Source organism: Nocardioides sp. LHD-245 (assembly GCF_030929495.1).
Classification (GTDB): domain Bacteria; phylum Actinomycetota; class Actinomycetes; order Propionibacteriales; family Nocardioidaceae; genus Nocardioides.
Genome location: NZ_JAVFWN010000018.1, coordinates 115,344 through 162,879 on the forward strand (window position 1 = coordinate 115,344; position 47,536 = coordinate 162,879).

The 47,536-nt window shown below is 69.4% G+C and carries 44 protein-coding genes and 2 pseudogenes; 14 read left to right on the forward strand and 32 right to left on the reverse strand.

The annotated features are described in order from the left end of the window. Window positions 1-342: 342 nt before the first annotated feature. From RB608_RS24050 to RB608_RS24080, 7 genes and pseudogenes are all read right to left on the reverse strand, one after another. Complete coding sequence (locus tag RB608_RS24050) at window positions 343-1,485, reverse strand: AbiH family protein (protein WP_308090610.1); 1,143 nt, start codon at window positions 1,483-1,485, stop codon at window positions 343-345. A gap of 64 nt (window positions 1,486-1,549) precedes the next feature. Next, a complete protein-coding gene (locus tag RB608_RS24055; RefSeq protein WP_308090611.1) occupies window positions 1,550-2,395 on the reverse strand; it encodes a hypothetical protein in 846 nt (281 codons plus the stop codon). Continuing rightward, window positions 2,392-3,153, reverse strand: coding sequence for a helix-turn-helix transcriptional regulator (locus RB608_RS24060; protein ID WP_308090612.1), 762 nt, complete (start codon window positions 3,151-3,153; stop codon window positions 2,392-2,394). The genes RB608_RS24055 and RB608_RS24060 overlap by 4 nt, the downstream gene beginning before the upstream one ends. A 245-nt stretch (window positions 3,154-3,398) precedes the next feature. After that, a pseudogene (locus tag RB608_RS24065) lies at window positions 3,399-3,584 on the reverse strand (DUF255 domain-containing protein); the annotation flags it as partial. Window positions 3,585-3,676: 92 nt separating this feature from the next. Next, entirely contained in the window at window positions 3,677-4,684 is a 1,008-nt protein-coding gene (locus RB608_RS24070) for a CPCC family cysteine-rich protein (RefSeq protein WP_308090615.1), read from the reverse strand. Window positions 4,685-4,808: 124 nt separating this feature from the next. After that, window positions 4,809-5,348, reverse strand: coding sequence for a YaeQ family protein (locus tag RB608_RS24075; protein ID WP_308090616.1), 540 nt, complete (start codon window positions 5,346-5,348; stop codon window positions 4,809-4,811). A gap of 351 nt (window positions 5,349-5,699) precedes the next feature. Beyond that, entirely contained in the window at window positions 5,700-8,132 is a 2,433-nt protein-coding gene (locus RB608_RS24080; protein WP_308090617.1) for an AAA family ATPase, read from the reverse strand. Window positions 8,133-8,460: 328 nt separating this feature from the next. Between RB608_RS24080 and RB608_RS24085 the strand changes: the two genes are divergently transcribed. After that, the gene (locus RB608_RS24085) at window positions 8,461-8,781 is read left to right on the forward strand and encodes a nucleotide pyrophosphohydrolase (protein ID WP_308090619.1); all 321 of its coding nucleotides are present in this window, start codon (window positions 8,461-8,463) and stop codon (window positions 8,779-8,781) included. Further along, window positions 8,762-10,468, forward strand: a complete 1,707-nt coding sequence (locus tag RB608_RS24090; protein ID WP_308090620.1) for a DNA/RNA helicase domain-containing protein — start codon at window positions 8,762-8,764, stop codon at window positions 10,466-10,468. The genes RB608_RS24085 and RB608_RS24090 overlap by 20 nt, the downstream gene beginning before the upstream one ends. Before the next feature lie 31 nt (window positions 10,469-10,499). Here the strand turns inward: RB608_RS24090 and RB608_RS24095 are convergent, their stop codons facing one another. The 10 genes from RB608_RS24095 to RB608_RS24140 form a co-directional block, all read right to left on the reverse strand. Then, window positions 10,500-12,206, reverse strand: a complete 1,707-nt coding sequence (locus tag RB608_RS24095; RefSeq protein WP_308090621.1) for a helicase — start codon at window positions 12,204-12,206, stop codon at window positions 10,500-10,502. A 48-nt stretch (window positions 12,207-12,254) separates the two neighbouring features. Next, entirely contained in the window at window positions 12,255-12,914 is a 660-nt protein-coding gene (locus RB608_RS24100; protein WP_308090622.1) for an isochorismatase family cysteine hydrolase, read from the reverse strand. A 56-nt stretch (window positions 12,915-12,970) separates the two neighbouring features. After that, entirely contained in the window at window positions 12,971-13,789 is an 819-nt protein-coding gene (locus RB608_RS24105; protein ID WP_308090623.1) for a CoA ester lyase, read from the reverse strand. Next, window positions 13,786-15,027, reverse strand: a complete 1,242-nt coding sequence (locus RB608_RS24110) for a CoA transferase (protein WP_308090624.1) — start codon at window positions 15,025-15,027, stop codon at window positions 13,786-13,788. The genes RB608_RS24105 and RB608_RS24110 overlap by 4 nt, the downstream gene beginning before the upstream one ends. After that, window positions 15,024-15,560, reverse strand: coding sequence for a MaoC family dehydratase (locus RB608_RS24115; protein WP_308090625.1), 537 nt, complete (start codon window positions 15,558-15,560; stop codon window positions 15,024-15,026). The genes RB608_RS24110 and RB608_RS24115 overlap by 4 nt, the downstream gene beginning before the upstream one ends. A gap of 46 nt (window positions 15,561-15,606) precedes the next feature. Beyond that, entirely contained in the window at window positions 15,607-16,515 is a 909-nt protein-coding gene (locus RB608_RS24120; protein ID WP_308090626.1) for an ATP-binding cassette domain-containing protein, read from the reverse strand. Continuing rightward, the gene (locus tag RB608_RS24125) at window positions 16,512-18,386 is read right to left on the reverse strand and encodes a dipeptide/oligopeptide/nickel ABC transporter permease/ATP-binding protein (protein WP_308090627.1); all 1,875 of its coding nucleotides are present in this window, start codon (window positions 18,384-18,386) and stop codon (window positions 16,512-16,514) included. The genes RB608_RS24120 and RB608_RS24125 overlap by 4 nt, the downstream gene beginning before the upstream one ends. Continuing rightward, complete coding sequence (locus RB608_RS24130) at window positions 18,383-19,420, reverse strand: ABC transporter permease (protein WP_308090628.1); 1,038 nt, start codon at window positions 19,418-19,420, stop codon at window positions 18,383-18,385. The genes RB608_RS24125 and RB608_RS24130 overlap by 4 nt, the downstream gene beginning before the upstream one ends. Then, entirely contained in the window at window positions 19,417-20,991 is a 1,575-nt protein-coding gene (locus tag RB608_RS24135) for an ABC transporter substrate-binding protein (RefSeq protein WP_308090629.1), read from the reverse strand. Before RB608_RS24135 ends, RB608_RS24130 begins: the two co-directional genes overlap by 4 nt. A 79-nt stretch (window positions 20,992-21,070) precedes the next feature. After that, window positions 21,071-21,829 (reverse strand): FadR/GntR family transcriptional regulator, encoded by a 759-nt coding sequence (locus RB608_RS24140; RefSeq protein WP_308090630.1) that lies wholly within the window; start codon window positions 21,827-21,829, stop codon window positions 21,071-21,073. Window positions 21,830-21,972: 143 nt separating this feature from the next. On the opposite strand from RB608_RS24140, the gene RB608_RS24145 reads away from it, so the two are divergent. Further along, window positions 21,973-22,926: an acyl-ACP desaturase gene (locus RB608_RS24145; RefSeq protein ID WP_308090631.1), complete on the forward strand. Its 954-nt coding sequence runs from the start codon at window positions 21,973-21,975 to the stop codon at window positions 22,924-22,926. Window positions 22,927-22,929: 3 nt separating this feature from the next. Here RB608_RS24145 and RB608_RS24150 read toward each other — a convergent pair whose 3' ends face one another. Genes RB608_RS24150 through RB608_RS24190 form a run of 9 tightly spaced genes read right to left on the reverse strand, consistent with a single transcriptional unit; the run spans window position 22,930 to window position 31,795 of the window. Next, a complete protein-coding gene (locus RB608_RS24150; RefSeq protein ID WP_308090632.1) occupies window positions 22,930-24,321 on the reverse strand; it encodes an amidase family protein in 1,392 nt (463 codons plus the stop codon). Beyond that, complete coding sequence (locus RB608_RS24155) at window positions 24,318-24,983, reverse strand: DUF1028 domain-containing protein (RefSeq protein WP_308090633.1); 666 nt, start codon at window positions 24,981-24,983, stop codon at window positions 24,318-24,320. Before RB608_RS24155 ends, RB608_RS24150 begins: the two co-directional genes overlap by 4 nt. After that, a complete protein-coding gene (locus RB608_RS24160; protein ID WP_308090635.1) occupies window positions 24,980-25,483 on the reverse strand; it encodes a nuclear transport factor 2 family protein in 504 nt (167 codons plus the stop codon). The genes RB608_RS24155 and RB608_RS24160 overlap by 4 nt, the downstream gene beginning before the upstream one ends. A gap of 20 nt (window positions 25,484-25,503) precedes the next feature. Next, the gene (locus RB608_RS24165) at window positions 25,504-26,484 is read right to left on the reverse strand and encodes an LLM class flavin-dependent oxidoreductase (RefSeq protein WP_308090636.1); all 981 of its coding nucleotides are present in this window, start codon (window positions 26,482-26,484) and stop codon (window positions 25,504-25,506) included. Continuing rightward, window positions 26,481-27,764: a M20/M25/M40 family metallo-hydrolase gene (locus tag RB608_RS24170; RefSeq protein WP_308090637.1), complete on the reverse strand. Its 1,284-nt coding sequence runs from the start codon at window positions 27,762-27,764 to the stop codon at window positions 26,481-26,483. The genes RB608_RS24165 and RB608_RS24170 overlap by 4 nt, the downstream gene beginning before the upstream one ends. Continuing rightward, the gene (locus tag RB608_RS24175; protein ID WP_308090638.1) at window positions 27,761-28,849 is read right to left on the reverse strand and encodes an ABC transporter ATP-binding protein; all 1,089 of its coding nucleotides are present in this window, start codon (window positions 28,847-28,849) and stop codon (window positions 27,761-27,763) included. The genes RB608_RS24170 and RB608_RS24175 overlap by 4 nt, the downstream gene beginning before the upstream one ends. Continuing rightward, entirely contained in the window at window positions 28,846-29,670 is an 825-nt protein-coding gene (locus RB608_RS24180; RefSeq protein ID WP_308090639.1) for an ABC transporter permease subunit, read from the reverse strand. The genes RB608_RS24175 and RB608_RS24180 overlap by 4 nt, the downstream gene beginning before the upstream one ends. Then, window positions 29,667-30,575: an ABC transporter permease subunit gene (locus RB608_RS24185; RefSeq protein ID WP_308090640.1), complete on the reverse strand. Its 909-nt coding sequence runs from the start codon at window positions 30,573-30,575 to the stop codon at window positions 29,667-29,669. Before RB608_RS24185 ends, RB608_RS24180 begins: the two co-directional genes overlap by 4 nt. Continuing rightward, a complete protein-coding gene (locus RB608_RS24190) occupies window positions 30,566-31,795 on the reverse strand; it encodes an extracellular solute-binding protein (RefSeq protein ID WP_308090641.1) in 1,230 nt (409 codons plus the stop codon). Before RB608_RS24190 ends, RB608_RS24185 begins: the two co-directional genes overlap by 10 nt. Window positions 31,796-31,964: 169 nt before the next feature. Here RB608_RS24190 and RB608_RS24195 point away from each other — a divergent pair, with 169 nt between their 5' ends. Both RB608_RS24195 and ilvA read left to right on the forward strand, forming a co-directional pair. Next, window positions 31,965-33,401 carry a PLP-dependent aminotransferase family protein gene (locus RB608_RS24195; RefSeq protein WP_308090642.1) on the forward strand — a complete coding sequence of 479 codons (1,437 nt, stop codon included), beginning with the start codon at window positions 31,965-31,967 and terminating at the stop codon, window positions 33,399-33,401. Then, window positions 33,398-34,609 carry a threonine ammonia-lyase gene (gene ilvA, locus RB608_RS24200; protein ID WP_308090643.1) on the forward strand — a complete coding sequence of 404 codons (1,212 nt, stop codon included), beginning with the start codon at window positions 33,398-33,400 and terminating at the stop codon, window positions 34,607-34,609. Before RB608_RS24195 ends, ilvA begins: the two co-directional genes overlap by 4 nt. Before the next feature lie 13 nt (window positions 34,610-34,622). On the opposite strand, the gene RB608_RS24205 is transcribed toward ilvA, so the two are convergent. After that, window positions 34,623-36,047, reverse strand: a complete 1,425-nt coding sequence (locus RB608_RS24205; protein ID WP_308090644.1) for a carboxyl transferase domain-containing protein — start codon at window positions 36,045-36,047, stop codon at window positions 34,623-34,625. A 183-nt stretch (window positions 36,048-36,230) separates the two neighbouring features. Between RB608_RS24205 and RB608_RS24210 the strand changes: the two genes are divergently transcribed. Beyond that, on the forward strand, window positions 36,231-36,932 hold the full coding sequence (locus RB608_RS24210) for an FCD domain-containing protein (RefSeq protein ID WP_308090645.1): 702 nt from the start codon (window positions 36,231-36,233) through the stop codon (window positions 36,930-36,932). Between the two features lie 46 nt (window positions 36,933-36,978). Here RB608_RS24210 and RB608_RS24215 read toward each other — a convergent pair whose 3' ends face one another. From RB608_RS24215 to RB608_RS24225, 3 genes are all read right to left on the reverse strand, one after another. Then, window positions 36,979-38,121, reverse strand: coding sequence for a N(5)-(carboxyethyl)ornithine synthase (locus RB608_RS24215; RefSeq protein WP_308090646.1), 1,143 nt, complete (start codon window positions 38,119-38,121; stop codon window positions 36,979-36,981). Next, window positions 38,118-38,252, reverse strand: a complete 135-nt coding sequence (locus tag RB608_RS24220) for a hypothetical protein (RefSeq protein ID WP_308090647.1) — start codon at window positions 38,250-38,252, stop codon at window positions 38,118-38,120. The genes RB608_RS24215 and RB608_RS24220 overlap by 4 nt, the downstream gene beginning before the upstream one ends. A 75-nt stretch (window positions 38,253-38,327) precedes the next feature. After that, a complete protein-coding gene (locus RB608_RS24225) occupies window positions 38,328-39,365 on the reverse strand; it encodes an AraC family transcriptional regulator ligand-binding domain-containing protein (protein ID WP_308090648.1) in 1,038 nt (345 codons plus the stop codon). Window positions 39,366-39,469: 104 nt separating this feature from the next. Between RB608_RS24225 and RB608_RS24230 the strand changes: the two genes are divergently transcribed. Genes RB608_RS24230 through RB608_RS24250 form a run of 5 tightly spaced genes read left to right on the forward strand, consistent with a single transcriptional unit; the run spans window position 39,470 to window position 44,643 of the window. Beyond that, complete coding sequence (locus RB608_RS24230; RefSeq protein ID WP_308090649.1) at window positions 39,470-40,600, forward strand: DUF5938 domain-containing protein; 1,131 nt, start codon at window positions 39,470-39,472, stop codon at window positions 40,598-40,600. A 2-nt stretch (window positions 40,601-40,602) separates the two neighbouring features. Further along, a complete protein-coding gene (locus tag RB608_RS24235) occupies window positions 40,603-42,159 on the forward strand; it encodes an AMP-binding protein (protein WP_308090650.1) in 1,557 nt (518 codons plus the stop codon). 17 nt (window positions 42,160-42,176) lie between these two features. Next, on the forward strand, window positions 42,177-42,974 hold the full coding sequence (locus tag RB608_RS24240) for an SDR family oxidoreductase (protein WP_308090651.1): 798 nt from the start codon (window positions 42,177-42,179) through the stop codon (window positions 42,972-42,974). Between the two features lie 8 nt (window positions 42,975-42,982). After that, entirely contained in the window at window positions 42,983-44,224 is a 1,242-nt protein-coding gene (locus tag RB608_RS24245) for a thiolase family protein (protein WP_308090652.1), read from the forward strand. Between the two features lie 23 nt (window positions 44,225-44,247). Then, window positions 44,248-44,643: a hypothetical protein gene (locus RB608_RS24250; protein ID WP_308090653.1), complete on the forward strand. Its 396-nt coding sequence runs from the start codon at window positions 44,248-44,250 to the stop codon at window positions 44,641-44,643. Here the strand turns inward: RB608_RS24250 and RB608_RS24255 are convergent. Continuing rightward, a complete protein-coding gene (locus RB608_RS24255) occupies window positions 44,640-45,419 on the reverse strand; it encodes an enoyl-CoA hydratase-related protein (protein WP_308090654.1) in 780 nt (259 codons plus the stop codon). The genes RB608_RS24250 and RB608_RS24255 overlap by 4 nt on opposite strands. Before the next feature lie 16 nt (window positions 45,420-45,435). On the opposite strand from RB608_RS24255, the gene RB608_RS24260 reads away from it, so the two are divergent. Next, complete coding sequence (locus RB608_RS24260; RefSeq protein WP_308090655.1) at window positions 45,436-46,107, forward strand: PaaI family thioesterase; 672 nt, start codon at window positions 45,436-45,438, stop codon at window positions 46,105-46,107. Here RB608_RS24260 and RB608_RS24265 read toward each other — a convergent pair. Beyond that, the gene (locus tag RB608_RS24265) at window positions 46,104-46,487 is read right to left on the reverse strand and encodes an MmcQ/YjbR family DNA-binding protein (RefSeq protein WP_308090656.1); all 384 of its coding nucleotides are present in this window, start codon (window positions 46,485-46,487) and stop codon (window positions 46,104-46,106) included. The two genes, RB608_RS24260 and RB608_RS24265, sit on opposite strands and share 4 nt — an antisense overlap. Before the next feature lie 141 nt (window positions 46,488-46,628). Here RB608_RS24265 and RB608_RS24270 point away from each other — a divergent pair, with 141 nt between their 5' ends. Then, entirely contained in the window at window positions 46,629-47,075 is a 447-nt protein-coding gene (locus tag RB608_RS24270) for a hypothetical protein (RefSeq protein WP_308090657.1), read from the forward strand. 104 nt (window positions 47,076-47,179) lie between these two features. Further along, window positions 47,180-47,536, forward strand: a pseudogene (locus RB608_RS24275) (hypothetical protein); the annotation flags it as partial.

Consider the following 47,536-nt stretch of genomic DNA (forward strand, 5'->3'; position numbering starts at 1 on the left):
ACCATCTGCATTCTCGACGAGGAAAACCTCAAGGACTCGATCGAGCGCGGCAAGCAGCCTCCGAGCATTGAGCAGCGGATCTCTCGGCTGAACGCGCACATCCTCCCAACCATCGGCGCCGTGCCGGCGACGAAGTGGCGCGTCGAGCGCAGTCGCAAGGTAATGATGGAGAAAGGCAGCAAGACGCTCCTCCCCCAGCGCGGCCGTGAGGACCTCCGCAGGCAACTCACCGCGATGCGCAAGCTCGCCTGGCGACTGGGCCGGCTCGACCGCAGCAGGTCGGGATCACCGGCCTCCTCCCTCAGCCCAAGCGACCGCGGCGAGCCGTATGACGTCTCGCCGTCAAGCGCGCGAAGTGTTCAGCCAACAGCGGTCTGTCGCGCTGTCGTAGACAACGACGTGCACGAACTCGGCAGCGTCGGACGGGTCGTCCATCCCGGCCGCTCGAAAGAACTTCTCGCGAACTTCGCTCTCTGTCAGAGCCGCGGAGCCACCGCTGAACCAGTAGATGATGAGCTCTGGTTGATACTCGAACTCTTCGTCGCCCGTCGAACGCTCTTGTCCGAGCGAATCGGCAATGTGCCGCCACCACCACCGATCCGAATCGCCGAGAGAGCACCCAAAGATGATGTAGAGCTCCGTGTCGGCGAAGAGGTGCTTGTAGCGGCGCTCGTTCTGTGCCCAGAACGGCTTCGCGAGCCGCAAACCACTGTCTTGATTGCCGGCTGCCCGCGCCGGTTCGTCGATCCCGAACAGGAGTGATCGCGGAATGCTCTGGTGACCGTGTGGGTGGACAACGTCAGTCATGACGTAGGAGGAGAACGTGTCTCCCGGTCGCACGCTGGCGCTCGCAACGTCGGAGGGGTTCCCTCTGAAGACGAAGTTGCGATCGACCGTCTTGTACGGAAGCGGATCGAACTGCTTCTGGTCGAGGTAGACGAAGTCATCAAGGAGCGATGTGTAGTTGAAATTGACGAACAGGAAGTTGTAGACGTCGAAGTTCTGCACACGCTCGGGAAATCGCGTTCGGCGATAGATCTCAGGCTTGAGGTCACCGAGGAAGCCGCGCAAGGACGCCATCGCCAACCCTCGGTCCATTGAATCCGACCCCAGATCCGCGAGGAGGTCGCTCGGAACGGCGAGGCTCAGGAACTCCGAGAACTCGCCTTGCATATGGCGAAGCGCATCGGAGAGTTCCGTCGCACGCCAACGATCCCGCTCCAACAGATCAGCAACGACGCCTTCGACGTCGCTCCAGTCCTCTCTACCTTCTTCGCGGAGTTTCTCCATCTCCCGAAGGATGGGATTCTCCTCATCGAACGACCGAAGCTTCAGGAAGTGGTAGAAGCTGACGTACCTCGTGTCAACGGCTGAGCCGTAGTCGGACATGACTTGAATGTCGAACCCGTTGCCGACAAAGGCCATGATGTTGTGCTGGTTACCTGCGCTTGTGAAGCCCGAACTTCGATAGTCACGATGGCCCATCGCCTAACTCCGACGACCGACCATTGGCGGAGCTTCAAAGTCGGGGCGGCAAACAGCAACGTGGTCAGACAAGGGATTTCCTCCACAACGCGAAGACACGATCGATCTCGACTGGATCTACGAAGGTTTCGAAGGCGAGCTTCGCCCGCTCGACGCTGATGGGGTCGCGCAGCACAGCGGTCGTCCACTCGACGCTCTGACGAACGTCGGCGCCAACCTCCGCGTGATCGACGAACTCTTCGATCACCCGGGCGGTCTCCGTCGGGTCAGTCACGGCCATGAGCCGCCAGAGGTCGCCGACGTCCTTGTCCCGAACCGGTCCCTTGCGCGGCTCCCGGAGCCGTTCGCCGATCTTCGAGCCCTTGGCCAGGATGAGCGCCGGGATCTCCGCGACATGGAGGTCAGCCGTCAGTCGCGGGTCGGCGAAGTCGGTAATCCTCACGAGCGATCGCTTGAACGCCGCGAGTTCGAGTCCGAATGCGTTGCCGACGGCGAGCTTGCCGTGTGCGGGCTGCAGAGCCGGGACTCCGCGCTTGGTGCGGCTGGCGGTGCCGGACAACCCGTGCGGCGCCAACAGGTCGATCTTCTCGCGGAACGATCGCGTGCCGTCGGCCTCGTCGTAGGCCGTCCGGCCCCACAGTCCGGGACGTGCTGTCGTGCGGTGCTCGTAGCCAGCGTCGGTCAGGAGAGCTTCGATGCTCGGCAGGTCGCCGACCAGGCCGGGCGTTACGCCGAGGTCGCCGTCTCCAGTCGGCATTCGCGGCAGGTCGAGGTCCATTGTCCGCAGCAAGACGGCGTGTGCACCGACCAACGTCAGCGACTCGGCGTGAACCTGGAGAACCTCGACAACGTTGATGATCGCGCGGCGACTCCACTCGATCTGGGTACGCGGCTCCTCGAATTCCGTCACGCCACCCGCCTCCCCAAGAGGATGTCGGCCTGCTCGACCATGCGGTCGATGCCACCGTAGGCGTCGATGATGACCTGGTCGCGAACGACGACCGCGATGCCGGCGATGTCGACACGACCGACTTCGCTCACGCCGTCGAACGGGATCAGCGTCACCCGCATGCCGAACGAACCGGGCTCCTTGCGCGCGAAGCCGGCGACTTCGGCGGCACGAGCGACGTCCTCGACGTAGAGAACCGGCCAGGCCTCCCCCGCGCTGGACCGGTATCGGTTGGCTCCGGCGTCACCGGTGAGGGCGTAGTCGATCTCTGCTGCGCGAAGCGACTCAGCGACCTCATCCGCAGACGGCCCCGCGGTGAAGTCCACCGCTCCACGGCGCCGCGTCAGTCGCGCGGCGCGACCGGCACGGAACAGCAGGTCCGCTTCCTTCCCGGCGGTGACCCGACCATCGGCATCGAGAAGTCCGATGCGAGCCCAGCGCTGGCGCCACAACTCGACGCCCGGGGTCGACGACACGTCGAGCCCCGGGTCGAGCGCAAGACGTGCGGTCGCGATCGCGTTCACATCCGCGAGACCGGTGAAGCCGATCGGCTCCCCCAAGACCGTCAGGATCTCCTGCGCCAGATCGAACGACGGACTCACAGCACCGGACTCGATCCGCGTGACCGTTGTCGGGGCAACGTCGACCAGCGCCGCGAGCTGACGAGCACTGAGCCCGTTCACGCGGCGCAGCGTCGAGATGCGCTCAGCCAGGTCCACGCCCACCAGTCTACGACACTGTTGCAAATACGCAACACGCCAAGACCCGCCCGAAGCTAACACGTCTTCCAGACGAGTCAGGTCCTTCAACACATCGAGATCGGCTGCCACTGGGCCACAGAGATGGGGCCGAAGTGATGCACGAGAGTGATGCACGAAGGCTCGGAAGCGGTGTCCAACGGCGGCATTCACCGATCCGACGCGAATCGTGACTAGGCCGCTGACCTGCGGTTTCGCAGACTTCCGTCGAGAGCCGTCGACCGCTCAACCTCGTGACACCAGTGGCAGGCGGCGTACCCGACGCTCAGCATGATGGGCACGTTGCGCCTGCGTGCCTCGGCGAAGGCCGCCGGTCCCCACTCCCACCAGTCGACGGGGTTGTCCTTGTGCTGGAGGAAGTACGGCGACGTCGCGGCACCGAGACGGTTCATGCGTCCATCATCCCCCGCGCCGTCTGCGTGGCTCTCCGAGCGCCGCAAGGTCGACCTGGAGGTCGCGGTCGGGCGGGCGGGAAGCGGGCCGGTCAGCCCGACATTCGGGGGCGTCGGATCTGGGCGAGGGTCCGCAGCGGGTTCCGCAGCGCTCGGTACCGCCAAGCGAGTCTGATCGAGTCGATCGGGTGTCGGTAGAGCCACCGGTGGTTGCTGATGGACCGAGCCATCACCTCCCGCCCCAGCTCGGCGTGGGCGTCGTCGTACTGCCGATCGGACAGTGCCCGCAGCCGGTCGCGGACGACCTCGACGGGTTGGCCGCGCCCTGAGCGGAAGAGGTCCGTCCACTCCTCCTGGTTCCGCTCCTGTTCGGCCGCAGCGTCGTGCCGATGCGCCTGCTGAGCCCGGAGATCGTCTCGGATCTGTGCCGGCCAGCGGTCGACGTACTCCTGCGCCCAGGGCTCGTGCCAGGTCTCGTTCTCGAGGAACGCGATCGCGACGCAGTTCGGCGCGTACGTCGATGACCCTTCCTCGACCGCGGGCAGCAGCGCAGTGACGATCCGCAGACCGACCTCCTCGTTGCCCGCCCGGTACGCCTCTGCGACCAGCTCGGAGGCGGCCGCACAGACCTGGAAGGGATCCGCAGCACCCCACCGGCGCTCCGAGCCGGCGATCGCTGCTCCGAGCTCAGGGACCTGTCGCAGGTGCTCGAGGAAACGGTCGCCGTTCGTCGGCTCAGCAGCCGGTCGAGGGAGCTTGTGCTGGTCGCCGTTCCAGTACGTCGGCCGCCAGTAGTAGAGCGCCTCCAGATTCACCGGCCACTGGTCGCCGGCCAGAGCAGGCTCGCTCCAATCCAGGTCCGGATCGAACGGCCGCCAGCCATCGTCGATCGGCTCGTCACGCCGCGCCCGCCGGACGTTCCGCGCGAAGTCGCCGTCCATCGCACCCCGCTTCGCGTAGACCCGCTGTGCCTCCATCAGGCTGATGCCGTTGGCGCCGTCCGAACTCATCGGAAATCGAAGCTGCCCACCATCGTCCTCCCAGAAGCACACCGGGCAGAGCTCGTAGTCGCCAGGACCGCTGTCGAGCAGCACGGACACGGAAAGCGACTCACGAACTCATCATCACCGATGCACGACCCAGCCGCGCGCGACTTTCCGTCGGCTGACGCTGACGACGGGCCGAGGCGTCGTGGTCCGGGCCGGTGAGCGGGACGTCGCCCCGCTAACCGATCGGGTGGTCGTGGACCGCCGATGAGAGGTGCACGCCGTTCAGCTCCAGGTAGAGCTGCCGCTCGGTCACGGTCAGCGTGAACGTATTGCGGCGCTCCACCGCATCCACCACGGAATCGATGAACCCAGGATCGAAGCTGTGCAGCACGATCTCGGCGGCGCGGTGGATCCTCGCCCCTGCCCACGGCGCGAGCACCTTGGCCGGGTCGCGGTGCGTGTAGATCGTCGTGCGCTCGGCAGCCTTGCTGCCCGTGTGAAGGCGCGCGGCATCCGGCGCGCCGACCTCGATCCAGGCGAGCAGCTTCCCGCTCAGGTCGCGCACGAGCACCGCCGGGTCGGCGGTCGCCGAGATGCCCTCGCTGAACACGATGCCCTCTTCGTGCTCGAGGCAGTAGGCGAGCACGCGCGTCACGAGATACGCCTCGGTCTCTGACGGATGCCGCGCCGCGCGCAGCGTGAACTCCTCGTAGACGCCGCGATCCGTGTCGGCCAACTCGACCTCGAACGTGTGCATCGTCGCGCCGGCCGCCATGGGACTCAGCCTAGTCCGGGGACTACCGCCTCCCGAGCCGTCATCGACCTCGGAGGCCGGTTCCGCCTGCCGATCCCGCGCTGACACGTCCATGGGTTGATCCGCGGGTGGCGACGCAGCCTTCAGCCTTCACCCTTCGGGCGCGGTCGGGGTCCACGTCCCGTCGATCGGCGGCAGCCGTCAATCACCGTGTTGCCGCATCTCGCAATCCGGCTGATCGGCCATCGGGTCGGTGACGATGCAACGCTCGCCGAGGTACTCGACCTAGAGGCGACCACGAGGCCGAACGTTCAAAGGTCGGCGGAACCTGGGCCGTGTCCACCATGTGACGGCACGGCGGGGAGCAGATCGCTACCGCGTGCCAGGCCGCGGCTGTCGTAGTTGCTTGGCTGTTCGTTCGAGCATCGGCAGTATGCGGGTCTGGCTTTGGAAGGACGGATTGTCGGGGATGGCGCAGTACAAGTCGTCTTCGACCGTCAGATAGTCGATGAATCGGGCTGCCCGCGCACGCCAGTCGTGCTGGCGAATGTCGTAGCGCATGGCTTTGAAGACTTCCTCGGTCAGCACAGGAGTGACCTCCGCCATCGCTGCGATGTACTGCATCTGACCAGTGCCCCAAGACAGGTGCCGTGCACCAGCCGGCGAAATCTCGACGCTGCCGGCTTCGTCGACGGTGCGGACGGTTGGGTCGTAGTTCAAAATGAGACCGGTCTGCAGCATCTCGTCGAGCCAGAGCAGCACAGGGCGGCTGTCAATATTCATGCCGGCGAAGTAGGCGGAAACCTCGCTCACTTGGATTGCTGCGCCTTCATGCTCTCTATGCGGTACGTCTGCCAGTAGTTGCAGGATGCGCAACGCGAGAAGCGGCGTCGTTGGCAGGTCGCTGTTCAGCGCGTAGATGTTTTGTACCAAGCTGTGCTGCTTCGCGGGATAGATGTCGTAGTGGCCACGTACCAGCGCGCGGACGACGCGCCAACTCGGCACCACCTGGTTTTCGCCTGCGAGGTGAGCTTTCACAAGATCCTCAACTTGCAGGTGTGGCGAGGAGATCAGAGCTTTGGCTAGGCCCAAGGTGCGACGGAGGTCGTGGTTGGCAAGTTCGCCGATCCAACGCGATGTCTCCGACTCCTGAAGAAACACGCGCTGCAGGCTACGCACGAAAGCTTCGATGTTCTTGATATCGAGGGAGATGCCGCGCGACGTAAAATATTCACCCTCGCCGCGCCGTTGCTCAATCGCGATCTTGGCGTCGATGAATTCGATGCGCTTACGAATGATGGCATCAGTTTTGGGAGTCGGCAGAAACAGCGCCTCATGCTCGAACGACTGCAGCGAGCCGTGCTTGGTGAGCTGCCAACTTGTCCGATCGGTGATCGGAAGAATGATCAGGCAAATCGACTGTTCGTAGATCGACCGCGCATACTGATAGACGCGTTGTTGAAACTCGATGTCGAATTGGTCAGAGTTGTCGAACACGAAAACCGGCAGACAGAGTTTACTGTTGACGATGTGGCGTATCAAACCTTGGATGTAGTCCTGCTGTCGATTTGTACGCCAGTCGTCGATGCGGTCGCCAAACCTGATGTGAAATGCTGCGCGGTCCGCGTCGTAAAGGTCGGCGAGCGGTCCTTTCCGGAGCCGTGTGTACTCGTCGAAGAACATCCCTTGCAGCTCGGCAAATGTTGGCCCGCCGCTTTCGAACAACTCCTTCTCGCAGACCTCTATTAGACGCCGGTCGAGCCACGATGCGAGCTTTGACTGATCGCCGTCCGTTATGCCTAGGTCGAGCCGAATCACCTCACACTTGTCGGACAATTTGCGCGACATCACCTTGCTGAAGAAGCGCGTGACAAACGTGCTCTTGCCGGCACCCTTGGTCCCAACGATCAGGACGAACCCGTGACTCTGAGTGGCATGAACGCGCTCAATGACGCTAACGAGCTGCTTTCCGCTCCCCGTATCGAGATCTTGGATGCGGTCGAGGATCGATTCGGCGACTTTGGCTAGATGGGTGTCGGCGTAATCGGACTCAGCTGAGGTCACGAAGCAATGCTCGATCATGGTCGGATCTTGATCGCCTGACAAACGTTCGAAGAAGCTCGTCATGATCCGTTCAATGTCGGCCGAAAGGTCGCCACCCCGCAAGAATTTCGCGGATCCGGACGCGCGATAGGCCTTCTGGAAAACCGAGGTTCGGATCGGCTGCCCCTCGGCCTCTTGGAATCGAGCGCGGAAGTTGAAGCGTTGGCACGCGTCATACGAGAGGAGGTCGTAAAAGAGCTGAAAATTCTCCTCGATGCTCGCCAGCGTGGGGAACACGAAGGCGTGGCCGTCCCAGGAGTCCAACCCATCGCCGTTTCGGCCCCCTCGTAAAATGATCCACTCTCGCCCATTCGTCACACACGCGAGTTCGGTATTTTTCGCACCGCAGTAGCGGACCGCCTGAGTAATCCCTTCCTTCGCGTTGGCGTCACTGAAAACCGGGCCAGACAACTTGAAGGCTGACCCCGCTGGCCGAGCCTCGATGCCCAACGATCGCCCGTCCTTCTTGGCCTCGAGAATGAGCCGAAAGCGATCGCCGACCTTGCAGGCGTAATCGGCGAAGCCAGAGTCAGCCGGCTGCTCAGTCATTACTTGGGCAAGTGGCCAGTGCAGCACCTCTGTCAGGATGCGATCGATGATCTTGAGCCGCGTGTCGGCCTCGGTCTGGACGCTGCTTATATAGGCCGTCACCTCAGGGATGAGTGCCGTCAGCCGTTCGAATCCGGCGTCGATCGGTTCCACTGTTGCTCCTGGGATGGGTTGATCAGGTATCCCATCTCAGCATGCCGAGTCGCAGAACGGGCCAGAAATGCGAGCGCGCCGCGAAGAGGCAGCGGATCCGCTGAGGCAGGACGACCACGCCGCGCAAGTGCACCACGACGAGTCGATGTGGGCGGAAGACAGCTCCTGTGCAGGGCCCCTTCTGGGCGGAATGGTGCGCGCAGGGGGACCAGGGTCCGCTGATCAGTCCAGCGCGGGGGCTTCCCGGATGTGCGCAGGGGCCCTTGCGGGGGCGGAATCCTGGGCGCACGCAGTCAGCCATCACTAGGGTGGCGCCATGGTTGACGAGGTGGACGAGGTGGACGCCGCCCTTCGCGAGTTCGTCACGGAGCGAGAGTGGGACCAGTTCCACTCGCCGGAGAACCTCGCGAAGAGCATCGTCATCGAGGCCGCGGAGCTTCTGGAGTGCTTCCAGTGGCAGCCGGATCCCGCCCGAGAGACGGTCGCCGCCGAACTCGCGGACGTCCTGACCTATTGCCGCCTCCTGGCCGCGAAGCTGGATCTCGACGTCGACCAGATCATCCTGGAGAAGCTGAACACCACCCGGGCGAAGTACCCGGTCGAGAAGGCTCGCGGCACGAGCGCGAAGTATGACCAGCTTCAGGATTGAGAGGTTCGGGCTGGCCAAGGGCGAGCTGGCGCGGTTCTCGCAGACTGACCCGCTCCACCGCGACTGGCCGGTCGTGTACACCCTCAACGACACCTCGGAGGTGTACGTCGGCGAGTCTCTCGACGGCGCCGGCCGGCTCCGACAGCACCTCGACGGCGGCAAGAAGTCGCACCTCGGCGAGGCACGAGTCATCGTCGACACGACGTTCAACAAGTCGGCGTGCCTCGATCTGGAGGCCTACCTGATCGGTCTCTTCTCCGGCGAGGGCCGCTACCAGGTCCTCAACGTGCAGGCGAGCAGCGGAACCGGGAACTACTACCAGCGCGATACGTACCGCGAGCGGTTCCAGGAGATCTTCGCGAAGCTGCGATCGGAAGGCCTCTTCACGACCTCGATCGAGGAGATCGAGAACTCCGACCTCTACAAGCTCTCCCCCTTCAAGTCGCTGACGGACGACCAGGGCGACGCGGTCGTGTCCATCACCGAGGGCCTGCTCTCGGCGCTCAACGGCGGCCCGAGCGGGTCGATGGTCATCGAGGGTGGCCCGGGCACCGGCAAGACCGTCGTGGCGATCTTCCTGACGAAGCTGCTTCGAGACATCGGCGCCTGGGACGGCGAGCCACTCGAATCGGAGTCCTACCTCACCGGCCTGTTCACCATCGCCAACAGGACCACCCTTGCCGGTCTACGAATCGGCCTGGTCGTTCCTCAACAGTCGCTCCGAAAGTCGATCCAGGCGGTCTTCTCGCGGACGCCGGGGCTGGACGCGGGCATGGTCCTGTCGCCATTCGACGTGGGCAAGAGCGACCTCACCTGGGACCTGCTCATCGTCGACGAGGCCCACCGGCTGAACCAGCGAGCGAACCAGACCTCGGCGCAGAAGAACCGTGAGTTCCACGAGATCAACGTCAAGCTCTTCGGCGTCGATGATCGGTCGACCACGCAACTCGACTGGATCACCGAGATGAGCCATCAGCAGCTCTTCCTCATCGATCGTCGCCAGCGCGTGCGGCCTGCCGACCTCGGGGTGTCGACGCTGCAGGCTCTAGCCGACGACGCGGAGGCTCGATCCCGCCGGCACGTCCTCACCTCGCAGTTGCGGGTCCAGTCGGGCGACTACGTCGAGTACGTCCGTCAGATCCTCGGCCCTCAGCCGCCGTCGCGGCGCATCGACTTCAGCGACTACGACGTACGACTTTTCGACGACGTCGGCGAGATGCTGACCAGCGTCCGCGCGCGCAACGCCGAGACGGGCCTCGCCCGTGTCGTCGCCGGATACGCCTGGCCGTGGGAGAGCAAGAAGGACAGGACGCGCGCCGACCTCGTCATCGGAGACATCGAACTCAAGTGGAACAGCCGCGTCGTCGATTGGGTCGACTCACCCAAGTCGGTCGAGGAGGTCGGTTCGATCCACACGATCCAGGGCTACGACCTCAACTACGCAGGCGTGATCATCGGCCGCGACCTCCGGTACGACGAAGCCGCGGGCGAGCTCCGCTTCGACCGCGAGCACTACTTCGACAAGAAGGGCATGCAGAACAACCCCGGCCAGAAGCTCACCCAGCAGGAGCTCCTCGACTTCGTACTCAACATCTATGCCGTGCTGATGACGCGCGGGATCCGTGGGACCTACCTGTACGTCGTCGACGACCCGCTCCGGTCCTACCTGCGGGAGTACCTCGGCTGACCCAGGCAGCGGCAGCCGCAACCGGGCCTGCTCAGGCACCGTCTTCGGTCAGCGAGGCGGGAGGCAGCCAGTCGGCCCCGAGCAGCTGGGCGAGGTCGGCGAGCCCGGCGGTGTCGCTGCCGACGGTGTCGGAGGCCGCGGCGATCCGCTCGACCATCACCTTGCCGACCTGCTCCTCGACCGTCCCCTCGGCGTACGCGATGTGCCACGGCGAGACCTGATGGTCGCGATGGGTGCGGCCGGTGACCTGCCGCCCGGCGATGCCCGAGAAGCGGGCCTGGTGGAAGACGCCGACGCGTGGCTCGGTGCTCGCCGTGCGGCCGTCGGCGAGGGTCTCGCCGACGTGCAGGCTGATCGAGGCGACGGTGGTGAAGACGCAGACCTTCGCCTGCCCGGTCTGGAAGCGGAGTCGTTCGGCCTCGGGGTCGAACCGGTCGCGGCCGTAGATCGTGGCGACCTCGATGCCGGAGTCACGCAGCCGGTCGGCGATCGGGTCGGCGGCGGTCGCGACGAACTCGACGGAGCACGCCACCTGCCGCTCGGCCTGGACCTGCTGGGCGATCCAGTCGACCGTGGAGTCGACGCGGATCAGGCCGGCCTTCTGCCGGAAGCGCAGCAGCGCGGCCCGGCCCTTCGCGACATTGCGGCCGCGCCGGGCGATGTCCATCTCGCGACAGAACTCACCCCACTCGGCCTCGTACGCCGTCCGCTCGGCCGGGGTGAGCGCCACCGGCATCCCGGAGATCGGCACCGGCCCCCAGGGCGCGGGGCGGTGCAGCATCGCCGCCGGCCGCTCCTCGGCGAGCCAGCCACGCACCAGCTTGAGGTCCGCGGCCCGCCGCGCGGGATCGGTGGTCCAGGTCGCGCCGTACCGGCCCTGCTCCACCGCGACGCCGTGGCGCTCGAGCGCGGTGGCGAACGCGGCGCCGGGTTGGGTGGCGGAGGCCCAGTCCCGCATCGGCTCACCGAGCACCTGCGCGTACGCCGGAGCGAGGTACGGCAGCTCCAGCGGCGTGTGGCCGGGCGTCGCGGTCGTGGCGATGACGAACGGGGCCTTGTCGTGCGGCTTCGCGTGCCCCGAGATCCGCGCCCAGAGCTTCCACCGCTTGGTCGTCGTACGTCGCAGCGCATGGGCTTCGTCGGCGATGATCACGTCCCACGCGTGGTCCTTGACCTTCTCCAGCCGGTCCCACGTGATCACCACCCACTCGAGACCGCCGTCGCCCAAGGCCGTGATCGTGCGGCACCAGTGGCCGATCGTGATCGCGGCGGGCCGGTCGGCGATGACGAGCACCCGGCGCGCGCCGCGGAGGTCACCGACCGCCGTCGCCCCGAGGACCGCCGAGATCGTCTTGCCCACGCCGGGCTCGTCGGCCAGCAGGAACATCCGCCCGCCCGCGGCGGCGCGGGCCGCGATCGCGTCGGCCGCCTCGAACTGGATCCTGCGGGGCTCCAGCGCGTCGGTCGGCTCGGGGCTCGGCGTCGGGTCGTCGGGGTTGAGAGTGTTCTCGATGAACCGGCCGAGGGTGTGCGGGCCGGGGGCGTAGGGCTGGAGGTGCGCGGGGAGCCGGCGGCCGACGTACAGGTGGGTCTTGACGGCGGAGTGCCAGCCGGCGCCCTCGACCTGCGTGCCGTAGGGGACGTCGAGCACCCAGACCCGCTCCCCCGGCCCGGCAGTCGGCAACGGCCGCGGAGCCGCGCCCCGGCGACGAGCTCCGGATCGGCGAGGACTGGCCACGCCAGGACGCTATCGGGATCTCAGCCCCGAACAGAACCGGCTCGCCCGTCAGACCGACCGCCGCAATGCGGCAGTCGCCTCACGGCTTGTCAGCACCACCCCCCAGAGACGCTGGAAGCTCTCCACCGCCAAGCGGTGCGTACGCGCGTCGAAGGCCGCAGTGGCATCCTCCAAGAGGAACGTCCAGTAGCCGTGGTCGCTGGCGTCGAGTGCCGAGATGTGGACGCAAGCATCGCTTGCGACACCCCCGACGAGGATCTGCTCGACCCCCATGTTTCGCAGGACACTATCGAGCCCCGTCGAGGTGAAGGCGCTTCGAGTGACCTTGTTGAGGACGATCTCACCGGGCTGCGGGCTCAACTCCGGGACGATCTCGTGCCACTTCGATGAGCAGACCAGTCCGCCATCGACGCTCGGCGACGGATCCCGTTCTTCTGCGAACCTGCTGCGCATGTGGGGAAGCAGCTCTCTCCTGCCGTCTCCTTGGGCACCCGTTGTGACATGCACAACGGGGTGCCGGGCGGCACGATATGCCTCGAGCACCTGTGCGAGGTTGGGGATCAACGACTCCCGAACCGTGCGATAGAAGTCTTCGGCCAGGGTCGAGAAATGATCGTGCAGATGCACACCCAACGGCCCACGAGGGTCGAGGAAATATCGCTGCATGTCGATGATGACGAGGGCCGACCCGGACGGCGAGAACTGCACATCCGGAAATCTCACCGGATAGCCCGCATCATCCGAGACACCAGGTTGAGGATCCATCATTCGCTGCGCTCCAAGCTCACATGCAATGTCGCGATATGGCGAGCACGCCGCAGGATCGCGTCGTCGACCATCTCGCCGTTGACGGCAGATGCGCCGGCATCGGTTGTCTCCGCAAGCAAGCGCTGAGCCCACTCGACCTCAACTGCCGTGGGAGAGTAGTGAGTGTTGATCGCCGGAACCTGAGTCGGATGAATGCTGAGCTTGCCACCGAAGCCGAGGACTCGGCCGCTGCGGCACTCGTCGGCCAACAGGCCCTCGTCCTTGAACTTCGTGACGACTCCGTCGATGGGCGCGGCGATGCCGGCGGCCGCGGAGGCGAAGACGAGCGTGGAGCGTGCCCATTGAAGGCCGGGCCAGTTGTCGTGGCTGAGACCGACATCCGCCGCGAGATCACCGTTTCCGAAGGCCGCGCGCTTCACACCGGGAGTCGAGCAGATATCTACCGCTTCGAACACTCCTTGGGCCGACTCGATGGTGGGGAGCAGAAAGCTGTCCGGTCGAAGGATTCGTGCGACCGCTGCCGTCGATTGCGCCGTCGCCTTGGGCAACATGATGCCGGCGCCGATCACCTGTGCGAACGCCGCGATGTCGTCGGCGTACGCATCGGTTCCCGGCGGATTGATACGCACCACTCCCCGCCCCCCGGATGCGATCCAGTCGGCGACGCATTGCCGGGCGGTCTCCTTGTCCTTCTCCGCCACGCCGTCCTCCAGATCGAGGACAATCTCGTCGGCTCCGCTGGCGGATGCCTTCTCGAAGCGGTCGGGGCGGGCGCCCGGGACGAAGAGCATCGACCTGGCGGTGACCGCGCTCACCGGTCTGCCTTGCCTGTCGAGGCGGTCGTCAGACTCCGATCCGGGTCGCCGAAAGCCCCCGCTGCCACAGCCTCTGCGATGTCACTCTCGCTCATCCCGAGATCGTGGAGCACATCCGAGCCGTGCTCCCCGCGCCGAGGTGCACGCTGATACTCCTGCGCCACGGATCCGGCACGCACGGCGGAGCGCACGTGGCGAACGTCGCCGAGTCGGGGATGGCTTGTCGAGATGAGGAGGTCGCGAGCATGCGTGTGCGGATCGTCCAGCGCCTGTGGGACGTCGTGGACCGGACCGCTCGGGACGCCCGCCTCACGGAGGGTCCGAATCCAGTGCTCGGTGGTCTGGGCCCGCAACGCCTCGTCCAGGATCTCCTGCAATGCCTCCCGGTGCGCGAACCGCTTCTCGAACGACTCGAAGCGTGGATCATCCACAAGCTCCGGTCTGCCGATCGCGATGGCGAGGCGCTGCCAGAACTTCTCCTTCGCACATCCCGCAACGATCCAACCGTCGCGGGTGGGGAAGAGTTGGAAAGGCACCAGGGAGGGGTGCGCCGACCGAGCCATCCGCTGTGGGTCGTACCCCGCTGACAGATGCCAGGTCGCAAGGTAGGAGAGCATGCTCATCGAGGTGTCGTAGAGGCTCACGTCACAGTCCATGCCGCGACCATCCCGCCTGGCCGCGTGCACGGCCGCCAGGAGCGAGAGGGCCGCCACCAGACCGCCCGACAAGTCGACCAGGGAGAGACCCGACTTCGTCGGCGGACCGTCGGGTTCACCCGTGAGCGACATCCATCCGGCAAGTCCCTGGAGGACGTAGTCGTAGCCGGGCTCGGCGTGACGTGGCCCGGTCATGCCGAAGCCGCTCAGCGAGCAGCACACGATCCGGGGGTTGATGTGGGCGAGCTGGTCGTAGGTGATGCCCAGCTTCTTCGGAACGTCACCACGCAGGTTGAAGTACACGGCATCGGCGTCGGCCACCAACCGCTCGAAGATCGCGCGCCCGGCTTCAGCCTTGATGTCCAAGCTGACGCTGCGCTTTCCTCTGTTCAAGGATTCGAAGAAGAGTGAGTCCTCGCCTTCGGCGAAGGGCGGCACATAGCGGCCGACGTCTCCGCCGTCGTTCGGATTCTCGATCTTGATGACGTCGGCTCCGAGATCTGCCAGCTGCAGCGACCCGAACGGCCCCGCGCCATACTGCTCGATCGCGAGGATACGAACATCTGCCAAGGGCATCATCATGCGGTGGCCCCAGCGGCAGGCTCCGAGGCGAACGGCTCGAGTGGCTCCGGGAACGAGGTGACCGTCGCAGCCGCGCGCTTCTTCACCATGAACGTGCGAACGTAGGACAGCACCTCCGCGCCGGTCTGCTTCAGCCCACGGGTACGGACCGTGACGATCCCGGCGTGCGGTCGGCTGTTCGACTCGCGCAGGTCCAGCACGATCGACTCCGACCAGATCGTGTCGCCGGCGAACACCGGGTTCTTCAGCTTGATGCCGTCCCAACCCAGGTTGGCGATCGCCTGATAGGAGGTGTCGATCACGCTCTGACCTGCCACCACCGCCAGCGTCAGCGTGGAGTTGACCAGGGATCGACCGAAGTCGGAGGCTTCCCCCACCACCTGGTTGAAGTGCATCTCCGCGGTGTTCTGGGTCAACAGGGTGAACCAGGTGTTGTCGGTCTGCGTGATGGTGCGGCCGAGGGGGTGGCGATAGTGGTCCCCGACCTCGAAGTCCTCGAAGAATCGTCCCTGCCAGCCAGCCTTTGTCTGCACGGTCCACTGTCCTTTCCTATGAGCATGTCGGTGGTGCTCGTGGTCACTAGTCGGTGGTCGCGGCGGGTGACGCGACACCGTTGGCTGCCGCGGGTTCGAGCATCGAGCTCGTTCGCGCGGCTGGAGAAGTTGCGCGGCGCGACCGTTGGAGCCGCGCATTGGGGATGGGTACCGAGCTGAGGAGCTTCTGGGTGTACGGGTCACGGGGTCGCTCGTACACCTCCCTCGCCGGGCCCTGTTCGACGAACCTTCCCCGGTGGATGACTGCGATCCGGTGCGACACGTTCCGCACCACGGGCAGGTCGTGAGCGATGAAGAGATACGCCATGTTGAAGTCGCGCTGCAGGTCACGCAACAGGTTGAGTACCTGCGCCTGGACCGAGACGTCGAGAGCGCTCACCGCTTCATCACAGACGACGAGCCGGGGCTGGGTCATCAGCGCGCGCGCGATCGCGATCCGCTGGCGCTGCCCCCCGCTGAATGCCGCCGGATACCGCTGCGCCGCGTCCGCCGGCAGGCCCACTCGCTCGAGCATCTCCGCGATGCGCTCCCGGCTCGTGGCCGTCCCCGCCCCGTCGCCGCCCGCGCGCAGCATCTCCGCCAGCGACTGCCCGATGGTTCTTGTGGGGTTCAGTGAGCTGTAGGGATCCTGGAAGACGACTTGAAGGTCGCGGGTCAGAAGGCCACGCCTCCTGGCGGGCACCGAGGTCAGATCTCGCCCCAGGAAGCTCACCCGTCCTGCGGACACCGGCGTCAAGCCGAGGACCGCGCGCGCGATCGTGGACTTGCCGGAGCCCGACTCCCCCACCAGCCCAAGGGTCTCACCGGGTTGGAGGTCGAAGCTCACTCCGCGCACCGCCGGGGTTGCCTGGCGACCACGGCCGTAGTTGACCTCGAGGTCGCGGACGGAGAGGAGGGGGTCGACGGTGGGCGGGGTAGGAGCGTCTGTCGTCATGCCGGGGCCTCCTCGAAGATGTCCGTGCGAATGCACCGCGCCTCGCGATGGTCGGTCAGGTGCAGGAGCGGAACCGCGCGGTCGGTGCACGCCGCGATGCTGAAGTCGCACCGGTCGCTGAAGTGGCAGCCGGCCGGCCAGTCCTCGGGACGGGGCACCACACCACCGATGAAGGGGAGACGTTCGGCGTCCGGGTCGTGGTGCGGGTCCGAGGCGATCAATCCGCGCGTGTAGGGATGGCACGGCGATTCGAAGATGTCGTCGACGTCCGCCCTCTCGACGACCTCGCCGGCGTACATCACGACGACGCGGTCGGCGATGTCCGCCACCACCCCCCAGTCATGGGTCACCAGCAGGAGCGCCATCCCACGTTGCTCCTGGAGCCGTCGCAGAAGCGCGAGGATCTCCGCCTGGAGCGTGACGTCGAGAGCCGTCGTCGGCTCGTCGGCGATGAGCACGTCCGGGTCGCCCGCGAGTGCTCGAGCGATGGACACGCGCTGTGCCATGCCGCCGGACAGTTCGTGCGGGTACCGCCGGGCGACGGCCTCGGGATCGGGCAATCCGACCTCGCCCAGCAGGTCGACCGCGCGACGCCAGGCTTCAGTCCGAGAGGTCCCTTGGTGTCGCCGCACTCCCTCGGCGATCTGCCAACCGACTCGGAAGACGGGCGTGAGGCTGACCATGGGCTCCTGCGAGACCCAGGCGATCGCCTTGCCGCGAAGCGCATGGCGCTCCTTGCGCGACAAGGCCGCAAGGTCCCGGCCACGGTAGACGACGGCGCCGTGAGTCAGCTCTCCGCCCGACGGGAGCAGCCCGACGATGGACCGCGCCGTCATGGTCTTGCCACAACCGGACTCGCCGACAAGGGCGACCACCTCTCCCTCGTCGAGGGAGAACGACACGTCGTGCAGGACTCGGACCGGTACGCCGTCGCGCGGCAGCGTCACTGCCAGCGACCGCACGGACAGCAGAGCCGAGCCTGCTGTCTCCTCGGTGCTCTGAGCCGGCGCGCCGAGGTCTCCGCGCTGCTTGGGCATCAGCTGCGGCGCGGGTGACCACGCCGCGGACGAGGTGTCCCTGATCACGTCGCCCAGCAGGCCGAAGACGAGGATGGTGACCGTGACCGTCAGGCCTGGCGGGATGACGAGCCATGCATTGGTCTGCAGGACCCGGAGCCCGTCCGCGATCATGCCGCCCCAGCTGGGCTGCGGGTTGGGAACCACCAGCTCGAGGAACGCCAATGCGGTCTGCACGATGAGGGCGACGCCGCACACGAGCGAAGCCTGGACGATGATCGGCCCCAGGATCCTCGGAAGGACGTGCCTGCTCAGGATGTAGGGGGCCGAGAGGCCGGCGGCCTTGGCCGCGTCGATGTACAGCTCCTCACGTACGACCAGCGTTGCCGAGCGCACGACGCGGATGAGGGTCGGCGAGAGCAGGAGGCCCAGCGTGATCATGGCGGCGACCATGTTGTGGGGGAAGATGGTCAGGACGACGAAGATGATGATGATGGTGGGCATGGCGAAGGCGAGGTCGGCGATCCAGCCGACCACGCGATCCACAACCCCCCTGGTGTAGCCGGCCAGGAGGCCGAGCGGAACGCCGATCGCCAACGCGCAGGAGACGGCGATGACCAGGCCCACCAAGGTGACGCGGGTACCCACCAGCAGCCTGTCCAGCACGTCCCGTCCGAGGGTGTCGGTTCCGAGGGGATGGCTGGAGCTGGGCGGTGCGTTGGTGATCCGAAGGTCACCGGCCTGCTGCATGGCCACATCGGGGAGAAGGATCGGCGCGAGCACCGCGATGACCGTCAGCACGAGGATGTAGGTCAGGCACAGGGCACCCGCTGGGCGGCGCAATGTCGCGATCATGCTGCCCTCACCCGTGGATTGAGCCAGGCATAGACGATGTCGACCAGAAGGTTCACCGCTACCACCATGAACGCGTAGTAGAGGACGATCCCTTGGATCATGGGAACGTCGCCGCGGCTGGTCGCGTTGGCGGCCAACGTCCCCAGTCCGGGCAGGGAGAAGACGTTCTCCACGACCACCGTCCCGCCGAGGAGGGTCAGCGCCTGAAGACCCAGGATCGTGGTGATGCGGAGCGAGGCCACCTTGAGCACGTGCCGGAACAGGATCGAGCCGATGCTCACGCCGTTGGCGAGCGCAACACTGACGAACGGCTGGGCCAACGCGTCGAGGAACGCGTCTCTCGACTGCTTGGCGATCGCAGCGATGCCACCGAAAGCGAGGGCCGCTACGGGCAGAGCCAGGGATCTCGCCCACTCGCCCGAGTCGACGCCGAGTGGCACGTAGCCCGTCGCGGGAAACCACCCGAGCTGAACCGCGAAGAGGACGATCAGCTGCGCTCCCAACCAGAAGGAGGGAACGGCGAACCCGATCAGAGCGAACATGTCGATCGCTCGCCCGAAGGCGCCCCGGCGCACCGCGCTCGCCATCCCCAGAGCCACACCGACGACCAGGCTGACGATCAGCGCCCCGACCATCAAGGAGAGCGTCACGGGGAGCCGTTGAGCGATGGCGTGCGACACGGATTCCCCGTTGTAGAGGGACGTCCCGACATCGCCGTGCAGAACTCCGGTCAGCCAACCCCAGTACTGCTCGTGGAGTGGGAGGTTGAGCCCCAGCTGCTCTCGCAGTTGGTCGTAGGCCGCTGGCGTCGCGTCGGGTCCCAGGATCGCTTGGGCGACGTCGCCCGGAGCCAGCGCGATGAGCACGAAGGTCAGTGCGGTGACCGCCAGCAGGAGCGGGATCGCGCCCAACAGCCGCGTGACGATGATGCCGATCGGGCTTCCCACGATCCGCCGGCCGGACCTCCCGGGAGGCCGATCGGCGGCATCGGGGACCTGCGCCGCACCGGGTTTCGTGTCGGTTGCGGTGCTCACCTCGGCGACCACTCGGTGGCCCAGCTGTACTCCGGCCGCCCCTCGGTCAACTCCACACCCGCGACTCCGTCGGAGACGTAGTAGAAGACTCTCAGCGCATTGAAGACCGGCACGAAGACGGCTTCGGTGACCGTGCGCTGACTCAACTCATTCCACACCTGGGCATCGTTGGTGCGGGAGGCGCGCTCGAAGATGGCGGTCATCGTGGCGTCGGTGGCCCCGAACGGGTTGAGCCCGCCAGTGGGCGCGAGCGCCATCTTGTACCCAGCGCCCATCGGACCGGTGGGCACCGAGTAGAAGACGATCGGATACCGCTTGCTCGACCGCTTCTCCGCATACTCGGCGGCTGTGGGCGCGGTCGTGATCTTGGCATCGATGCCCACCTTCGACCAGTACGACGCGATCGCTTGGGCGAGCGGCGTGCCGCTCACGCCGTATCCGCCGTACGTCAGGACGTCGACGGCGAAGCCATCTCCGTATCCCGCCTCGGCGAGGAGGCTCTTCGCACGCTCGACGTCATAGTCGTAGTGGTCGCGCAGTGAGGATTCGACGTCGGTGGCGAACAGCTGCGACGTCGGCTCACCGTTCTCGCCGACCAGTCCCTCGGTGATGGCTTCCCTGTCGATCGCATAGTTCAAGGCCTGACGGACCCGAACATCTCCAACGGGTCCGTCGCCGGCTCGATCGGCGAAGATGAGGCCGCCGGTTCCGGTAGGCAGGCCCACCACCTCGAGCCCGCTCTTCTCCGCCGCGGCCACCGTCGTGAGGTCGCCCCAGGCGACGTCGATCTGACCGGTGCTCTGTGCCTGGAGCCGGGCGTTCGCATCCGGGATGATGTCGACGACGACCCGGTCCCACTTCACGGCATCCGGCTTGTCGTAGTGCGGATTCGGCACCAGGACGTACTTCTTGTCGCTGATCGACTGGTCAGGATCGAGCATGTAGGGGCCTGCGCCGACGGTTTCGGTCCGCAGAACATCGGGGCTGGCGACGGCCTTCGGCGAGGAGACGGCTCCCCAGTTGGCGCTCTCCGACAGCAGATAGGGGATGAGAGGGTTGGACTCGGCCAGCGTGAGCCGCACCGTGACGGCATCGACGGCATCGACGGCCTCGACGGTCCCCATCAACGCGGTGAACGCTCCAGCACCCTTCGAGAAGTACTCCAACCACGTGCTCACCGCCTCGGCGTCGACCGGCGACCCGTCCGAGAACGTGGCGCCCTCACGCAGAGTGAGCTCGAACACCTTGTAGGTCTCGTCCACATACCGCCACGACGAGGCCAGGCCCGGCTGGATCGACCCGTCAGCGGCCTGGTGGAGCAGGAACTCGTTGGTCAGCGGCCGGATGTTGCCGAAGGTCACGCTGTCCTTCGACGGGTCGAGACTGACCGGCCCACTCGGAAGACCGATGGTCAGGACCTTTTCGCTGCCGCCGGCGTCATCGGCCGAGCCACAGGCCACGGCCGTGCCGCACAGCACGAGACTCAGGACGGCAGCGCTGAGCCGGCGGAGCCGGCGCTGTGTCCGGCGCGCGCTCCCACGCCTTTGGCGGTGATCGATCCCTACGTTCATCGGACCTCCTCGGTGTCGGCGCCTACGGGTGGCGCCAGCCGGAGGAGAATCTAACCTCGGAGGTTAGATGTGTCAACGGTCACTTCGGGTCGCGCGTCGCGCGCTTGTCGATCGTGCTGTACAACCGCCGGAGGCTGCGCAGATGCGCCCGGGTGGCCTCACGTGCTGCCAGCGGGTCGCGCGCCTCGATGGCCTGGGCGATCTCCCGGTGTTCGTCGTTGACCCACTGGTGCGTCTCGGAGGACAGGGACTCTCGATCCATGCGGCGGTGGAGGACTTCGAAGACCGGCTCCGCGATGACCTCGATCACCGGATTGTGGGTCGCGCGAAGCAGGACACCGTGAAATGCCCGGTTGTGCTCGTAGGTGCCATCGGGGGCCACCGGGCTGGTGTCGTCGAGGCATCGCTGCAGCTCGGCGAGCTCTTCGTCGGTTCGTCTCATCGCGGCGATCTCCGCAGCAGGGACCTCCAGCATCTCGCGTGCTTCGATGAGCTTCTCCAGCGGAATCGCCTCCGACTCAGCGAGCAGCCCCAACCCGACGCCGAGCTGGGCTCCCAGCTGATCGGTCGACGGATGCGCCACGAACGTTCCCCCTGACGTGCCGCGCTTGGAGGTCACGAATCCTTGACTCGCCAACACGCGAAGCGCCTCCCGGGCGGTGTTCCGGCTGACCTGGTAGGCGTCCGAGAGCTCGGGCTCAGCCGGCAGTCGGTCGTTCGGCTTCAACACCCCGGCCACGATCTGTTGGCGCAGGAACTCCGCAAGGCGCCCGTAGGCCGTACCGTCACCCGAGTTGACCTGTCCAGGGGAACCCGCCATTCGACTCTCCTCCACCACGTTGCCCGCTCCTCGCCGCGCGTGCCCGCACCGGCTTTGCTCCGAGGATAGAGCACCTCGACCTGGCGGCTGCGGAGCCGAGCCGAATGCCCGGCCTTCCGGGCGAGGCGTACGCTCGCCAGCAGTCGAGAGAGGGAGTGTCCGTGAGCAATGCGAACCATCTGCTGGAGGCCCTGGAGCCGGTCGTGGCCGAGAACCTCGACCGCCATCTGGGCCTGGCCCAGGAGTGGCACCCGCACGACTACATCCCCTGGAGCGAGGGGCGCGACTTCGCGTTCCTGGGCGGGGAGGACTGGAACCCTGAGCAGTCCCGGCTCTCGGAGACCGCCAAGGCGGCGATGTTCACCAACCTGCTGACCGAGGACAACCTGCCGTCGTACCACCGCGAGATCGCGACGCGCTTCGGTCGCGACGGCGCGTGGGGCACCTGGGTCGGGCGCTGGACCGCGGAGGAGAACCGGCACGGCATCGCCATGCGCGACTATCTCGTGGTGACCCGGGGCGTGGACCCGGTCGAGCTCGAGCGCGCCCGGATGGACTACATGACGTCCGGCTACGACTCCGGCGACAAGACGCCGCTCGAGGCGGTGACCTACGTGTCCTTCCAGGAGCTCGCCACCCGCGTGTCGCACCGCAACACCGGCAAGGTCACCAACGACCCGATCGCCGACCGGATGCTCGCCCGGATCTCCAAGGACGAGAACCTGCACATGGTCTTCTACCGCAACATCGTGGCGGCGGCCTTGGAGATCGCGCCCGACGAGACCATGCGCGCCATCGCCGACGAGGTCATCGGCTTCGAGATGCCCGGCGCCACGATGGCCGGCTTCCGCCGCAACTCGATGATCATCGCCAAGGCGGGCATCTACGACCTGAGGCTGCACCACGACGACGTGATCATGCCGATCCTGCGGCACTGGGACATCTTCGAGCGCACCGGCCTCGGCGCCGTCGGCGAGCAGGCCCGCGACGACCTCGCCGCCTTCCTCGAGGGGCTGGACACCCAGGCCGCCCGCTTCGTCGAGCGCCGGGCCGAGCACCGCGCCCGCGCCGCGGCCCGGTCCGACAGCGACCTGACACTCGACATCGCCACCTAGCGTTCAGCCCGCCACCCGACGCGGTAGTCGGGAGCCCAGAGCCCGCTCGGCGTACGCCGCCAGCGCGAGCAACATCCCGTCGCCGTACGGCGGCCCCGCGATCTGCACGCCGACCGGGAGCCCGCCGGCGATCGTGCCCGCCGGCAGCGAGATCGCCGGGAAGCCCGTGAGGTTCCAGACCTGGGTGAGCCGCGCCCAGTCGGTGAGCCCGACGGGCACGCCCGCGACCGTGCCGGGGTGCTCCAGCCCGGCGTCGAAAGCGACGGTGCTGGTCGTCGGCGTGATGACCAGGTCGTAGTCGCGCAGCACCGCGTCCGCCCGCGCCGTCACCGCACGGCGGACCAGCTCGGCGTCGGGGCCCGCGCTGCGCGGCAGGCCCCGCGTCGAGTCGACGAACGCCCGCAGCTGCGGGCTGAGCTGCTCGCGGGCAGACGGCGTCAGCGCGTCGACCTGCCGGGTGATCGACTGTGCGTAGAGCCGGTCCCAGGTGTCCTCGACGCCGTCGAGGACAAGGTCGAACCGGGTCACCGGTACGCCGGCCGCCACCAGGTCCGCGACCCACCCGTCGACGACCGCCCGGACCTCCGGATCGACCGGTCCCCCGTTGAGGGCGGGCGAGTAGCCGACCCGCAGGTGCTCGACGGGCCGGCCGCAGGCATGCGCCATCGGCCCCGGCTCGGCTTGGGTGTGCCCGGTCAGGACGTCGAGCAGCCGGGCCACGTCGCGGACGCTGCGGGCCATCGGCCCGAGGTGGCCGAGGGTGCCCAGGTCGCTCGGCGGGTACGTCGGCACCCGGCCGCTGGTCGGCTTGAGGCCGACCACGCCGGTGAACGCCGCGGGCAGCCGGATCGAGCCGCCGCCGTCGGTGGCCACCGCGAGCGGCCCCATCCCCGCCGCGAGCGCGGCGCCCGCGCCGCCGGACGAGCCGCCCGCGGTCCGGTCCGGGCACCACGGGTTGAGGGTGCGACCCGTGACCGGGCTGGCGGTGATGAAGGACCAACCGAACTCCGGCGTCGTCGTCTTCCCCACGCAGACCGCGCCCGCCTGCCGCAGCAGGGTCGCCGCCGGGGCGTCGGCCTGGGCCACCGCGTCCGTGAACGGTACGGCGCCGCGGATCGTCGGCAGGCCGCGCACGTCGATCAGGTCCTTCACCGAGCACGGGACGCCGTGCAGGGCGCCGAGCTCCGCACTCGAGGTCACCTGTGCCTCGGCGGCCCTGGCCGCCGCCCGGGCACCGTCCGGGTCGACGGTCGCGAAGCACGACAACCCCGCATCGAGCTGCTCGATGCGCGCGAGCACCGCGTCGACCAGCTCGACCGGCGAGAGCCGGCGAGCCCGGATCTCGGCAGCGGCGGCCTCGGCGGTGAGCTCGTGCAGCTCGGGAGACCCGCTCATCGAACGGCCCCCGGCGGATCCGCGGGGACGAACACGCCCGTCTCGTCGTACGCCGTCCAGTGGGTCCGCCAGCGCGTCAGCAACCGGCCCAGCGCACCCACCGGGTCGGCGTCGTGGTCGATCCGGAGGTCGACCGCGGGCCAGGGCCGGTCGTCGACCACCAGCAGCGCGGCCGACTCGCGTCCCCGGCTGTCGCCACCCGCGGCGTCGCCGGCTGCGAGCGCGGCCAGCAGCCGGTCGGCCAGGTCACCCGGGCAGACGTGGAAGGCCGCGAGCATCGCCGGCAGGGGCTCGCCATCGGCGAGCAGATTGCCGCCGACGGCGACGTCCGGCTCGACGAGGTGGCCGTTCCAGCCGGCCACCTCGTCGCCGGTGTGGGCGGCGGTGCCGTCCGGCCCGGCGAGCAGCACCTGGCGGCGCGCGGCGTCGGGATCGTCCGCGAGGGCCGCCCGGAGCGCGGCGTCCGCGTCTCCCCCGGCGGCACCTGCGAGTCCGGCGAGCGCGGCGCCGGCCAGCGCCGGGTTCACGATCGCCTGGGTCGCGCAGGCACCCACCCCCGCGGTGACGAACGCGGAGCGCGCCCCGACGCTCGGCCGGGCGGTCGCGATCGCGACCCCGAAGCTGCCGGAGCCCGGATCCCTGGCGACGACGGAGAAGGTCATGCCGGTGCCCCGGCGGGATCCCGGTCCGGCCGCAGCCCCTCGTCCTCGGTGGAGAAGTGCGCGTGCACGACCCGCCAGCCGTCGGCCCCGCGGCGCAGCACCAGCGTGCTCCGGTACGCCGCCGGGTTGTGCTCCAGGTCGCCGCCCACCCAGCGCTTGAACCGGGTCACCCGGTCCGAGGCGATGAAGGCCAGGCCGTCGGCGATGCCCACCCGCAGCCGCCCCGGCAGGTACGGCGACACCAGGGCGAACTGCGGACGGTAGAAGTTCCAGATGTTCTCCCAGTCGGCGAGCCCCTCGTAGGTGTGGCCGTTGGTGTTGAAGAAGAAGTTCTCGGCCGATCCGTCCCAGACGGTCGAGAGCAGCCCGAAGTCGAGGTGGTCGTTCGCGACCATGTAGGTGTGGTACGCCACGAGGAGCGCGCGCAGGTCGTCGGCCGAGCCTCCGTCCACGTGCAGGTCGAGGTCGGCGTAGCGCTCGGGCAGGTCCAGGGACTCCATGTCGTTCTCCTTCTCGGGGGTCATCGCAGGGCGCGCGCACGGTCGGCGAGGCCGGCCGCGTGCGCGGTGAATCCGGGGTGCTCCGCGGCCTGGAGCAGCACCACCTCGTCGACGCCGGCGGCGGCGAGGCGCTCGAGCCGGGTCGTGACGGCGGCGAGGTCGCCGGCGAGGCAGAGCTCGTCGACGACCCGGTCGGCGACGTCGCCGGGGCGCCCGTCGCGGGCACAGGCCGCCGCCTCCTCCAGGTCGGCGAGGGTGAGCTCACCGGCCGTCAGCACGGGCAGCAGCGACGGGATGCGCAGCAGCCGCACCATCGTCTCGGCGACGTCGGCCTTGAGCCGGGCACGGGCGAGGGCCGGGTCGTCGTCGAGCGCGGCGGCGACGAACGCCGTCACCCGGCCGCGCCGGCCGGTCCGCTCGGCCGCGCGGTGGTCGCGTGCGATCCGCTCGATCTCGGCCGGCGGCACGTGCGCGGAGATCACGATCCCGTCCGCGGCTGCCGCGCTCATGGCGAGCATCCGCGGGCCGATGGTGCCGACCACCAGGGGCGGTGCCGCGACCGGGAAGGACAGCCGGATGTCGCGCAACCGGTGCACCGTGCCCTCGTGGGCCGTGACGCCCTCGCCGAAGAGTGCGCGCAGCACGACGAGGGTCTCCTCGATCGCGTCCACGGGGCGGGCGACACCGACGCCGAGGTCCTCCAGGACCCGCGGTCCACCGACGCCCAGGCCGAGCACCAGCCGTCCGCCGGAGAGCCGCTGCACCTGCCCGGCCTCCATCGCGAGCACCGCGGGCGAGCGGGTGAAGGCGCTGACCACGCCGATCCCGATCTCGACCCGCGAGGAGCGGGCCGCGACCGCGCCGGCCGTCGCGAACGCCCCCGGCCAGTAGGGGTTCTCCGCGATCCAGACGCTGTCGAGCCCGGCGCGGTCGACCTCCTCGACCAGCGCGAGCGCGGCCGTCGGATCGAGCCCCTGCGGGTAGCCGACACCGATCTTCATCGTTCCTCCTCGCTCCGCGCCGCGGCGGCGGCGACGGCCGCGGCGATCGCCGCCGCGGCCCGCATGCCGTAGCGGTAGTCGTCGACGCGGACGTTCTCGTCCACGCCGTGGTTGTTCTGGTCGGCGCCGGCGAGCGGCACCAGCAGGACCGGTGCGCCCAGTCCGTCCGCGAGCGCGGCCAGCGGCAGCGTGCCGCCGAGCGACGTGACCACCTCCGGCTCGGCGCGGCCCGCGCGACCCACCGCGGCGACGACCTCGGCGAGCCACGGCTCGTCCGCGGCGCACCGGTAGGGATCGGTCGCGCCGATCACCCGCGCCGAGACACCGGCGAACCGTTCCAGGTGGGCGACCACGGCCGCCCCGACCTCGCGCGCGGACTGCCCCGGCACCAGCCGGCACTCGACCTTCGCCTGCGCCCGGTGCGGTACGACGGTCTTCATGCCCTGCCCCTGGAAGCCCCCGCCGAGGCCGGCGATCCCGAGGTGCGGTCGCAGTGCGGGCAGTCCGGGATCGGCGCCGCTGTCGGGGAATCCTGCCACCGCCACCCTCCCGTCGGTGTCGTGGAGGGAGGCCAGCGCCGCGACCAGCCGCGACGCCGCATTGGGTACGGCGCCGCCGTACGTGCCGCCGTGCAGCTCGCGCTCGGCGCCGGTGGCCTCGACCTCGACGTACACCAGGCCACGGCAGCCGCGGACCACCGTCGGGGCGCCCGAGCGATGCTTCGCTCCGTCCGTGGCGACGACCAGGTCGCTGCCGACGGCGACGCGGTGCGCGGCGAGCACCGGCCCGAGCGAGGGTGAGGTGATCTCCTCCTCGCCGTCGATGACGACGCTGAGGTCGACCGGCAGGTCCGGTCGCGCCGCCAGGAGGGCCTGCAGGCCGTGCAGCACGGAGAGGTGCTGGCCCTTGTTGTCGGCGCTGCCGCGCCCGTACAGCCGGCCGTCGCGCAGGGTCGGCGTGAACGGCGCGGACGTCCAGCCGTCGGCGACGGCCGCGGGCTGCACGTCGTAGTGGCCGTAGAACGTCAGCCGCGGCGCACCCGGCGGTCCGGGCCGGTGCCCGACGACCACCGGATGACCGGCGGTCTCGACCACCTCCCCGGCGAGGCCGCACTCCGCCACGAACCCGCGCAGCCGCTCGGCCGCGGCCCGGATCCCTTCGCCGGTCGAACTCACGCTCGGCTGGGCGACGTGCTCGCTGAGCACCGCGAGCGCAGCGTCCAGCCCGTCGTCGAGACGGGCGTACACGTCGTCGAGGAGGTCCCGGTCCACCACCGTCACGCGGCACCCCGGTCGGGGTCGTGGACGAGCGCTGCCCGGTCGCTGCGCCAGCCGATCCGGCCGCGGCCGCCGACCTCGGGCACCGCAGAGCCCGCCGGCACCCGCGAGCGGACGGCGACGCCGCCGAGCGCGGGCACCGTCCAGGTGAGGTCGCGGACCGCGCCGTGGAACTTGCTGCCGGCCAGCTGCGCGTCGAGCACCACGTCGGTGCCGGCGGCCGGGTCGAGGAGGACGTCCTCCGGCTTGATCGCCAGCGCGTGCGCCGCCGGCACCGACGTCTTCGGCACCGCCAGCGCGAGGGCGGTCTCACCGACGCGGAACCGTGCGGTGCCGCCGGTCCCCTCGATCTGGCCGGCCAGCAGGTTGGAGGCCCCGACGAAGCGCGCGGTGTAGGCCAAGGCGGGCCGACGGAAGATGTCCTCCGGCTCGGCGACCTCGAGGATCCGGCCCTCGGCCATGATCGCCACACGGTCGGCCATCGACATCGCCTCGTCCTGGTCGTGGGTGACCATCACCGTCGTCACCCCGACCTTGCGGATGATCGACTCGACCTCCGCCCGCATCCGGTCGCGCAGGTTGGCGTCCAGCGCCGAGAACGGCTCGTCGAGCAGCAGGATCCGCGGTCCGGGCGCAAGCGCCCGGGCCAGGGCCGCGCGCTGCGACTGGCCGCCGGAGAGCTGGGCCGGCTCGGACTCCGCCAGCTCCTCGAGGCCGACGAGGGCAAGCATCTCCGCGACCCGCTGCCGCCGCTCGGGGCGCGCCATCCGGCGCCGCAGGCCGTACTCGATGTTGCGGGCCACGCTCAGGTGTGGGAAGAGCGCGTGGTTCTGGAAGACCAGGCCGAGCTCGCGCCGCCACGGCGGGGTGAACGTGACGTCGTCCTCTCCGAAGTGGATGGTGCCCGCCGTCGGCGTCACCAGGCCGGCGATGGCGCGCAGGGTGGTCGACTTGCCGCAGCCGCTCTGGCCCAGCAGGGCGGTGATCTCGCCGGGCGCGACCGTCAGGTCGAGGTCGGTGACCACCGGGCCCTTGCCGTAGTCGACGCTCACGCCGGCGAGCGCGACACGCTGCGATGGTGCCGTCATTGAAGCAACCTCACTCGTAGGAACCGTTCCACGGCGGCTGCCGCCGCCAGGAGGAGAACTGCCAGCAGCAGGGACAGCGCCGCGAGCACGGGGCTCCGGTTGCTGGCCATCTGCTGGTAGATGCTGATCGGGAGCGGACGCTGGTCCGAGGGCGCCAGGAACAGCGAGAGCGGCACGTTCACGAACGACAGGGTGAACGCGAACACCGAGCTCGCGATGAGCGCTGGACGCAGCATGGGGAAGGTGACCGACGTCAGCACCCGGGCGGGCGAGGAGCCGAGCGCCATCGCCGTCGCCTCGTACGACGTCCCCTGGGTCTCCAGGGCGCCGGCGACCAGGCGGATCACGAAGGGCGCGACGAAGACGCCGTGTGCCACGATCAGGCCGGCGAGTCCGACCCGGAGCTGGAGCTGGTTGATCACCTGGAGGATCGCCAGGCCGACCACGATCTGCGGGATGACGATCGGGCCCATCAGCACCGACGTCACACCCGCACCCGACATCCACCGCGGACCGCGGGTCACCGCGAACGCCGTGGAGACACCGAGGGCCAACGCGAGGGCGGTGGCCCCGATCCCGATCTTGGCGCTGGTCCAGGTGCCCGCGACGAACTCGTCGTAGGTGAGCAGGTCGGTGAACCAGTGCAGGGTGAGGCCGCGCATCCGGTCGGGGAAGACCGACGAGTCGTTGAATGCCTGCACGACCACGGGCAGCACGGGTCCGAGCACGAAGGCGAACCCCAGCACGACCGTCGCCGTCCGCAGCACCCGCCAGCCGGTCCAGCCCTGCTGCCGCCGTCGGTGGTGCGTCCGGGCGCTCATCGAGCGGCCTCACGGCGGACGCTGCGACTGAGCACCCGGCCGTAGACGGCGACCAGGAGGAGGCCCAGGCCGACGAGGAGGACCGAGCTCGCGGCCGCGAGGGTGGGGTTGAAGGTGTTGACCAGCTGGCTCACCAGCGTGGTCAACACCAGATTGCGTTCGCCACCCAGGAAGCGGGCATTGACGAACGCACTCATCGCCATCGCCAGACCGACGATCGACGCCGCCAGGATCCCGGGCCGGCACAGCGGGAGCACCACCCGGAACACGGTCCGCACCGGGGGTACGCCGAGGGTCAGCGACGCCTCGAGCAGGTCCTTGGAGACCGTGCGGGCGATGGGATAGAGCGTGAGCACGATGAACGGGACGACGAAGTGGACCGTACCTATCGTCATCGCGATCTCCGTCTCCGCCACCCTGCCCGGCGTACCGCCCCACAGGGGACGCAGCGCGTTGACCACCCGGTAGCCGATGCCGCCCTCGACGAAGAGGCCCATCCAGCCGAGCACCGTGATGACCGGGCCGGACAGGATCGGCGCGACGAGGAGGAACAGCCACACCGAGCTGACCTCCCTGCGACGGAAGGCAGTCAGCCCGATCACCAGGGCCAGCCCGATCACGACACTCGCGATCCCGCCGACCACGCTCACCCGCAGCGTCCGCAGCAGCACGTCCCGATAGATCGGGTCGGTGAGCAGGCGGTGGTAGTTCCCCCAGGTGTCGTGCGGGGCACTGGGATCGCCGAGCGGGTTGGGCTGGAGGCTCTGGTGGAAGATCACCGCGGCCGGCACCAGCACCGCGACGGCGAAAGCGATCACCGCCGGCAGCACCGACAGCCCGGAGCCTCCGATGACGTGGCTCGTCGAGGCCCGCGCACCGCGGGACCGGCGAGGAGTCACTCCCACGAGGGCAGCACCTCGGAGTTGAGCCGCTCGGTCCATTCCGCGCGCTTGGTGGCGATCTTGCCCAGGTCGAAGAAACGGACCTGATCGAGGATGTCCGCGGCGAGCGGGACCTTGCCGGCGACCTTGGGCGCGATCGTGGCCTTCACGTTGGCCGGCGAGCCCAGCCACTCGCCGCAGAAGGCGGTCTGCACGTCGGCGTCGAAGGCCACGTCGAGGAAGACGTGGGCGAGGTCCTCGTTGGGCCGGCCCTTGACGATCGCCATGGTGTTGTCGGCGGCGATCGCCTTCTCCTGCGGGAAGTCGAAGGTGAAGCCCACCCCGGCGTCGTTGGCACCGAGCAGGGAGTAGTTGAACTCCGGTACGACGCTCACCTCGCCCGCCTTGGCGCGGTCGGCCCACTCGCCCCAGAAGTACTGAAGGACAGCGGGGTCGAGCTTCGCCAGCGCCTTCAGGCCAGGGTCGATATCGCTCTCGGAGCCGCCGTTGAGCTCGGCCGCCATGATCAGGAACATCGGCATCTGGGTGTGCCCGATCCCCGGCAGCCCGAGCTTGCCCGCGAAGTCGGGGCGCCACAGGTCCGACCAGCTCGTCAGCGCCGGCACGCCGGCCGCCCGGGTGAGACCGAACGCGACCAGGCCGTAGGAGATTCCGTACGGGAAGAGCTTCGCCCAGTCCGCGATGTCCGCGGCGTTGGGCACCCGGCGGGTGTCGATGTCGACGAGGAGGCCCTGCCGGTTGGCCTGGAAGACGTTCTCACCGGAGTTGACGAAGACGTCGACGGTGGGCGCGCTGGCCTGGGCGAGCAGCTTGTTGAAGCGCTCGCCGCCGGACCCGGTGTCGTACTGCACCTTGGCGCCGGTGAGCTTGCGGAAGACCGGCTCGACGGTCTCCTTGAACGCGCGCTCGGTCTCGCCGCCCCAGACCGAGACCGACAGCGTGCGCCCGCTGCCGTCGGGGATCCCGGTGGCCGACGCACCGGCCGCCGGACTGCTGTCGCCGCCGCAGGCAGCCAGCAGGGTCGGTGCCGCGGCGACGCCGGCGCCGATACCGAGCCACTTCAGAACGTCGCGCCGCGAGCCGGCCGCGGTCGCCCACCCGCCGAGAATCGCGCGGGCCTGGGCCAGGTGGGTGGACGACCCGAGCCGTGTCGCGACGTCCTGTGCCCACTCGTCACGCTCCCCGAGCCGGCGTGACGCATCCTGCGAACCGTTGAGAGACATGCACTCGCTCCTTGGAATCACCAGTTGGTCTGGTTTGGACTGGACGAGCCTCGCATATTGGAATCTCTTTGCGGGACCAATTCCAGATGTCAGGTAGTCTGCGGAGGAACGCTCTGCGCGTACATATCCAATCTGCCGCATATTGGCATTGAAATGCAGAGGAAGGCACATGACTGGCCTCAACCTCGGAGACGTGCTCGGTCCCTGGGCCTCCGGCACCGGTCCGCGCTACGTCCAGCTCGCCGCGGCCGTGCGTGCCGCCGTCGAGCGCTACGACCTGGCGCCCGGCACCCGACTGCCTCCGGAGCGTCAGATCGCGGACTCCCTCGGAGTCAGCCGCACGACGGTGGTCGCTGCCCTCGACCGGCTCAAGCAGGACGGCTGGCTCGAGGCGCGGCAGGGCGCCGGCACCTGGGTCGCGGCCCGCGGGGACGCGCTCGGCGTCTCTCCCGACGGCGCCGTCTACTCCTCCTATCCCGTGCAGCGCCTGCTCCGCTCGACCCGCGAGCCAGCGCCGGCGCTGATCGACATGGCCAGCGCCGCGTTCCCGGAGCCGGTCGGGGTCGCGGAGGCACTCGCCACGCTCGACCTCGACCTCGCCGCGATCGGGATGGGCTACCTCCCCTACGGCCACCCCGACCTGCGCGCCGCGATCGCGAGTCACCTGAGCGCCCGGGGCCTGCCGACGGTGCCGAGCCAGATCCTCATCACGACCGGGGTGGCCCAGGCGATCACCCTGCTGGCCCAGCTCTTCCTGCCGAACCGCGAGCCGGTCGTCCTCGAGAACCCCACCTGGACGGGCACCCTCGACGCCATCACGGCGCACGGGTCGAAGATCCGCTCGCTGCCGGTCGACGACCAGGGCGCCCGGGTCGACCTGGTGCCCGACGCGATCGCGAAGTCCCAGGCCGACCTCGTGCTCGTCACACCCGACTTCCACAACCCCACCGGCGCGCAGCTGACTCTGAGCCGACGCCGGCGCCTGGCCGAGCTCGCCCACGACCTGCAGGTCCCCGTGGTCGAGAACATCGCCCTCGCCGGACTCCAGCTCGGCGACACCCCCGTGCTGCCGCCGATCGCGTCGTTCTCGCCGGACCGCTGGATCCTCACCGTCGGCTCGTTCTCGAAGGTGGTCTGGGCCGGGCTCCGGATCGGCTGGGTGCGCTCCTCGGAGCCCACCATCGACCGGCTCGCCCGGCTCAAGGCGGTCGCCGACAACGGCACGCCCGTCCTCAGCCAGCTCGTCGTCCTCGGCCTGCTCGACCGCTTCGACGAGCTGGCCGCCGGACGCCGCGCGCACGCCGAGAAGAGCCTCGCCACGCTCATGGCGGCGCTCGCCGAGCGGTTGCCCACCTGGCGCCCGCGCCCGCCGGTCGGCGGGCTGTCGATGTGGACCCAGCTCCCCCACGGCAGCGCACACGAGTTCGCCCGGGTCGCCCTCCAGCACGGGGTGGACCTCTCCCCCGGGCCGATCTTCTGTGCCGACGAGAGTCATCACGACCACGTCCGGCTGCCCTTCGTCGCGCCACCGGCGGTCCTCGTCGAGGCGGTCGACCGCCTCACCGCCGCCTGGGCCGACTACGAGCGCGAGCGGGAGGCGCTGTGATCGACCTCGACGCCATCCGCGCCGCCCAGCGCCTGATCGCGCCGGTGGTGGTCCGCACCCCGCTGGAGGAGTCCCGATGGCTCTCCGGCGTGGTCGGCGGACGGGTCCTGCTCAAGGCCGAGAACCTGCAGCGGGCGGGGTCGTTCAAGATCCGCGGCGCCTACGTGCGGATGAGCCGACTCACCCCGGTCGAGCGCGCAGCCGGCGTGGTGGCGGCCAGCGCCGGCAACCACGCCCAGGGCGTCGCACTGGCAGCGCAGCTTCTCGACATCCCGGCCGTCGTCTACATGCCGCGCGGGGCCTCGATCCCCAAGGAGGCGGCCACCCGCGGGTACGGCGCCGAGGTGCGCATCGCCGGCGCCACCATCGACGAGGCGCTGACCCATGCCGAGGCGTACGCCGCCGAGACCGGCGCCACCCTGGTGCACCCCTTCGACCACCCTGACATCGTCGCGGGCCAGGGCACGCTCGGCCTGGAACTGCTGGAGCAGTGCTCGGAGTTGGCGAGCGTGGTCGTGCCCGTGGGCGGCGGCGGGCTCGCCGCGGGCGTCGCGCACGCGATCCGCACCGTCCGGCCCGATGTCCGCATTGTCGGCGTGCAGGCCGCCGCCGCGGCCGCCTATCCGGCCTCGTTGCGCGCCGGCGCCCCGGTCGCACTGGACCGGATGGCGACCATCGCCGACGGCATCGCGGTCGCCCGTCCCGGGAACCTGCCCTTCGCCCACGTCCGGGCGGAGGTGGACGAGGTCGTCACGGTGAGCGAGGACCAGATCGCGCATGCCGTCCTGCACCTGATGGAGCGGGCGAAGCTGACGGTCGAGCCGGCGGGCGCGGTCGCCGTCGCCGCCCTGCTCGCCACCCCGGCGGCATTCGCGACGCCGGTGTGCGCGGTGCTCTCGGGCGGCAATATCGACCCGCTGCTGATGATGAACGTGATCCGGCACGGCCTGGCGGCGTCGGGTCGCTATCTGTCCGTGCGGGTCCGCATCCCCGACCGCACCGGCGGTCTCGCGGGCCTGCTCGCCGAGTTGGTGCGCTGCGAGGTCAACGTGCAGGAGGTCGCCCACGACCGCGCCACCCGGCACGCGCTCGGCGAGGTCGATGTGTCCCTCCAGTTGGAGACACGCGGCCCCGAGCACACCCGCGCCGTCGTCGCCACGATGCGCGAGCACTACCTGGTCCTCGAGCACGACGCCGAGCGGCCCTGAACCGCGGGGCCGCCTAGAGCACGGGAGCGGCGGCGAGCGCCGTACCGCACGCCGCCGCCACGGCGGCGGCCAGCGCGGCCGGGCTGTCGTCGTCGCCCTCGGGTACGACGACGTGGACCGCGCCGTCCGCGTGCAGGTCGACCGCGCGGACTCGCTGCCGCCGCGCCATGTCGGCGGCGTGGGACACGTCGCCGTGCACGATCACGCTGGCGCCCTCCGGGGGGAGCGGCGCGAGCCAGGCGCGCTCGGCCGCGATGACGGTCCGCGCGGGCAGCAACGCCAGCGCTCCTCCGCCGCAGCCCTGGCCGAGCAGCACCGACACCGTGGGGACCTTCAGCGTGGTCAGGGTCGAGATGCAGCGGGCGATCTCGCCCGCCAGGGCACCCTCCTCGGCCGCCTGCGACAGCTCCGCGCCCGGGGTGTCGATGACGGTGACCAGCGGCAGGCGCAGCTCGTCGGCCAGCTCCATGCCGCGTCGCGCCTGCCGGAGCGCGGAGGGCCCCATCGGCGACTCGGGCGTCTGTCGTGACCGGTCCTGCCCGACGACCACGCACGGCTGCCCGTCCAGGCGGGTCAGCGCCACCAGCACGGTCGCGTCGCGCTCCCCCTCGTCCGTGCCGGAGAGCCGCACCGTCCCCGTGGCGCCGTGCCGCAGCAGGTCACGCACACCGACGCGCCCCTCGGCCCGGGTGCTGGTGATGCACGCCCAGGCGTCGCGCTCGGCGATGTCGCCGTGACGGCGCGGAGTTGTCGGCAGCGCGGCCGGGTCCACCAGCACCGCGAGCGTCCGGTCCACCAGCTCCGGCAGGTCGTCGACCGGGACCACCGCGTCGATGACCCCGTGGGCGGCGAGGTTCTCCGCGACCTGGACCCCCGGCGGGAACGGCGAGCCGTGAAGCGCCTCGTACACCTTCGGCCCGAGGAAGCCGACCAGCGCCCCCGGCTCAGCGACGGTGATGTGGGCGAGCGAGCCCCAGGAGGCGAACACGCCGCCGGTGGTGGGGTGGCGCAGGTAGGCGAGGTACGGCAGGCCCGCGGCGCGGTGGTCCATGAGGGCCCGCGAGATCTCCACCATCTGCAGGAACGCGGGCGTGCCCTCCTGCATCCGGGTCCCGCCGGACGCGGTGGCCGCGAGCAGGGGCAGCCCATCGGCCGTCGCGCGGCGGACGGCGGCCACGATCCGGGCCGCCGCCGCGTGCCCGATCGAGCCCGCCAGGAAGCGGAACTCGTTGACGACGAACGCCACCGGCCGGCCCCGGACCAGGCCGCGGCCCGTGATCACCGACTCGTCGGTTCCGGCCTTGGCCGCCGCGGCCTCCAGCTCGGCGCGATAGTCCGGCGCCACGCCGGACAGGTCGACCGGCCGGTCCCAGGACACCGCGGTGCTGGCGTCGAGAACCAGGTCGACCAGGTCGCGGGCACCGAGCCGGGCGCTCACGCCTGCCCTACCCAGGCGCGCAGCGCGGCACTGGCCAGCGCTCGGGAGAGGTCCACCACCAGCATGCCGGCCGACGGGCCCAACGTTCCCTCGCCCCGCTCCGGTCCCATACGTCTCCCTTGCATCGTTGGCTCAGTGGCCTAGCCAATAGGACCTCTCGGGACCTGTCAATAGCATGGGGCCATGGCTGTCGACCGCACCCTCGTCCCGAAGGTGACCCGGATTCGGCTCTACGAGCAGGTCGCCGAGCAGATCACCTCGTGGATCGCCGCCACCGGCCTCACCGTGGGCGACCGGCTACCGCCGGAGCGCGAACTGGCCCAACAGTTGGGCGTCAGCCGGGCCACTCTGAGCCAGGCCCTGGTGGCTCTCGAGGTGATCGGCGTGGTGTCCGTGCGTCGCAACGACGGGACCGTGATCAGCCGGACGGTGGCGGGCACCATCGCCCAGGCGATCCGCGCGCACGCCGACCGGCTGCCCGAGATCCTCGAGACCCGCGACGCCCTCGAGACCAAGATCGCGTCGCTGGCCGCCCAGCGGCGCACCGAGGAGGACCTGACCGAGATCGAGGCCGCACTCAGTGCCATGGAAGCCGAGATCGCCGCCGGAGGACGTGGGATCGACGGCGACGAGAGGTTCCACGCGGCGGTCACCGCGGCCAGCCACTCCGCGCTGTTGTCTCGCCTCATGGCCGAGATCGCGACCCTCATCCGCGAGACCCGGATCGAGTCGCTCTCCCAGCCCGAGCGGCCAAAAGCCTCTCTCGCCGGCCACCGAGCGATCGCTGCCGCCATCACGGCCGGCGACCCTGCCGCCGCCGCGCGAGCGATGCAGGACCACATCGGACTGGTGAGCGAGGTGGCCCTGCTCGGCGGTGACGCCTGAGACGCCAGGCGGCTGGCGATCAGCGCGCCCCTTCGCGGGCCCGCCGTCACGCCACGCGGTACGGCGGCTCCGCCTCACGACCCTGGAACGCCAGGATCGCCGGATTGATCACCCTGCCGTCACGGATCTCGATCGCCCGGCTCAACGTCTCGTCCGCGTCCCATGCGGAGCCACCCTCGAGCACCCGCCGCAGGAAGGGGATCAGTGCGTTGCTGTTCTCCCAGGTCGCCGAGTTCCACAGGTACGACGGCGAGTGGTCGACCCCGTAGTAGAGGACGTTGTCCCCCACCACGAACGTCGGCTCGTCGAAGCTCGTCGGACGGGCGAAGCCGAAGCCCATCCCCAGGTCGCACGACACGTCGACGAGGAGGCTGCCCGGACGGAACGCAGCTAGGTCGTCGTCGCGCAGGTAGACCAGCGGGTGGGCGGTGTCCTGGAGCGTGCAGTTGACGACGATGTCGTTCTCGGCCAGGTACGCCGCCAGCGGCTCCCGTCCGCGCTCGGTGATCACGTGGCTCCCGTGCCCGCCGGCCTGGTCGTGCTCGAACTGCCGGATCCGCACCGAGTGGATCGGCGACCCCACCGCGGCCACCCCTCGGTTGGTCAGCACGGCGACCTCGTGCACACCGTGGGCGTTGAGGGCGGTCACGGCACCACGTGCCGTGGCGCCGAAGCCGATGACCACCGCGCTCAGCCGACGACCGTAGTCGCCGGTCAGACCGGCCAGCTGGAGCGCGTGGAGCACCGAGCAGTAGCCGGCCAGCTCGTTGTTCTTGTGGAACACGTGCAGCCCGACGGCGCCGTCCCGCGTCCAGTGGTTCATCGCCTCGAAGGCGATCAGGGTCAGCCGACGGTCGATCGCGACCTGGGTCAGCTCGGCGTCCTGGACGCAGTGCGGCCAGCCCCACAGCACCTGCCCCGGGCCCATCGCGGCGACGTCCGAGAGCTGCGGCTTGGGCAGCAGCACGATCTCCGAGTCCGCCACCAGCTCATCACGCGATGCGAACCCCGCCACGTGCTCACGGAGGGACGCGTCGTCGACACCGAACCGCGCGCCGTACCCGTGCTCGAGGGTGATCCTCGCCCGCAGGTCGGCGTCGAGCAGAGGGATGTGATCCGGATGGATCGGGAGGCGGTGCTCGTTCTCCTTGGCCGAGGAGCCGATGACACCCAGCCCCAGCAACGTCATTTCTTCTTGCCCGGGTGGATCTTGTCGGAGAAGGTCTCCTCGGTCGCCTTGCTGCGCTTGTCGGCGCGCTTCTCCTTGATGGACTTGCCGGTCTTCTTGGACATGCTCTGGCGCGGCGACTTGTCGCTCATGGCGAGATCTCTCTGAGAGGAAGCCTGGATGGCTCCGGTCTCCGACAGTACGCGTCGGTCCCCGAGACCGGGCGATCACGACCCGCGCTGCGCCGCACGCCAGGCTCGCGGGGACGTCCCGGTCCAGCGCCGGAACGCATGCGAGAACGAGCTCTGCTCGACGTACCCGAGGAGCCCCGCGATCTGCGCGACGGACCGACCCGGATCGGCGAGCTGGTCGAGGGCCAGCTCCCGCCGCACGTCGTCGACCAGGCGCTCGAACACCAGCCCCTCCGCGGCGAGCCGCCGCTGCATCGTGCGCACGCTCACGAAGTGGTGTTCGGCGATCACCTGGAGGTTGCAGCCCCCGGTCGGGAGCAGCTCGCGGATCAGGGCCAGGATCTGGTGCTCGAGCGCGAGCCCCGACGACGCCACGATGCTGTCGAGGTAGCCGCTGACGATGGCGCGGATCTCCGGGTTGTTGCGCGGGATCGCCCGCTCCATGTCGGAGGCGAAGTAGTCGACGCCGTACGTCGTCCGCTCGAAGCGGACGGGGCAGCCGAAGACGCCGTCGTAGTACTCCTGGCCGAGCAGGGGCTGATGTGAGAAGTACACGCCCCGCAGCCGGGCCGACGGGCCGGCCAGAAGGGGCAGGATCTTCGTCGTGACAGCCAGGTTCCATTCCTGGAACTGCCGGCTGGGCACCACGGGCGGGATCTTGAGCGTGTAGTCGGTCCGTGGCCCGTCGACGGTGTCGACCAGGGCGATGCCGAAGGCCGAGAAGAGGCCGTTGAGATAACGGATGCCGGAGCGGTACGCCTCGCGGACGCTCGCGCAGTTGAGCGCCGCCACCATCACCGGGCCGATCGCGTCCTGCCCCTGGGCCAGGCCGACCCGGATGCCGAAGTCCGGGCACGAGCGCTCCTCCGCGACCGCCTCCATCAACCGCAGCAGTGGAATCGCCGGGATCAGCTCCTTGCCCTGGTCCGCGTGGCGCAGCGACACGTGGAACCGCCGCTCGTAGGCGGCCGGATCTCCGCCCAGCTGCTCGATGAGGTCGCCGAACCCGCTGACCACCCAAGCGCGCAGGTGCGGCTCACCCGCGGCTCTCCGCTCCACCGCCACGGGTGTCATCAGATCACAATTTCCTGTCGCCTCGTGACAAAACCCGGGCCCCACTCCGTTCCTACGCTCGACGCGATCCGACAAGCGGGTCCACGGCAGCACAGGAGTCCGAGATGGCGAAGTACCCCGTCGTTGTGTACGGCGCGAGCGGCTACACCGGCATGCTGGTGATGGACTGGTTGATCGACCAGGACATCCCGTTCACCGCGGTGGGCCGCGACGCCGGCCGCATCAAGGAGATGATGGCCGAGCGGGTCGTCCGGCTCGAGTCCGCGACCTACGAGATCATCGAGGCCGAGCACGACGTCGACGCTCTCGTCGGCGCGTTCACCGGCGCCACGGTCGTCTGCAACACCGTCGGACCGTTCAGCAAGTTCGGTCCCGTCGCCATCGAGGCGGCCCTCAGAGCCGGGTGCCACCACCTCGACACCACCGGCGAGCAGGGCTATGTGATGGCGATCCGCGAGCAGTTCGGGCAGCAGTACGCCGACGCCGGGCTGGTCCTGTGCCCCTCGCTGTCCTACATGCACACCATCGCCCAGATCGCCGCCGAGCTCACGCTCGAGACGCCAGGGATCGACTCGTTGGAGACCGCGAGCATCTGTCGCGGACCGCGCGAGGGATCCGGGGTGACCATCGGCTCGACCGCGTCGATCTTCGAGACCTTCCGCCACCCGCAGCACCACCTGTGGGACAACCGGCTCGTCGAGTGGGGCATGACCGACCACTTCGAGATCTCGGTGCCCGAGCTGCTCCGCCCGGCGCTCGCCCTGCCGTGGGGCGGCACCTCGCTCCCCGTCTTCTACCAGGACGACTCCCGGGTGCGCTTCTGCAGCTCGCTGACCAGCTTCTACGACAACCCCGCGATGCGGATGGTGCTGCTGTTCATCGAGCAGTGGGAGGCCGAGCTCAAGCACCTGCCGGTCGAGGCCCAGGACGCGGCGATCGCCCAGGTCGTCGCCTCGACGACGCCGGCGATGCCGCCGCGGGAGCGGACCACGCTCAACCGGTCCATCGACATCGCGATCGGCCGCGGTCAGCTCGCCGGCGTCCGCGCGAGCGTGTCCAGCGTGGCGCCGTACATCACCACGGGCGCGCTGCAGACCGCCGCGGCGATGAAGCTGATCGAGGGCGAGACCGACGCGGTCGGCTTCACCTCCGGCTGCAAGGCCTTCGGCCATCGCTACCTGCTCGGCTTCCTCGAGCAGCGCGGGCTGGCCCGCGCTTCGGTCGGCGAGCTCTGAGCATGGCCGTCATCGACTTCTTCGACCGCGGCTGGCGGATCCACCCGGACGGCATCGCCTACGTCCAGGACGAGCGCGTCCTCACCTTCCAGGAGGCCCGGGACCTCTCCTGCCGGATCGCCAACGCCTTGCTGGCCGACGGCCTCCCGCCGGGCACCAAAGGCGCGGTCTGGGCGGGCAACGACGTGACCGCCTGGCTCTGCACGCTCGGGATCTGGCGGGCGAACATGACCTGGATCCCGGTCAACGCGCGCAGTTCCGCCGCGGAGAACCTGCGGATCCTGGACGCCTTCGACTGCGAGATCGTCTTCTTCCAGGCCGAGTTCGCGCCACTGCTCACCGATCTGCGCGAGGACCTGCCGAACGTGCGCCGCTGGATCTGTCTCGATGGTGACGTCGACGGCGCGACCGCCCTCGACGTCTGGCTCGACGGCCGGCCCGCGACCGACCCCGCACTCGCCGTCGACCTCGACGACGTGGTCGCGGTGTCCCCGACCGGCGGCACCACCGGCACGCCGAAGGGCGTGATGAACACCCACCGCAGCATGCAGACCTTCGTCGCCCACTTCCTGATGGCCTTCCCGTACGGGGCCGAGGAGCGGCCGGTGAACCTCGCGGCCGCGCCGATGACGCACACCGCGGGGGTGCTCTCGCTACCCACCACCGCACGCGGCGGCACCGTCGTGGTGGTGAGCAGTCCCCAGCCCGACCTGCTGCTCGCGGAACTCGTCAAGCAGCAGGTGACCGAGCTCTTCCTGCCACCGACCGTGATCTACCGGCTGATCGAGGCCCCTGGCATCGATCAGGTCGACTTCTCCTCGCTGAAGTACTTCCTGTACGGCGCGGCGCCGATGTCGGTGCAGAAGCTGAAGAAGGCCATCGAGGTCGTCGGCCCGGTGCTGGCGGGCGGCTACGGTCAGACCGAGGCGCCCGCGTCGATCGCCTTCCTGCCGCCCGCCGAGCACTTCCAGGAGGGCGCGGTCGCCTCCGACGAGCGCCTCTCCTCGGTCGGGCGCCCCAGCCCACTGGGCCGGGTCGAGATCCTGGATGACACCAGCCGGGTCCTCGGGCCGGGCGAGACCGGTGAGATCTGCGTGCGCGGCGACCTGGTGATGAAGGGCTACTACAAGGACCCCGAGCAGACCGCGGCGGCGATCGTCGACGGCTGGCTGCACACCGGCGACATCGGGCATCTCGACACCGATGGCTACCTGCACATCACCGATCGCAAGAAGGACATGATCATCACGGGCGGCTTCAACGTCTACCCGAGCGAGGTCGAGCAGGTCATCTGGTCGCACCCCTCCGTGCAGGACTGCGCGGTGATCGGTGCGCCGGACGAGCAGTGGGGCGAGGTGGTCACGGCCGTCGTCGAGCTCAACCCGGGCGAGTCGGTGCCCCCCGAGGAGCTGATCGCGCTCTGCAAGGGCCGGCTCGGGTCCGTGAAGGCACCCAAGCGTGTCGACTTCGTCGCCGCACTCCCGCGCAGCGCCGCCGGCAAGGTGCTGAAGAAGGACCTGCGCGCCACCTACTGGGCCGGCGCCGAGCGCGCCGTCTGAGCCGAAGGAGACCTCTCATGACATCACTCGCAGGCAAGGTCGCCGTCGTCACCGGCGCCGGGTCGGGGATCGGCCGTGCGCTCGCCGTCGAGCTCGCGCGCCGCGGCGCCCGGGTCGCCATCTCCGACATCGACATCGCGGGGCTCGAGGAGACCCGGACCCGGTGCGGTGGCGCGGACGTCCGCACGTACAAGCTCGACGTCTCCGTCGCCGAGGAGTTCGCCACTCACGCCGCGGAGGTGATGCAGGACTTCGGCACCGTGCATCTGGTCTTCAACAACGCGGGTGCGACGCTCATCGGCACGCTCGACCACACCGAGATCGAGGAGATCGACTGGCTGCTGGGCATCAATCTCCGCGGTGTCGTCTGCGGCACCAAGGCGTTCCTGCCCACCATGCTGGCGCAGCGCGAAGGCTGGATCGTCAACATCTCCAGCATCTTCGGGCTGGTCGGCTACGGCGGGCAGTCGGCCTACAACATCACCAAGTTCGGCGTCCGTGGTCTCACCGAGGCCCTCTGGTCGGAGCTCGAGGGCACCGGCGTCGAGGCCGTGCTGGTGCATCCCGGCGCGATCGACACGAACATCGAGCGGGCCGCGCGGCACACCGTCAACGCCGGCCGTGTCGAAGCAGACCTGGCCGCGAAGACCAGCAGCATGCTGGTCACCCCGCCGGAGGTCGTCGCCGGCAACATCCTCGACGGGATCGAGAACGGCCGGCGCCGGATCCTCACCGGCAAGTACTCCCGGTCGATCTTCTGGCTCGCCCGGCTGATGCCCAACCGGTACCCCGCTGTCCTGAAGCGGCTGGTCTGAGACCGACGATGACCGAGGTCTACATCGCCGGCATCGCCATGACGGTCTTCGGCCGGCACCCCGAGCGGACCCTCGACGACCTCGCCGGCGAGGCGCTGCGCGGAGCGCTGACGGACGCCGGCTGCACGTCCGACGACCTGGGCGCCGCCTACTACGCGGGCGTGACGAACGGCCCGCTCCAGGGGCAGCTCGCAATCCCCGGCCAGGTCGTGCTCAGCAGGATCGGCGTCGAGGGCATCCCCATCTTCAACGTCGAGAACGCCTGCGCGTCGGGGAGCACCGCCGTGCACCTGGCGATCCAGAGTCTCCGCGCGGGCAACACCGACGTGGCCCTGGCGTTGGGCGCCGAGAAGATGAACATCGCGGACCGGCCGCGGGCACTCGCGCTGTTCGAGGCAGGCTGGGATGTCGCGCGGGCCGACGCCAACTACGAGACGCTGATGTGCCTGGGCTCGGGCGTGACTCCGCCGGAGGGCTCGGAGTCCGAGCGACCCTACAGCCGGTTCATGTCGGTGTACGCCGCCCTGTCGCGTCACCACATGGCGACCTGGGGAACCACCCCACGCCAGATCGCGGCGGTGTCGGCCAAGAACCACCAGCACTCGGTGCACAACCCGTACTCGCAGTTCCGCACGCCGTACACCGTCGAGGAGATTCTGGCCGCACCTCCCATCACGTATCCGCTCACCCTCCCCATGTGCGCGCCGATGTCGGACGGCGCCGCCGCCGTGGTGCTGTCCACCGAGGACGGCCTGGCACGGATCGCGGCCGACAGGTCACGCGCGGTTCGCGTCGCCGCCAGCGTGGTGCGCAGCTTCACCCACCGCACGGCCGAGGAGTTCGGGCAGAGCGTCGGCCGGCTCGCCGCCCTGCAGGCGTACGACGCCGCGAGGCTGGGACCGGACGACATGGATGTGGCTGAGGTCCACGACGCATCCGCGATGGGCGAGATCATCCAGGCCGAGAACCTCGGGCTGGCCCCCGTCGGGGACGGGGGCGCTGCCGCCGAACGCGGCGACTTCACGATCGGCGGACGGATCCCGATCAACCCCTCCGGCGGCCTGGAGTCGAAGGGCCATCCCCTCGGCGCCACCGGCATCGGTCAGCTCTTCGAGCTGACCACGCAATTGCGAGGCGAGGCCGGTCCCCGTCAGGTCGACGGCGCCCGCTGCGCCGTCCAGGAGAACGGCGGCGGCCTGATCGGCGTCGAGGAAGCCTCGGTCGCCGTGCATGTCCTCGTCAAGCCCTGATCCATCAACCTATGGAGGACCCCGTGTCCGCACACCAGGCCCGGATCCTGTTCCGCACCGCCGCGTTGTTCAACCTCGCGGCCGTCCTGCTCTTCCTTCCGGCGCTCGGGCTCGCCGACCGGCTCGCGCTGCGACCCGCGCCCGCCGACACGGCCTTCGAACACATCGCGATCGCGGCGATCGGCCTGTTCGGACTCGGCTACTGGATGGCTGCCGGTGCGCCCGAGCGCCACCGCGGCATCATCCAGCTCGGCCTCGCCGGCAAGGTCGCGGTCGTCGCCATCGTCATCGGCCACTTCCTCGCCGGGTCCGCGAACGGCCGCCTGGCCGGTGTCGTCGCGGGAGACGTGGTCTTCAGTGTGCTGTTCGCCCGCTACCTGATCCTGACTCGGGTCGAGGCGCGGCACGGCGACGGCTAGCGGCCGGTCCAGCGCGGTTCCCGCCGCTCGAAGAACGCCGCGACCCCCTCGACGACATCCGCGGAGGCCAGCAGCCGCTCGTGCGCGGCGTGGCTGGCCGCCCAGCTCACGGTCTCGTCGCCGTTGATCTCGTCGTGCGCCAGCGCCAGCGCCGCACGTACGGCGAGCGGTGCGTTGCCGCTGATCGTGGCGGCCGTGCCGAGGGCGATGTCGAGGGTCGTGCCCGGCTCGACGAGCCGGTTGACGAATCCGAGCCGCTCGGCGCGGACGGCGTCGATCGGCTCACCGGTCAGCAGCATCTCGCGGGCGACATTGGCGGGCAGCACCCGCGGCGCGCGGAAGACGCCGCCGAAGTCGGGCAGCAGCCCCCGCTTCACCTCCGGGAAGCCGAAGGTCGCCGTGCGTGAGGCGACGACGATGTCACAGCACAGCACCAGCTCCAGGCCGCCGCCCAGCGCGTAGCCCTCGACAGCGGCGACGAGCGGCTTGGGCCGGCTGCGCGACATGATCCCGGCGATCCCGCCGCGCTCGGTCGGCTCCCCCGGCCCCTCGGCGAGGTCGGCGCCCGCGGAGAACACCTCCGGCCCGCCGGTCAGGACGCCGCACCACAGGTCGTCGTCGTCCTCGAGCAGGTTGAGCGCCTCGTCGAGGCCCCGGGTCACGGCACCGTTGATGGCGTTGCGCTTGGCCGGTCGGTCCAACCCGATCACGAGCGTGCGGTCGACGCGGATGGTCTGGACGGCGGGGCTGGCCGGTGCGTCGGCGGTCTCGGTCATGCACGACAATCTAGGGATGCCCATGGAGATGTTCATCCACGACGAGGTCCCGACCGACGAGGTCGAGCGTCGCGAGAAGGCCCTCTCCGCCCTCGCCGACTCGGTGCGCGACCTCGTCGACGCCACCATCCGCAGCACCGTCGCCGACGAGGAGCTGGCGGCCGTGCGGGCCGAGGTCGACGGCCTCGTCGCCCGGCTGCGCGTCGCACAGCTGCCCGGACCCGCGGGCGTCCGGTTCAACTCCGAGGGCCGCAGCTGGAACTGGGGCAACGCGGTCGTGGGCCGGGGCAACGCGGTCGCGCCGCCGGTCGACATCGTGCACGACGCCTTCGGCAGCGCGTACGCCGAGATGACGCTCGGGGCGGCGTACGAGGGACCTCCCGGGATGGTGCACGGCGGCGTCTCCGCGCTGATGCTCGACCAGATCATGGGCGAGACCGCGAGCGGCTTCAAGCGCCTCACGATGACCGGCACCCTCACCCTGCGCTACCGCCGACCCCTGCCCCTCGGACCGGTCCGGATGGAGGCCCGGATCGCCGGCGAGGAGGGCCGCAAGATCACCGTCGAGGCGCGGATCGGCGTGCCGGGCGAGGACGCCGCGGTCGAGGCGTCCGGGCTGTTCCTCATCCCGAAGTGGGCCCCGCTCGACGAGACCGAGCAGGGCTGGTCGCGCTCCGCCGAGGGCTAGGCGCCGGGTCGGTCGACGAGGTCGACCAGGCGCTGCGGCGCCTGCAGGCAGAACGAGTCGGTGAGCAGCTCGCCGAGCTCCTCCCAGTCGGTGTCGTCGTCGATCAGCAGGCCGACGACGTTGCCGCCCCACTCCGCCTTGAAGTACGGCGCACCGAGGTGCCGGAACGCCATCACCTCCTCCGGCTCGGCGCGGAAGACGATGCGGAACAGCTGGTCCTCACCGCCGAAGACGTGCGCGACCGTGGCGGTCGTGCCCGCCACGCGCCAGCGCACGCCGACCCAGGCGTCCTCCTCACGGCACTGCGGCAGCCGGGCGAAGATCGCGCGCAGGCGCGCGACGTAGGCGCCGGGGACGTCGGGACGGGTCGGGCGGGCCACGACACGAAATCTCCCACACCGCGCCGACATAGCCGCCGTGCGCCGAAGATCATGGGTTCGCTCCGCGACCGATGGGTAGGGGCTGTCCCGGTGAGGCCCCACCAAGGCGAGCCTCGATCCGACTGAGGAGACACACGAGACATGCGCACACGAATCCCCGGCCTGCTTCTGGCGGCGACCGTCGGGCTCTCCGGGCTGCTGACTGCCTGTGGCAGTGACGACGCGGACAAGCCCGACGCCGAGGAGAAGACCTCACAGACCACCGAGTCCGAGGAGACCGACGCCAGCGACGCGCCCGAGAGCGAGGGCGAGGAGGCTCCCGAGGCCGACGGCGACAAGCCGTCCCGCGACGACGTCGTCGCCGGGTACAGCGACATCGTGAAGGAGACCAGCGAGCAGGCCGGTATCGACATGCCCGAGGGTGTCGTCGAGAAGGTCCTCTCCTGCTTCATCGACGAGGTCTACGACGACGCGTCGGCGAAGACCCTGCAGGCCCTGGCCGACGGCGACCCCACCGGCATCGACCCGGCCGACGTCGAGCTGTTCACCAGCGCGCAGACCACCTGCCAGCAGGCGGCGATGGGCTGAGCACCGACATCCGTCGGTCAGCGGCGCCGGTCCCTCGGGGCCGGCGCCGCTGGCGTGTCCGGCGGGAGTGGGGTTGTGTCGTACCGCTTTGATGGGGTGTCGACATGGTCAGTGAAGAGGCGGTGACGGGTCTGGAGGACCTGTCGACGGTCGGGGTGCTCGACTTCGTCGAGGCTGCTCACGCCGCCCGCCTGGAGGCCGAGCGGGACATCCTGCGGGCGGCGTACCAGTGGGCGGTGCTGCACCACCCCGACCGCCTCCCGGCCTCGGATCACCGCGGCCGTGCCCGGGCCAAACGGGCTGGTGGGGTCGGGACCCCGCCGGTCACCGAGCACGCCGCGGCCGTCTTCGGCGCCCGGGTCCAGACCAGCCCCTACGGCGCACGCAGGTTGATCGCCGACGCGGTCGACCTCCAGTTGCGCCTCCCCCAACTGTGGGCCGGGATCGAGGCCGGCACCGTC

Coding starts and splice junctions, on each gene's coding strand:
- RB608_RS24110 (WP_308090624.1), bottom strand. CDS start 15,027: ATGATGATGCCCTTGGCAGATGTTCGTATCCTCGCGATCGAGCAGTAT.
- RB608_RS24210 (WP_308090645.1), top strand. CDS start 36,231: ATGGCTGTCGACCGCACCCTCGTCCCGAAGGTGACCCGGATTCGGCTC.
- RB608_RS24075 (WP_308090616.1), bottom strand. CDS start 5,348: ATGGCGGCCGGCGCGACGATGCACACGTTCGAGGTCGAGTTGGCCGAC.
- RB608_RS24120 (WP_308090626.1), bottom strand. CDS start 16,515: ATGACGACAGACGCTCCTACCCCGCCCACCGTCGACCCCCTCCTCTCC.
- RB608_RS24245 (WP_308090652.1), top strand. CDS start 42,983: ATGACCGAGGTCTACATCGCCGGCATCGCCATGACGGTCTTCGGCCGG.
- RB608_RS24180 (WP_308090639.1), bottom strand. CDS start 29,670: ATGAGCGCCCGGACGCACCACCGACGGCGGCAGCAGGGCTGGACCGGC.
- RB608_RS24235 (WP_308090650.1), top strand. CDS start 40,603: ATGGCCGTCATCGACTTCTTCGACCGCGGCTGGCGGATCCACCCGGAC.
- RB608_RS24270 (WP_308090657.1), top strand. CDS start 46,629: ATGCGCACACGAATCCCCGGCCTGCTTCTGGCGGCGACCGTCGGGCTC.
- RB608_RS24165 (WP_308090636.1), bottom strand. CDS start 26,484: ATGAAGATCGGTGTCGGCTACCCGCAGGGGCTCGATCCGACGGCCGCG.
- RB608_RS24135 (WP_308090629.1), bottom strand. CDS start 20,991: ATGAACGTAGGGATCGATCACCGCCAAAGGCGTGGGAGCGCGCGCCGG.
- RB608_RS24240 (WP_308090651.1), top strand. CDS start 42,177: ATGACATCACTCGCAGGCAAGGTCGCCGTCGTCACCGGCGCCGGGTCG.
- RB608_RS24175 (WP_308090638.1), bottom strand. CDS start 28,849: ATGACGGCACCATCGCAGCGTGTCGCGCTCGCCGGCGTGAGCGTCGAC.
- RB608_RS24225 (WP_308090648.1), bottom strand. CDS start 39,365: ATGACACCCGTGGCGGTGGAGCGGAGAGCCGCGGGTGAGCCGCACCTG.
- RB608_RS24090 (WP_308090620.1), top strand. CDS start 8,762: ATGACCAGCTTCAGGATTGAGAGGTTCGGGCTGGCCAAGGGCGAGCTG.
- RB608_RS24160 (WP_308090635.1), bottom strand. CDS start 25,483: ATGGAGTCCCTGGACCTGCCCGAGCGCTACGCCGACCTCGACCTGCAC.
- RB608_RS24255 (WP_308090654.1), bottom strand. CDS start 45,419: ATGACCGAGACCGCCGACGCACCGGCCAGCCCCGCCGTCCAGACCATC.
- RB608_RS24260 (WP_308090655.1), top strand. CDS start 45,436: ATGCCCATGGAGATGTTCATCCACGACGAGGTCCCGACCGACGAGGTC.
- RB608_RS24125 (WP_308090627.1), bottom strand. CDS start 18,386: ATGATCGCGACATTGCGCCGCCCAGCGGGTGCCCTGTGCCTGACCTAC.
- RB608_RS24155 (WP_308090633.1), bottom strand. CDS start 24,983: ATGACCTTCTCCGTCGTCGCCAGGGATCCGGGCTCCGGCAGCTTCGGG.
- RB608_RS24050 (WP_308090610.1), bottom strand. CDS start 1,485: ATGGGCCATCGTGACTATCGAAGTTCGGGCTTCACAAGCGCAGGTAAC.
- RB608_RS24230 (WP_308090649.1), top strand. CDS start 39,470: ATGGCGAAGTACCCCGTCGTTGTGTACGGCGCGAGCGGCTACACCGGC.
- RB608_RS24190 (WP_308090641.1), bottom strand. CDS start 31,795: ATGTCTCTCAACGGTTCGCAGGATGCGTCACGCCGGCTCGGGGAGCGT.
- RB608_RS24150 (WP_308090632.1), bottom strand. CDS start 24,321: ATGAGCGGGTCTCCCGAGCTGCACGAGCTCACCGCCGAGGCCGCCGCT.
- RB608_RS24220 (WP_308090647.1), bottom strand. CDS start 38,252: ATGAGCGACAAGTCGCCGCGCCAGAGCATGTCCAAGAAGACCGGCAAG.
- RB608_RS24215 (WP_308090646.1), bottom strand. CDS start 38,121: ATGACGTTGCTGGGGCTGGGTGTCATCGGCTCCTCGGCCAAGGAGAAC.
- RB608_RS24195 (WP_308090642.1), top strand. CDS start 31,965: ATGACTGGCCTCAACCTCGGAGACGTGCTCGGTCCCTGGGCCTCCGGC.